Consider the following 56,398-nt stretch of genomic DNA (forward strand, 5'->3'; position numbering starts at 1 on the left):
GTTCGCCAAGGTCGAAGGCCACGTAGAGTTTCGCGCCAAATCGAACGGCCGCACCTTCGTATCGGTACTCCCGATTACCGAAGCCGCGGCCGAATAAACGGTGGACACATTGGAGTCCGCCGGGTCCTGTTGAACCGGCGGAGCGCCAGAATTGGGCTCCAGGGGAGGCGGGAAACCGGCCTCCCCTTTTCGTTTGGTGCGTCGCTTCGGGGCGCACACAGGAGCCCGAGATGTTGCAGGATATTCCGACCCCGACGTTGAGAGAAACCAGAGGCTGCGTCCTCGAGACCGAACGGCTGGCCTTGCGCAAGCCGACACTCGCGGACGTAAAAGCCATCGCGCTTCTCGCCAATGATCGCCGCATCGCCGAGATGACGCGTCGTCTGCCCTTCCCGTATCAGCAGGATCACGCGGTCGATTTCGTCAATTCATTGAGCGGAACGGCAAGCGACAGCGTGTTCCTGATCGAACTCGATCGTCGCCCTATCGGCATGGTCGGGATCGACTGGCGCGAAGTCGAATCGCCGGAGCTCGGCTACTGGCTCGGCGTCGATCACTGGGGCCAGGGTTTCGCGACTGAAGCTGCGCGCGCCGCGATCGATTACGCATTCGACGAATTCGACATCGAGCACCTGATCTCGGGTGCGCGCGTTGCCAATCCGTCGTCGCGCAACATCCTGGAGAAGTGCGGCTTCCAGTGGAGCGGCGTGCAACTGCACCGCTTCGAGGCCATCGGCTCATCGACGCCGGTGGATTGCTTCCGCCTCACCCGCGGCGTGTGGTCGTCGCTGAAGAACTGGGGAACGTCGACGAGACGATAGGTCTTTCCCTCTCCCGCCTTCGCTACGCTCAGGCACCCTCTCCCACGGCGCGCAGCTTCGCTGCGCTGGGGAGAGGGGAAGAAAGCATCACACCGCCGGCGGTACTTCGTCAGCGATCTTTCCGAGCTGCTGCTCGCGCAGGAAGATATAGAGCCCAGCCGCGATGATGACCGCAGCGCCGATCAGCGTCGCCCATGACGGCAACTCACCGAAGACGAGATAGCCGAAGATCACCGCCCAGATGATCATCGAATACTGATACGGCACCACGGTGCTGGCCGGCGCCAGCTTCAGCGAGCGATTGACGCAGAGCAGCGCACAGACCGAGACGATGCCTGCCAGAAAGAACAGGCCGAGATCGCGCAGATCTGGCGTTACCCAGCCGAACGCCGTGAATACCGCGCCGAAAGTGAAAGTGCCGATGAACTGCGTCGTCGCCAGCACAACATCCGGTGCGGAACGCAGCGAGCGGGTGATCAGCATCAGCGCGGCGAAGGACAGGCTGCCGCCGAGCGCGATCAGCGCTGGCCACGTCACCGTTTGCGCCGAGGGCTGCAGCGCGATCAGCACGCCGCAAAAGCCGACAAAGATCGCGCTCCAGCGCCGCCAGCCGACGGATTCGCGCAGAAAGATCGCGGAGCCCGCGGTGACGAAGATCGGACAGGCGAGATAATAGGTGATGACATCCGCCAGCGGCAGATAGGCCGCCGCCCAGAAGAACGCTGCGACTTCCAACGTCGACAGCACCACACGAATGAGCTGCAGACCCGGTCGGTCGAGTTGCAGGAAGTCCGCACGATGCCGCCAGATCGACGGCGCCAGCAGCGCCAGCGCCGCGCAGGCGCGCAGCAGCATCAACTGCCCGACCGAATAGGTGCCGACCAGGAATTTGCCGATCGCATCGCCGCAGGAGAACATGCTGATGCCCAGGAGCATCAGGCCGATACCGGCCAGCCGGGCGGCACGATTGTCGGCTGCGGTCGAAATGGTCGCAAACATGCCTATATGAGCCTGTAGGAAAGTCGCGGAATGCGCACGCTTGGTTAACGGCAAGATGAGTCGTTTAGGACGTCACCTGATGCGCAGCAAGGCCCCCAAATAAGGGCTTTTCACGATGCTCCGGCGACGAAGTGGTTGCCGCGACCACCCCCCTGCGATACGGATACGCTATGAAATTCCTCGATGAAGCCAAGGTTTACATTCGCTCCGGCGACGGCGGAAACGGCTGCGTGGCCTTTCGCCGCGAGAAGTATATCGAGTTCGGCGGTCCCTCCGGCGGCAATGGCGGCCGCGGCGGCGATGTGATCATCGAAGTGGTCGATGGCCTCAACACGCTGATCGACTATCGCTATCAGCAGCACTTCAAGGCGCCGCGCGGCGTCAATGGCATGGGCAAGGACCGCCATGGCGCCAATGGCAAGCCGATCACGCTGAAAGTTCCGGTCGGCACGCAGATCATCGACGAAGATCGCGAGACGCTGATCCACGACTTCACCAAGCTCGGCGAGACCTATGTGCTGGCCGAAGGCGGCAATGGCGGCTTCGGCAACGCGCATTTCAAGTCATCGACCAATCGCGCCCCGCGCAATGCCAATCCCGGCCAGCCCGGCGAAGAGCGCTGGATCTGGCTGCGGCTGAAACTGATCGCAGACGCCGGTCTCGTCGGACTGCCCAATGCCGGCAAATCCACATTCCTCTCCAAGGTCAGCGCTGCGCGGCCGAAGATCGCCGACTATCCGTTCACCACGCTGCATCCGCAGCTTGGCGTCGTCGATGTCGATGCGCGCGAATTCGTGCTGGCGGATATTCCCGGCCTGATCGAAGGCGCGCATGAAGGTGCCGGCCTCGGCGACAGGTTCCTGGGCCATGTCGAGCGCTGTCGTGTGCTGCTGCATCTGATCGATGCGACCTGCGAACACGCCGGCAAGGCCTACAAGACCGTTCGCGGAGAACTCGACGCCTATGAAGGCGATCTCGCCAACAAGATCGAGATCGTCGCGCTCAACAAGATCGATGCGGTCGATCCGGACGAGTTGAAGAAGCAGAAGGACCGCCTGAAGCGCGCTGCGAAACAGACGCCGCTGCTGATCTCGGGCGCAACGGGCGAAGGCGTGCCAGACGCATTGCGTGCGCTGGTCGCGGTGATCGGCGAGGCGCCGGTGTCGGACAAAGCCAAGAGCGCAGCACAGTCTGCGCCATGGGCGCCGGCGACGAGCTAGAGCTTTTTGATGCATGAGGTATCAAACCCCGCGCTGGGACTTAACCTCTCCCCGCTCTGCGCGGGGAGAGGTCTTCGCGGCGGGTGAGGGGCGGATCTCCACACTCACCTCATCTCCTGCATTCACGGATCGAAGAGCCCCTCACCCCACCCCTCTCCCCGCAAGAGCGGGGCGAGGGAGCCCACTGCCACCGTCGCGTTGCTAGCCCACTATCAACTTCCGATTCAGAAGCCCACATCATGTCGCGCCCCGAGCTGAAGAACTTTCGCCGTATCGTCGTCAAGGTCGGCTCGTCGCTGCTGATCGATTCCACGGCCGGCGAAGTCAGGGCCAAGTGGCTCGCGGCGCTTGCCGCCGATATCGCCAAGCTGCATGCCGATGGTCGCGACGTCCTCGTGGTCTCATCCGGCTCGATCGCGCTCGGCCGCAGTCGTCTCAAATTGCCGCGCGGTCCGCTGAAACTCGAAGAGAGCCAGGCCGCCGCTGCCGTCGGACAGATCGCGCTCGCACGCATCTGGTCGGAAGTGCTGGGGCATCACGGCATCGGCGCCGGGCAGATTCTCGTGACGCTGCAGGACACGGAAGAACGGCGTCGTTACCTCAATGCGCGCTCGACCATCGGCAAACTGCTGGAATGGCGCGCGGTGCCGGTCATCAACGAGAACGACACGGTGGCGACCAACGAGATCCGCTATGGCGACAATGATCGCCTCGCGGCGCGCGTCGCGACCATGGCATCCGCCGATCTGCTGGTGCTGCTGTCGGACATCGACGGGCTCTACACTGCACCACCCGGCGCCAATCCCGATGCGAAGCTGATTCCCATCGTCGACAGCGTCACTGCCGAGATCGAAGGCATGGCGGGCGCTGCCGAGAGCGAATTGTCGCGCGGCGGCATGTACACCAAGATCGAAGCTGCCAAGATCGCGACCACCGCGGGCACGCATATGATCATCGCGTCCGGCAAGGTCGAGCATCCACTGCAGAAGATCGCCGATGGCGGCCTGTGTACCTGGTTCCTGACTCCTGCAAATCCCGTCACTGCGCGCAAACGCTGGATTGCGGGATCGCTGGAACCGAAAGGCACGCTGACCATTGATGCAGGTGCGGTCGCCGCACTCCGTGCCGGCAAGAGTCTGCTGCCTGCCGGCGTCATCAAGGTGGAAGGTGACTTCGCACGCGGCGACGCCGTTATCGTGCGTGGACCGGACACGCACGAAATTGGCCGCGGCCTCGTGGCCTATGACGCAGACAATGCTGAGAAGATCAAAGGCCGCTCATCTCCGGACGTGATGATTATTCTTGGGATCAGCGGCCGCGCCGAAATGATCCATCGCGACGATCTCGTGATTTCGGGATCACGCAGTTAAGCAGCGACGCTTCGCCTGAATGACGTAACGCGCAATCCGTAAACTTGGCGCCGGACGCTCGCCATCATTGCGCCATTCCCGCGTACTTCGTTGCGCGCCATAGAATCAGATAGCCAATTTTTAGGGAGGCCCATTTCATGACCCGACTTTTGATCATCCCGTTCCTGCTGATCGCAACGTCCGCTTTCGCGCAGGGCGGCAACACATCAGCCAATCAGTCGGCCTGCTCACGCGACGTCTCGCGCTTCTGCCGTGCCAAGATGAATGATGGCGACATGGTCGTGCTCAGCTGCCTCAAGGAAAATCGTTCGAAGCTCAGCAAGGCCTGCGCGAAGGTTCTCGCCGAGAATAATCAGTAAGACACAGCCCGGTTTGCAGCATCAATCCGGGCGACGTGCTATCCCCATGTCGTCCCGGCGAACGCCGGGACGCATACGCGCCAGCAAGATAGCTGAAACGCCGTGATCACGGCCTTTCTGTTTCAACCACACTGACCGTGGTTATGGGTCCCGGCATTCGCCGGGACGACAGGGATTGCCGGGCAACCTTCAGCCGCTGCTGCCGGCCGGCGTTGCGACGGGCAGCACCTCGGTCGCCGCGCGATCGGGCGTATCGTCCTTCCAGCGCACCGAACCGAACGGCCGCTCCAGCATGCGCCGCACACGGACCGGATCCGGCCCCAGATGATAATCCGCCGCGCGCTGATACAAAGCGCGCTCGGATTGCGTGGCGCGATTGCGCTGGCGCAGGAAGTCGAGCCAGGTCGGGCAGTGATAGCGCTCGGTCCATAGTTCGGGATCGGCGATATCGCGCGCGATGGACCACCCATAGGCGCCGTTGCGCTGGCGCGAGAGCTGCACGTCCTGCATCACGCCGTGGAACGCCCGCGCGCTTTCCTGATCCACGCGATATTCGATCTCCACCACCAGCGGACCACTGCGCGCGGTCAATTGCAGCTGCACTTCGGGATCTTCAAGACGCTCCGCATCCTCGTCGCGCGCGCCGGTCGGCGGCATCCGTAGGAACAGGCCAAACAGCGGCGAGAGAAACATCGCTCCGCCCGACACCAGCAATGCCGCTTCGACGCCGACCACGTCCGTGAGATGCCCCCAACCCCAGCTGCCAATCGCGATGCCGCCGGCAATCGCAGCTTGAAAGGCGGCGAGCGAACGTCCTGCGACCCAGCGCGGCGCCGAGAGCTGTACGCCGATATTGAACAGCGCGACCGCCAGCATCCAGACCGAGCCGGCCACCACCAGCGCCGCCGCAGTGATGACCGGCTCGCTGCTGACCGCGACGACGGCAATCGCGACGCCCATGATCAGCGCACAGGCCCGGATCGAACTTTCGCCGCTCAGATGCTTGCGGACATGCCCAATATTCATTGCGCCGATCACCGCACCCATGCCGAAGGCGCCGAGCATGATTCCGTAGGTCTGCGCGCCGCCATGCAGCAGGTCGCGCGCAACCAGCGGCATCAGCGCCGAGACCGAACCACCGCAGATGCCAGTGATCAGCGTGCGCGTCAGCACGATCTTGATCGACGGCGAATTAGCGATGTAGCGCACGCCGGACACGATGGCCCGGCTCAGCCGCTCACGCGGCAGCCTGGAAACATCGACCTTGCGACGCCACAGGAACAGCACCACCAACAACGGGATGTACAGCACCGCATTGGCCGCGAAGGCTGCGACGGCACCGGCGGTGGCGACCACGATGCCGCCGATCGCCGGGCCGAAACTGCGCGCGATATTGTAACTGATGCCGTTCAGCGCCACGGCGGATGGCAGTACCTCCGGCGGCACCTGCTCGCCCACCGAGGATTGCCAGGCCGGTCCGAACAGCGCCATGCCGCTGCCGATGATGAAGCAGAAGGCGAGCAGGATGTTCGGGGTGATGTGACCGGTCCAGTCCAGCATCGTCAGTACGCAGGCGCCGACCAGCGACAGCACCAGCGAAGCCAGCGACACGACACGGCGGTCATACATGTCGGCCACGGCGCCCGCCGGCATCGAGATCAGCATGATCGGCAGCATCAAGGCGGTCTGTACCAACGCCACCTTGTCAGCCGACGCGGTCATCTGCGTCATCGCCCAGGCGGCGCCCACGCTCTGGATCATCAGGCCGAGATTCGACAACAGGCTGGCCAGCCAGATCCGCCGGAACACCGCAAACCGCAGCGGGGCGGCGATGCCGTCGGAGGGAAGAACCACTGGTTTCGCTGCTTCGGCCATCATCGTCCCGTCGTCTGCTGCAGATAGCGACTGCAGGGCCATGCGGGGCCTGATTCCCCGCGGGCAGATCAAGGTGATGCCTGCGAAACGCGTTGTCTGTCCAGTGCCTGCACAGCGGCAAGCGCCGGACGTGCGGAGATAGAGGGAGACCAGCCATGGTGCTGTCGCGACGAACCATTCTCACAGGCGCAGCGATGCTGCCGCTGGCCGCCCATGCGTTCCGTTTCGAGGCGGCTGCACAGACAGGCACTGGCACGACTGCGGGTTCCGACATTCCCCCGATCCTGTTCGTCCACGGCAATGGCGACCACGCGGCGCTCTGGATGACGCAGATCTGGCGGATGGAATCCAACGGCATCCCGCGCAACCGGCTGATGGCACTCAATTTCACCGATCCGCTGGCGCGCAGTGACGATGCTGTGGCGCAGCAGGGCCGCTCCTCCACCGAGGATCAGCGCCGCGGACTCGGCGAAGCCATTGCCGAGCTGAAGAAGCGCACCGGTGCTGCGAAAGTGGCGCTGGTGGCCAACTCGCGCGGCGGCTATGCGGTGCGCAATTACATCAAGAACGGCGGCAGCGCCGATGTCAGCCATGCCGTCCTGTGCGGCACCCCCAATCACGGCGTGTTCGACGGAACCGACAGCCCAGGCAGCGAATTCAATGGCCGCAGCCCGTTCCTCAAGAGCCTCAATCCCGGCGAGGGCCCTGAGGTGACCGAAGGCACCGCCTTCCTGACCCTCCGCAGCGATGGCATCGACAAATATGCGCAGCCCGATGGCCGTCTGCTCGGCAAGCCGGGCGTGGCCACCGGCATCACCTCCGATGGTCCGGCGCTGCGCGGCGCCACCAATCTGATCCTCGGCGCCATCGATCATCGCGAGACAGGCTTTCATCCTCGCGCCTTCCGCGAGATCTACAAATTCATCGCGGGCCACGAACCCGTCCGGATCGATATCGCGCCGGAAGCTGACGTGAAAATCAGCGGTCTCGTCACCGGCACGCCCGGCGGCGTGCCCACCAACCGGCCGGTCGCGGATGCCCTGGTCGAGGTGTACCGCGTGGCGCCGGACACGGGCGAGCGGATCGGGGCAGCGCTCCATTCGGCCCGCACATCCGCCGATGGCCGCTGGGGTCCCGTTCAGGTCGATCCGGCCTGGCCTGTCGAGATCGCCCTGACATCGGCCGGAGCGCCGATCACGCATTCCTATCGCTCGCCATTCCCCCGCTCCTCCGACGTCGTGCATCTTCGCGCCGGCCGCGCACTGGGTCCCGCCGATGCCACCGTCGGCGCTGTGATCTCGATGTCGCGCGTCCGCGGCTATTTCGGATTACCGCGCGATGTCGTGCTGCTCGACGGCAAGGAACCGGCCGACGTGAAAGCCGGCGTGCCCACGGATTCGCTCTCGACTATCCGCCTTCCGGCCACGGATATCGGACGGCCGGTGGCAGCGCTGTTCAATCAGGAGCGGATCGTGGCGCGCGCCTGGCCGGCGTCGGAAAACCGGATCACGGTGGCGGAATTCACCGAGTAGCCGGCGAGACTGCCTCTCGCCTTCATGGCGCCCGGATTTGCAACTGCTATAGTGAGGCTACACTCAGCGCCGCATTCCAGGTTGCGAGGTCCATCGTGAGCATTGCCGAAGTCTATGACTTTCGCGCTCCGCGGCAGCCCTTGGTGCCGCCGAGCCCGCCACGTGCGCCCGAGAACATGGGTGCACTGGGGCGTATGTCGGCAATGCGCCGCAGCGCCATCGAGACCTGGGGTCAGCGCGCCTATGAGGATGACATCATCAAGGGCCGCTTCTTCGGCCATGCGAGCTTTATCCTCAACGATCCCGATGCGATCCGCCATGTGCTGGTGGACAATTACGAGAACTATACCCGCACGCCCGCTGCATTCCGCGTACTGCGGCCGATGCTCGGCGAGGGCCTGCTGCTCGCCGAAGGCCGCACCTGGAAGCACCAGCGCCGCACCCTGGCGCCGGCTTTCACGCCGCGCGCGGTGAACACGTTGGTGCCGCACATGATCTCGGCGGTCGACGATACGCTCGCCGATTTACAGCGCGCCGAGGGCAAGCCGGTCAATCTGCGCGAGATCATGCAGCGGATGACGCTGGAGATCGCCGGCCGCACCATGTTCTCGTTCGGCATGGCCGAGCATGGCGCGAAGCTGCGCGACTTCGTGATGGAATACGGCATGAACCTGGCACGGCCGCATTTCCTCGATCTGCTGCTGCCGCTGGGTTGGCCGACGCCGCAGGATATCTCGCGCGCCTTCTTCCGCAGACGCTGGACGGCATTCGTCGGCGAGCTGATGACCGCACGTCGCGCCGCCGGCAAGAACGACGACGAGCCGCGCGATCTGTTCGACCTGATGGTGGCCGCGCGCGATCCGGAAACCGGCGCATCCTTCACCGATGGGCAGCTCGGCGATCAGGTGGCGACGATGATCCTCGCCGGCCATGAGACCACGGCAACGGCGCTGTTCTGGGCGCTCTATATGCTGACGCTCGATCCGGCGACTCAGGAGCAGGTCGCGGCCGAAGCCCGCGCCGCCAGTGCGAGTGGCACGTTCGATATCGAACATCTGAAATTCACCCGCGCAGTGATCGATGAGACCATGCGGCTCTATCCGCCCGCCTTCCTGATCGCACGCGCCGCCGCGGGCCCTGACCGTCTGGCTGGCCAGTCCGTCGCCAGCAAGGACGTGATCCTGATCGCGCCCTGGCTGCTGCATCGGCACGAGAAATTGTGGCACGAGCCCAACGCCTTCATGCCGTCCCGTTTCATGCCCGGCGCGACGTCGCCGGACCGTTTTGCCTATCTGCCTTTCGGCGTCGGTGCCCGGGTCTGCATCGGCGCGCATTTCGCGCTTGTCGAGGCCACATTGGCACTGGCGAAAATCATCGGTGCGTTCCGCGTCGAGCTGCCGGATAAAGCACCCGTCATGCCGATCGGCGTGGTGACAACGCAACCGGATCGCTCGCCACAGTTCTGGATTGAGCGGCGCTGACGTTATTTCAGCACGCCCTCTCCTCACGTCTTCCCCGCCCCCGCGCGCGCTCATGGCACGTTAGGCGGAACGACAAGTTGAAGCGCTGCGGCAAAGCCCTGTCTTGGACGTAGCGACTATTTGGCCTAAACTGATGCCATGAGTGATGTTCAGGCACTATTCGCGACATTGAACCAGGCGACCGATCCGGCCGTAGCGGATGCCATTGCACAACTGATCCGCGACGGCGCGGACCACGAACTCAATCGTATCAACGTGCTGGATTTTGCGGCACGCCACGGCCTGAACGAAGAGCGCGTCATTTCCGGCTTCCTGCATGCCTCCCGCCTCGGCCTGTTCGACTTGACCTGGAATGTGCTGTGCCCGGGCTGCAGCGGCGTCCTCGACGCCCACAGCACGCTGAAATCGCTGCGCCATGACGACTACCATTGCGGACTCTGCGCCTGCGGCTATGAAGCGTCAGTTGACGAGCAGGTCGAAGTGGCGTTCACGGTCGCGCCGCGGGTCCGGCGCATCGCTGCACACGACCCCAATACGCTGCCGCTCTGGGAATATTTCAAGCAGGTGTTCTGGAGCTCCGGCGTCGATCTCAACCAGGAATCGTTCGCGTCACTCACCGATGAAGTGACGCTCGACGCAATGGAATTGCCGGCGCATGAAAAAGCGGTGATGTCGCTGCACCTGCCGTCGGAGTTCGTCATCGTGTTCGAGCCGGTAACCCATGCCGCGCAGTTCATTGATGTGCAGGGTGAACCGACCAAGGAACGTCAGCATCTGTCGCTGATCTACAACCGGCAGCATACACCGACGGGCACCATCACACTGCAACCCGGACCGCTGCGGTTGTCTCTCGAAAACCAGACCGAGGTGCGCGTGCTGCCGTCGGTATTTGTCGCGGCCGAGGGCCTCCATCACCTGATCGGCAAGCGCAAGCCGTTCCTCACGGCCAAGCGGATACTCACCAACCAGACCTTTCGCGATGTCTACAAGGCCGACAACCTCAATATCGATCAGCGACTGAAGATCACCTCGCTGACTTTCCTGTTCACCGACCTCAAGGGCTCGACCGCCTTGTACGAGCGCGTCGGCGATCTCGCGGCCTTCGATCTGGTACGCGCGCATTTCCACGCACTGCTGGAAATCATTGCGTCGGAAGCCGGCGCCGTCGTGAAGACCATCGGGGATGCCGTCATGGCGACCTTTACGCGGCCCGAACAGGCGCTGGCCGCGGGTCTGCGCATGCGCGCCGCGATGGAGCGATTGAACGAGGAGCGCGGCACCAAAGACCTCGTGGTCAAAATCGGCATCCATGAGGGGCCCTGCCTTGCTGTGATGCTGAACGAGCGGCAGGATTACTTTGGCCAGACCGTCAATATCGCTGCCAGGGTGCAGGGCCTATCAACGTCGCAGGCGATCCACGTCACCAGCCCGGTGATATCGGCACTAGCCGTGGAAGCCATCCTGCGGAAGGCCGAAATCACGCCGATCCAGAAGCACGCCGCCTTGCGCGGCATCGCCGACAAGATCGTGGTCTATGAGATTCCGTGACACGAGATCCCGTAAACTACCGATCGTATCAATTGTTACTTAACTGTCATCAGCGCTTCGGGAACCCGGCTGGATTGCGCGCGTTCCATTTTCGCGCCACAAAGCACGAGCGCTTTCGCCGCATGGCAGCCCGCTCGATCATCTGGTTCAAGGAATAATGCTCGAAAAACTGCGCCAATTCATTGCCGACGTGGTGTCCTCCGATGCGCACGAAAATCAGGCATTCGACGATACCGGTTTCCGCCTCGCCGCCACGGCACTGATGCTTCACGTCATCTCGCTCGACGGTGAGCCCTCAGCTATCGAGAGAGCCAAGTTGCACAGCCTGATCGAGTCGCGTTTCGAGCTCGATCCCGGCACGGCTGACAGGCTCATCTCGGCTGCCACCCTCGTCGAAGGCGAGGCCGTCGATCTCTATCACTTTACAAGCGTCATCATGCGCGTGGTCGACGAGCCCGGTCGTGTCCGTCTCGTCGAGATGATGTGGCAGCTGGTCTATGCTGACGGCCGCGTCAGTGAATTCGAGGAAAATGTGGTCTGGCGCGCAGCCGACCTGCTCGCAGTTTCATCACGTGACCGCATGGAGCTCAAGCGACGCGTTGCGGGCGGTACAGCCACAACGGATACAACTGTCTGAGCAGGCGCAGCCTGACCGGAAAATGACAGTACTACGACGCATAACCAAAGTTTAATGCGCGGCCCCCGATAATTCATGCCACTCCTACGCATTCGGGAACTGAAGGCCTGCGGTATTCCGGTGGTCATTCCGACTTGCACATCACGGGTATCCCTATTACGCCTGTAGATGCATGCAAATCGTCCTCACGTATTTCAAGAGTACCTTATTGTGACTGAGCGCGTGACGTTGATAACCGGAGCCTCGGCCGGAATTGGCGCCGAGTTCGCGCGCATCTTCGCTGCGAACAAGCATCGCGTCGCTCTGGTTGCACGCCGTGCCGAGCGTCTGAATGCGCTGGCCGCTGAAATCACTGCTGCGGGCGGTGCTGCGCCCATCATCATTCCCTGCGATCTCGAACAGCGCGACGCCTGCGACCAGATCGCCGCCGCACTCGCTGCTGCCGATGTCGAAGTTGAGTATGTGGTCAACAATGCCGGCTTCGGCATGTTCGGCCGCGCCATCGAGATGGACCGCGACCGACAGCTCGGCATGCTCGAGGTTAATATTCGCGCGCTGACGGATCTGTCGTTGCGCTTTTCCGACAGCCTGATCCGCAACAAGGGCGGCATTCTCAATCTCAGCTCGATCGCGGGTTTTCTGCCGGGTCCCGGAATGGCCGTGTACTACGCCAGCAAGGCGTATGTGCTGTCCTTCACCGAAGCACTGCGTCAGGAGCTCGGCTCAAAGGGCGTGCGCGTCACCGCATTGTGCCCCGGTCCGGTGCCGTCGGAATTCCAGGCGCGCGCCGGGTTCACGCCGGGCCTCGACTCGGCGATCCTCAATGTCTCGGCCGCTGACGTCGCCCTGCTGGGTTATCAGGGCCTGATGGCCAACAAACGCACGGTTTTCCCCGGCCTCGGCATCAAGATCGTGCCGCTACTACTGCGGCTTTTTCCGCGCGGCTTCATCGCGGGGGCGGTGGCAAGGTTGCAGTTGAGGCGGGTGTGACGGAAACGAGCGCCGTCGTTCGGCGTGTGGCGGTGTAAGTTTAAATTTTGGAGTTTCAGTCCGTCTTCGCCCTTTGGGCTTCGCCGGACACCACGCGTAGCCGCAGGCGAAGCGTGGTGGAGCCAGGCGGGATCGAACCGCCGACCTCGTCATTGCGAACGACGCGCTCTCCCAGCTGAGCTATGGCCCCGATACGTACCGGCCGCGAACGGCCGGCCAGCAATCGGCGCCATTTACAATCCCTGTTAACGGCAAGTCAAGAACGTCACAAAAGCGCGGTTTTCCGGCACTTTTCGCCCGGAACTTCCCTTGTTAGAGGGGGGCTGAACCGATATTTAGCGGACAGTCGAATCCGCGACCTAACCCGCGAGCCATCCCCGCCATGCGCGCCGTTCTCGATATCGTGCTGATCATTCTCGATCTCTATGTCTGGCTGCTGATCGCCTCGGCGATCCTGTCCTGGCTGATCGCCTTCAACGTGGTCAATACCCGCAACCAGTTCGTCTCCGCGATCGCCGAATTCCTGTTCCGGATCACCGAGCCGGTGCTGGCCCCGATCCGCAGGATGTTGCCGAGCCTCGGCGGTCTTGATATCTCGCCGATCATCCTGATCCTGATCATCATGTTCCTGCAGCGGGTGATCACCTACTACATCTATCCCAGCGTCTTCTGATCGGCCGCCGGGTTCGTGGCAGATCCCTGGCGCTACGCGACTGACGGTGTCAGCATCGCCGTGCGCGTGATGCCACGCGGCGGACGCGACGACATTGACGGAATCGAGACCATGGCCAATGGCCGCTCGGTGGTGAAGGTGCGGGTTCGCGCCATCGCCGAGGGCGGCGAAGCCAACCGCGCCGTGACCGAACTGCTCGCCAAGCGGCTTGGCGTGCCCAAGCGCGATGTACGCGTGCTGTCCGGCACCACATCGCGCGTCAAACAGATCGCGGTCGACGGCGACCCGGCGAAACTGGGCACCATGCTGCGCAGTATCACTGCAACAATGCCCGACGACACAGACGACAGGAGCGACACATGACCGCCAGCATCATCGATGGAAAGATCATTGCCGCTGAATTGCGTGGCCGCGTCGCCGCCGAAGTCGCGCGCGTGAAGAGCGAACATGGCGTGACGCCCGGCCTTGCCGTGGTGCTGGTCGGCAGCGATCCCGCCAGCGAGGTCTATGTGCGCAGCAAGCACAAGCAGACCCAGGAAGCCGGCATGGCCTCCTTCGAGCACAAGCTGCCGGCTGATGTCGCGCAGGCCGATCTGATCGCGCTGGTGCAGAAGCTGAACACAGATCCCACCGTGCACGGCATTCTCGTGCAGCTGCCGCTGCCGAAGGGGCTGGATACCGACGCTGTCGTCAACGCCATCGATCCCGCCAAGGACGTCGATGGCCTCCACCCGACCAATGCTGGACGTCTCGCCAGTGGCATGCCCGCGCTCTCGCCCTGCACGCCGCTCGGCTGCATCATCCTGACCAAGAGCGTCCACAAGTCGCTCGAAGGCATGAATGCCATCGTGATCGGCCGCTCAAATCTGGTCGGTCGACCGCTGGTGCAATTGTTGCTCAATGAAAACGCCACCGTGACCATCGCACATTCGAAGTCGCGCGATCTCGCCAAGCTCTGCGCACAGGCCGATCTGGTCTATGCCGCCGTCGGCCGCCCTGAAATGGTGCGCGGCGACTGGATCAAGCCCGGCGCGACCGTGATCGATGTCGGCATCAATCGGCTGCCCGGTGCCGAAGGCAAGACGCGCCTCGTCGGCGACGTCGCCTATCAGGAAGCGTTGAAGACCGCCGGCGCGATCACCCCGGTCCCCGGCGGCGTCGGCCAGATGACCGTAGCGTGCCTGCTCGTCAACACGCTGCGTGCGGCATGTGCGATTCACAAGCTCGCAGCGCCGGCGGTTTAGTTCGCCGTATTCTCGATCAGCCGTCGATAGAACCTGATCATATCCGCGTAATTCGCGACGCTCAGTCGTTCGTTGGTGCCGTGGAAGCGCTTGAGGTCTTCCGACGTCGCGCGCACCGGCGAGAAGCGGAAGATGTTGTCGGTGACATCCGTGTAGTGCCGCGAATCCGTTGCCGCCACCATCAGGCCCGGCGCCACCAGTGCATCCGGGAAGATCTCGCGAATGGTCTGGTTGAGCGCGCGATAGGACGTGCTGGCTGTGCCGGTTACGGGCGGCGGATCGGTATTGCCGGGAAACGGCGCGATGGAAATCCTGTCGTTGCTGACCGCGCTGCGCACATGCTCGGTGACGCTGGCCTGGGTATCGCCAGGCAACAGCCGGAAATTCACCGTGGCCTCGGCATTGCCCGGCAGCACATTGTCCTGCTCGCCGGCCTTGAAGATCGTCAGCGCCGTGGTCGTGCGCACCGTCGCCTCGGTCGGACCGCTCTTCTCAAATTCGCGCAGCAATAGCGGCTTGAACAGCCAGAGATTTGACAGCACCACGCGGTTGAAGCCGCTCATCTCCGGCGCGATGGTGTCGAACATCTCGCCGACGGTGCCGCGGATCTGCATCGGCAACCGCTTGTTTTCAAGCTGAGTCAGCGCCGCACTCATCATGCCGATGGCGGTTTCGCGCGGCGGCATCGACGAGTGACCAGGCGTCCCGTGGGCGGTCAACACCAATGTGGCATAGCCCTTCTCGGCCACGCCGATCAGCGCCATCGGTCTGTCCAGCCCCTTGAGGATGCCCTCGGTGATCAGCAAGCCTTCATCGAGCACGAAGTCGAGCTTGACGCCGCGCGACGTCAGCAGCGCTGCAATCGCCTTGGCGCCGCGCGTGCCGGAGACTTCCTCGTCATGGCCGAAAGCGAAATAGATCGTGCGCTTCGGCTTGAAGCCTGCTTTCGCCATGGCTTCGGCCGCTTCAAGGATTGAATACAGGTTGCCCTTGTCGTCCCACGAACCGCGGCCCCAGATGAAACCGTCGGCGACGACGCCCTTGAATGGCGGCTGCTGCCAGTCCTTCTCGGTGCCCGGTGCGACAGGCACGACGTCCTGATGCGCCAGCAGCGCGATCGGCTTCAAAGCGGGATCGCTGCCTTCCCACGTGTAGAGCAGACTGTAATTGCCGACGAGTTCGCGCTTCGCCGCGGCATGGAACGCCGGGAAGCTCGCCACCAGATGCGCCTGCATCGCGCGCAGCGGCTCGGCCGCCTGATCGGGATTGAGAAAACTGGAGATGGTCGGAAAGCGGATCGCTTCCGCTAGTCTCAGTGCCGCTGCCTGCTCATCGACCGGCGCCTTTGCCGCTGCGGTCACCTGAAGCTGCCGCGATCCCCCGCTGAATGTCTTGACGAGAACAATGCCTGCAAGCAGCAGAACGGCCGCGATGACGATCAGCGCGGCCGTTCGGAACAGTTTGATCCATCGGCGCATCGGAAGTCCCCTTCTGCTACGCCGGTCTCTGTTACTTGGTCTTGGCAGCCGATTCTTTTGCAGATTTGGCGCGCTCGATCCCTTCGAGGATCAGGCGCTGCGCGTCGGCGGCATCGCCCCAGCGCACCACCTTGACCCACTTGCCGGGCTCGAGATCCTTGTAGTGCTCGAAGAAATGCTGGATCTGCTGCAGCGTGATCTCGGGCAGATCGCTGTAGTTCTTCACCTTGTCGTAGCGCTGGGTCAACTTCGAGGTCGGCACCGCGATGATCTTCTCGTCGAGGCCGGCTTCGTCTTCCATCAGCAGCACGCCGACCGGGCGGCAGCTCATCACGGCGCCCGGCACGATGGCGCGGGTGTTGGCGATCAACACGTCGCAGGGATCGCCATCGCCGGACAGCGTGTGCGGGATGAAGCCGTAGTTCCCGGGATAGCGCATCGGCGTGTAAAGGAACCGATCGACGAACAGTGCGCCGGATTCCTTGTCCATCTCGTATTTGATAGGCTCGCCGCCCACCTGGACCTCGATGACGACGTTCACTTCATGCGGCGCCTTGGCGCCGAGCGGGATTGCGTCAAGACGCATCAAACACTCCAGATTTCATAGGACAGGTTGCGACAGGCGTAGCCGAGCGGGAGCCCGGATTCAACGCCTGCGAGACCAGAAAATCATGAACCGGCTTAATGGCTTAATTCGTCCAGGCGAATGCCACTTTATCGAGCGATTTTGCGCCGAAACGCTCCGAGGAGCGGGCCACCATGCGGCCGCCCAGAGCGCGGTAGAACTCCGTCGCGCCCTCATTGTCCGACAGCGCCCAGATCACCATGCTCTTCAGCCCGCTCTGCACGAGGTCGCGCTTGGCGGAGGCGAACAGCCGGCGGCCGAAGCCGAGACCCTGGAATTCCGGACGCAGGTAAAGTTCGTAGATCTCGCCTTCGAACTGCAGGCTGCGGGCGCGGTTGCGACCGTAATTGGCATAGCCGGCGACCTTGTCACCGAAGCACAAAACGCTGACGCGGCTGCCCTTGCGGATCGCCGAATCCCACCAGCCGGGACCGCGGCGATTGATCAGCTTTTCCAATTCGGGGCCCGGGATGAGGCCTTGATAGGCCGCGCGCCAGGCTTCGTCATGGGTGGACGCCACCGCGGCTGCATCCGCAGCTTTGGCCGGCCGAACCTCGATCAGGGTTGTGCTCATGGAGGGGATCAAAGCAAGTCGGCGGGCGCTCTTCAAGGTCCATCGTTAATTATCGGTTAACGTGTGGATTTTCAGCATCAGTTTACCGAAAGAGTTGTATCGAAAAAGGACAGAGCTGCATCCCATGCGCGCCGAGCGCCATGTTTTCCACTGCTGGCACGCATCGCGCGAGTCATGTCGCAGTTGCACACGCGCCTCAACGTGCACAACTGCACCGATGTGATTCGCGGCGTGTAGAGTGCGACAGGCATCGCGTCCGCACGAAAGTCCCTGAGCGCTCATGAAACACGTCCAAGCGCTTTGCCTGCTGACTGCATTGCTCGGAAGCGCCGCTACCGCCGCGGCCCAGACATCAGGCGCGCAGGGCCCGGAAGAAGCGCCGCATCGCCGGCAGCTCTGGTCGGTGCCGTCGCCCGATCCAAATACCAGTTCCCGCGCCGTGCTGTTTCGCCCGCCGGGCAACGGTCCGTTTCCGCTCGCGATCATCGCACACGCCACCACGCAGAACGCGTTGCGCCGCGCGCAGATGCCGCAACTGGAGTATCGCGCACTCGCCTCCTGGTTCGTCAGGCGCGGCTACGCCGTGCTGGTCCCTGAACGCCCGGGCCATGGCGCGACCGGCGGGCGCTATCTGGAAGACCAGGGCGGCTGCGACGATGCCGACTATCTGCGCGCCGGCCGCGCCACGGCGGATAGTATCGCTGTGGCGATGAGCGACATCCGCAAGCAACCGTTCATACGCCACGACGGCACGATCGTCGTCGGCCATTCCGCGGGCGGCTGGGGCGCACTAGCGTTGGCGGGCGCCAATCCGCCGGGCGTGACAGCAGTCGTCGCCTTTGCGCCCGGGCGCGGCGGCCATGCCAATGACAGGCCGAACGACGTCTGCGCGCCGCAGCGCCTGATCGCCGCTGCCGCGACCTTCGGACAGACGGCGCATGTGCCCGTGATCTGGCTCGTCGCCCGCAATGACAGCTATTTTTCGCCGGCCTTCTCGCGCCAGCTCGCCGATGCATTTGGCAAGGGCGGTGCCAAGGTCGATGTCCGCGAACTGCCGGACTTCCGAAGCGAAGGCCACTGGCTTGCGGAAAGCGACAGCGGTGACGACATCTATGGTGCCGCGCTGGACAAGACGTTGAAGGCAATCACGGCGAGGAAGCGATGACGCGCAAGCCCGCGCAACTGGAGTGCACACCGCAGTGACCGAGCCTTGGCCCGATGACGACGTCATCCTCTATGACGGCGTCTGTATCTTCTGCTCGCGCTGGATCCAGTTCGTCGCCAAGCGCGACACAGATCATCGCTTTCGCTTCACCCCGATCCAGTCCGACTATGGCAGCCGCCTCGCCCGCCATTTCGGCATCGACCCTGCCGATCCCGACACCAACGCCGTGATCCATGGCGGCGTGGCTTACGTCAGATCAGATGCGGCGCTGACGGTGCTGTCGACCCTGCCCGGCTGGCAATGGGTGCGCGTGCTGTTCGCTATGCCGAAGGCGTTGCGCAATCCCGTCTATAGCCTGATTGCAACGAACCGCTATCGGATTTTCGGGAAGGCTGAGGCTTGTATCGTGCCGGACGCGGGGATGCGGGCACGGGTGATTGAGTAAGCGGCGAACTCCCGATACGTCGCCTGGCTGTACTTGTCCCATTCGGACGTAAAGACGCATTTGCCGCCGATGGCATCGAAGCCAACCCGAAGTCCGCCGATTCCAGCAAAGAGATCGATAAACCGGAATGCGGCCCTGGCAGGCTTCTGCTCGCGCGATTTGGCCAGGTGCTCCTGAAGCAATTTGATTGCTGGCGGGGACGCTCGCGATTCACCCGTCTCGTAACGGATAATAGTACGGACGTTCAGACCGGTCAGTTCCGCGGTTTCCTCTCGCGAGAGCCCTGTTTTCAGACGAAGATTCTCGAATTCGACAGAGTGGTACGGGCGGGACATAGGACACCTTCGGCGGGACGTAATTTGACAAAGTTGTCACTGATTTGTCCCAGAAACCCTAATTGTTCACTGTATGTTCTGTCAATACGCAGCTACTGAATCCCCATCACTTCCTTCGCCGCCCTCTCGCCGCTCTCCCGCGCTCCATGGGCTGTCGAGAAGAAGTTCGGCGACGTCGCTTCGCCGGCGAAGAACAACCTGCCATCCACGGGCACAGCTAGCACGGCGCGCGCTTCGGCATGGCCGGGTTTCGCCGCCGAATAGGCGCCCTGCGCGAAGCGGTCGTGGCACCAGCGGGTTTCCGCGAGCGGCGTGAGCTTGCTGCGGATATCCGAACCGAGTAGCGCCACGATCTCGTCGATGCTCTGCGCAGCGAGTGCGCCGTCGCCGGCGTCTTCCAGCTCGCGTGCGAAACTTCCGCCGAAGAAGCCGGCGATGCAGGGGCGACCGGACGGGCGCAGGTGAAAACTGCCGACACCCGTGCGCAGGGCGGCGCCGCGCAACCCGATATCCGACGGCCACTTCTCGGCATCGGCGAGCGCAAGCATTACCTTGTTGTCGGCGCCGAGCGGCAGGCCCACGGCGGCCTCGACCTTGCTGCGCAACGGCGGCGTGAAGCGGATATTTTCATTGGCGATGAGATTGGTCGGCACGCAGACGATGACTTTCGCCGCGCTAAGCGTGCCGCGCGACGTCTCGATGCGGATGCGCGCACCGGAATGATCGATAACAGTGACTTCGGTATTCAGCGCCACCGGACACGGCGCGCCATAAGCCGCAACCAGCGCGCCATAGCCATCGGGCAGGCGCCAGTTGGTGTCAGTGTCCTCATAGGCATCCATGTCGTGCAGCGACACATCCTTGAGCTCGAAGCCGTTGATATAGGTGGAGATCGCATCGATCATCGGATTCCATGGATTGCCGGGCTCAAGGCACGTCGCGGCCGGCGCGTCGATCTCGTTTTCCGCGGCCTCCTCAGCGCGCTCATAGAACGCGTCGATCGCGGCGAAGAACTCATCGCGCTTCGCCTTTGAGAAGGCGGCGTCATAGGCCTGATCGCGCCACGGCGGGCGCGACTTGTCGACGGCGAAGCCGAGATCCTTCGCGATGCCGACGAAATCGTTCCTGTCGGCGGAGTGCAGCCATTCACAGCCCAGGTCGAAGGGAATGCCGGGGGCCGCCATGATCGTGTGGGCGCGGCCACCGATCCGGTCGCGCGCTTCCAGCACGATCACAGAGAGCCCGGAACCTTCCAGCATACGCGCGGCGCCGAGGCCGGCAGCGCCGGCTCCGATGATGGCGACATCGACTTCGGAAGGCAGTCTGGTCATCGCGTCGGTATTCACAGCGGATGGGAAACGGGTGACAACGGGATAAAGGCTTGCTTGAATTATTCAAGCCACCGCGGCCCTCGGAGACAATGCATGACAGCCCCACACGATTTCGAACTCTACGGCTTCTGGCGGACGTCCGCGACCTATCGCGTCCGCGTGGCGCTCAATCTGAAGGGATTGGCGGCGCACGAGCGCGTGATCGACTTAGACAAGGGCGAGCAGCGCGGCGACGCGTTCCTCAAGATCAATCCGCTCGGCGCGATTCCGGCCCTGATCGAGCCCGGCCACCTGCCGCTGACCCAGTCGCTGGCGATCCTGGAATTCCTCGACGAGATCCATCCGACCCCGCCGCTGCTGCCGAGCGATCCACACGGCCGCGCCCGGGTGCGTTCGATCGCCGCGATGCTGGCCGCCGACACCCATCCGCTCATTACGCCGCGTGTGCGCAAATATCTCGCCATTACCGCCGGCTTTGACGATGCGGCAGTCCGGGCCTGGCTGGTGCACTGGTTCACCACAGGCCTCGCCGCCGTGGAAAAACGCCTCGCCAGCGAGCCCGCCACCGGCCGCTTCTGTCATGGCGACGAGGTGACCATCGCCGATATCTGCCTGCTCAGCATCACTGCAACCATGAAGGTGCTGAAGATCGAGATTGCAGGCATCCCGACCATCGATCGCATCGTCGCCACTTGCGAGGCGATGGAGGCGTTTACGAAGGCGGATCCGTTGAAACAACAGGGGGCGCCGAAAGCCTCCTAAATCCAGCCCTCCGTCCTCATCCTGAGGAGCGGCGTCTTCGCCGCGTCTCGAAGGATGACTGCAGGCGCAGAGACCAATCAGCTCATGGTTCGAGACGGCGCAAGTGCGCCTCCTCACCATGAGGGCCGGTGCTGGTAGTTCGCACCAAACAAAAATGCCCGGCTTTCGCCGGGCATTTCGTAACTCGCCAAAGAATGCTCTCGCTTACGCGATCGCTTCCTTGGTTTTTTCGGCGCGCTTGCGGTCGTTGGCATCGAGATGCTTCTTGCGCAGGCGGATCGACTTCGGGGTGATCTCGACCAGCTCGTCGCTCTCGATATAGGCCAGCGCCTTTTCCAGCGTCATGCGGATCGGCGGCGTCAGGCGGACGGCTTCGTCCTTCGACGTGGTGCGGATGTTGGAGAGCTGCTTGCCCTTGAGAACGTTGAGTTCGAGATCGTTCTCGCGGGTGTGCTCGCCGATGATCATGCCCTTGTAGACCTTCCAGCCCGGCTCGATCATCATCGGGCCGCGATCTTCCAGCTTGAACATGGCATAAGCCACCGCTTCGCCAGCATCGTTCGAGATCAGCACGCCATTACGGCGGCCGGCGATCTCGCCCTTATAGGGCAGGTAGTCGTGGAACAGGCGGTTCATGATCGCGGTACCCTTGGTATCGGTCATGAGTTCGCCCTGATAGCCGATCAGGCCGCGGGTCGGCGCGTAGAACACCAGACGCAGGCGGTTGCCGCCCGACGGACGCATCTCGATCATCTCGGCCTTGCGTTCGCTCATCTTCTGAACGACCACGCCGGAGAACTCCTCATCGACGTCGATGACGACTTCTTCGATCGGCTCGAGCGTGTTGCCGTTCTCGTCCTTGGTGAGAACCACGCGCGGACGCGACACCGACAGTTCGAAGCCTTCGCGGCGCATGTTCTCGATCAGGATCGCGAGCTGCAATTCGCCGCGGCCCGACACTTCCATCGCGTCACGGTCGGCGGATTCGACGACCTTGAGCGCGACATTGCCTTCGGCTTCGCGCAGCAGGCGGTCGCGGATCAGGCGGCTGGTGACCTTGTCGCCTTCGGTGCCGGCGAGCGGCGAGTTGTTGACGATGAAGGACATCGACACGGTCGGCGGATCGATCGGCTGCGCCTGGATTGGAATTTCAACCGACGGATCGCAGAAGGTATCGGCGACAGTGCCCTTCGGCAGGCCGGCGATGGCAACGATGTCACCGGCTTCGGCGAGTTCGACCGGCTGGCGCTCGAGGCCGCGGAAGGCCAGGATCTTGGTGATACGGCCGGTTTCGACAACCTTGCCGTCACGCGACAGCACCTTGACCGCCTGGTTCGGCTTCACCGAGCCCGCCGAGATGCGGCCGGTGATGATACGGCCGAGATAGGGGTTGGCTTCCAGGATCGTGCCGAGCATGCGGAACGCACCCTCTTCAACCACCGGCGGCGCGACATGCTTGATGACGAGATCGAACAGCGGCTTCATGCCGACGTCATGCGACGCGTCCGGGCTGTCGGCCATCCAGCCGTTGCGGCCTGAACCATAGAGAATCGGGAAGTCGAGCTGATCGTCGGTGGCGTCGAGCGCTGCGAACAGGTCGAACACTTCGTTGACGACTTCGGTGATGCGGGCGTCCTGACGGTCGACCTTGTTGATGGCGACGATCGGCTTGAGGCCGAGCTTCAGCGCCTTGCCGACCACGAACTTGGTCTGCGGCATCGGGCCTTCAGCAGCGTCGACGAGCACGATCACGCCATCGACCATCGACAGGATGCGTTCGACTTCGCCGCCGAAGTCGGCATGGCCCGGGGTGTCGACGATGTTGATCTGGACCTCGTCCCACAGCACCGAGGTGCACTTGGCGAGAATGGTGATGCCGCGCTCTTTTTCGATGTCGTTCGAATCCATCGCGCGTTCCTGGACGCGCTGATTGTCGCGATACGTGCCCGACTGCTGCAGCAGCTTGTCCACGAGAGTGGTTTTGCCGTGGTCAACGTGGGCGATGATAGCAATGTTGCGAAGGTTCATAGGTCTTCTTCTGGTTACGGTCTGGGTGCCCTTGAGCGGGTTCAACAAGACAGGCTCGACAAAAGGCCAGATCAATTAGAGTTGGGCCTTGCGCTCGAGCGCGTTCGATAACTGCCTCGTCTGAAAACGCGCTGGGGCAATCCCTCCAAAAGCAAACCCGGCCAGAAGGGGCCGGGTACTCGGACGCGTTGCGGCGCAATATAGGGGGAAATCGCCGAAAAACAATGCGAATCTGCCAAAAGGTTAGCCCAATTTCGGGTCCAGAACGGTGGCCCAAAGGGCCACATCGGCCCGATCCCGGAGCGTAACGGTCATTTGGCCGCTCGAACCGTCGATTTTGACGTGGCCGAAGAACTGCATCCCGGCCGATGGGGGCAAATTCTGCTTGCCGGGCCCCGGCGCCTTCACGAAACGCACCTCGGGACCGAAGGTATTGTCCATCGCCCCGGGACCAAAAGTACCGGCATGAAACGGCCCGGAAACGAACTCCCAGAACGGCTCGAAATCCTGGAACTGGGCCTTGTCGGGATTGTAATAATGCGCGGCCGTGTAATGCACATCGGCGGTCAGCCAGACCGTGTTGCGGATACCGGCCGATTTGATGAAGCGCAGGATGTCGGCGATTTCCAGCTCGCGACCGCGGGCCGGACCGTCGCCCTGCGCGATCGCTTCCGATCCCGTGTGATTGACCGCATCATTCTCGACGACGATGCCGATCGGCATATCGGAGGCGATGACCTTCCAGGTTGCCTTTGACGCCATCAATGCGCGCTTCAGCCAGGCCATCTGCTCCGGGCCGATGAAATACGCATCGGGACCATAGATGTCCTGCAGGTTAGAACCGTTGGGGCCGCGATAGCTGCGCTCGTCCAGCATGAAGACATCGAGATGCGGGCCGTAATTCAGCGTGCGATAGACGCGTCCGGGTTCGGTCGGGTTGACCGAGATCGGATACATCTCATGAAAGGCACGCGCACCGCGCGCGGCCAGCAGCGTGATGTCGCGCTCCTTGTAGGACGCCGGCAACTGCTTCGAGAGCGACCAGTTGTTGGTGACCTCGTGATCGTCCCACTGGCCGAAGATCGGCACCTGCGCATTGAAGGCGCGAACATTGTCGTCGAGCAGATTGTATTTGTGCGCAGCGCGGAATTCATCGAGCGTTTCGGCGACCTTCGCCTTCTCCGGCACCGTGATGGTGTTCTTCCAGATCGTGCCATCCGGCAGTTTTGCTTCAGACAGGATCGGACCATCGGCGTAGATGGTATCGCCGGAATGGATCAGGAAATCCGGATTATGCTTGCGCATGGTGGCGAAGGTGACCATGCCGCCATCCTCGGCATTGATGCCCCAGCCCTGTCCGGCGACATCGCCGCCCCAGACAAAGGACACATCGCGGCGATCCGCCGGCGCCGTGCGGAAGCGGCCGGTCACGGGCTCGCCGACGATCTCGGTATGCGAGAGATCGCGGAATTTGACGCGGTAGAAGATGTCCTGCCCGGCCGGCAGATTGTCGAGCAGCAGCTTCGCCGTGAAATCGGTTTCGGGCAGCGCGGTTACGACAGGTAACATGCGCGCATTGCTGAAGGATTCCGTGGTGGCGACTTCCACCATCATCTGCGCCGGCCGGTCTGCACGCGACCAGATCATGCCGCTGTTGATCCCGACATCACCGGACTGCACGCCATGTGACACTACCGGGCGATCGGCGGCGCGGCTGAGAGAGGGCATGGCGAGAAAGCTTGCGCCTGCTGCGGCTGTGTGCGCGAGGAAGCGACGACGGGATAAACGTAGTGCCATGGCGAACTCCTGATCCTGGCTCTGGCACCCGTGGCTCTAGGCAGAACGCTTGACGCTGCGATGACAGGTGATGCGCAATATCAACACCCATCGCTGCAAGTTGCGAATGACTAGCGACTTGATTGACACATTTGGAAATTTCACCTTAACGTGAAGGCGACGGTTCCCTTCGGGGATCAAAAGGGAATGCGGTGAGGGGGATCCCCCGATTCCGTGGCTGCCCCCGCAACTGTAAGCGGCGAGCCTAAGCCAAGAGCCACTGGGTGTTCACCTGGGAAGGCGGCGACAGGCATTGACCCGCGAGCCAGGAGACCTGCCGCCAGTCGTGGTCACACGCGAGCACATTGGGCGGGGTGTCCTGGTGGAAGTCACACTGCCTCTTTGAAAAGCGGCGGCGAGACTTGGTTTGCGGTGACGTGCCACGTAACCGCGAGTCCTTGTTCATGACCTCCGTCGTTTTCGCATCCAAGCGATGCAATACTCTCTTGTCCTCCGTCGCCCTTACTTGCCTGTTCTGGCCCGCCGAAAGCTGGTCGCAAGCCGCGCGGCCGAGCCAGACGCTCGATCCTGTGGTGGTGCAACCGACGGCAACGCCGACGCGCGCGCGCCGCGCCACATCAGGCAATGCGACACGCGCCGCGCGCTCACGTCAGCAGCGCAACACTGCCGCCAATACCGGCGCACCGGTCGCCACGCCGACAGGCCCTGTCTTCGCGGCGCCGACACTCAACCTCACCGGCACCACATCGACCGGCAGCCGTCTTGGCCTGACGCGCCTGCAGACGCCCGCCAGCGTCGAGGTGATCTCGGCCGAGACGATGGCTGAACGCGGCCAGCAGAACGTGGTCGATGCCGTCACGCAGAATGCCACCGGCTTCACGGCCATTGGCGAGCCCGGCAACGGCGGCATCGCTTTCAGCACGCGCGGCTTCGCCGGCAGTGGCTCCGTCACTTCGCTCTCTGACGGCACGCGCCTCTATGTCGGCTCCGGCACGGTGAACTTCCCCTTCGACACCTGGACCGCCGAGAAGATCGAAGTGCTGCGCGGCCCGGCCTCCGTCATGTATGGCGAGGGCGCCATCGGCGGCGCCATCAACGTGATTTCGAAATTGCCGCTCTGGGTGCCACGCAACCAGGCCGAAATCTCGCTCGACAGCAACATGACGCGCCGTATCGCCCTCGATAGCGGCGGCCCGGTCAGCAAGGACGTCGCCTATCGCATCGCCGTCACTGGCAACGCGTCCGATGGCTGGGTCGATCGCGACAACACCTCGAACATCGCGCTGCACGCCGCCGTGCAGATCAAGCAGACCGAGGACATCACCTGGACGCTCTCCACCGACTATGGCGACCGCCATCCGTCAAAATATTTCGGCACGCCGCTCATCAATGGCAAACTCGACGAAACCCTGCGTTTCAGGAACTTCAACGTCAACGACAGCAGCATTCGCTATCAGGACAGCTGGAATCAGGTGAAGACGGAATGGCAGGTCACGGACGCCATCACGATTCGCAACACGCTATATTATCTGAACAGCCAGCGCCGCTGGAAGGACGCTGAGGTCTATACGTTCAATCCCGCCACCGGCCTGGTTGATCGCAGCGACTACATTATCATCAAGCACGATCAGCAGCAGATCGGTGACCGGATGGACGCTTCGTTCCGCGGCCACATCTTCGGCATGGCCAACGAATTCGTCGCCGGCTTCGACGTCAACCACATCGACTTCAAGCACACAAACAATTCGCCCTATGGCGGGTCGTCATCGGTCAATCCGTATAATCTCGATCCCGGGCTGTTCAACAGCCCGGATCCGACCCGGCCGGGCTTCTCCAGCGTCACCAACCAATACGCAGTGTTCGCCGAGAACCGGCTGTCGGTGACCGACCAACTGTCGCTGATCTCAGGCATTCGTCAGGACGAGCCGACCGTCAATCGTACCGATCTGGTCAATCCCGCCAACAGCTACAGCAGGAACTATTCCGCGACATCCTGGCGCGCCGGCGCAGTTTTTACTCCGATACAGAACCTCGCTTTTTATGGACAGTATTCGACCGCAGCGGATTCAGTCGGTGGATTGATCACAGCGAGCAATGCGAACGCCAAGTTTGAACTATCCACGGGCAAGCAGGTCGAGGTCGGCGTCAAACAATCCTTCTGGGGCGGACGCGGCGAGTGGACGCTCGCAGGCTATGAGATCGTGAAGAACAATCTACTAGCGCGCGATCTGAACAATCCTGCACTGGTCGTGCAGGTCGGCCAGCAATCCTCACGTGGCATCGAGGCGTCGCTCGGCCTCGTGCTCGATTATGGCTGGCGCATCGACACCAACACTGCTTTCCTGCGCGCGAAGTATGACGACTTCGTGCAGTCGGCAGGCGGAGTTGCGGTGAATTATGCCGGCAATGTGCCGATCAACGTACCGCAGAACGTCTCCAATATCTGGGCGACCTGGGCCTTTGCGCCAAACTGGTCGGCCAATGCCGGCGTGCAGATCGTCGGCAAGACATTCGGTGACAGTGCCAACACGCAGGAAGTTCCGGGCTACACGGTCGTCAATGCCGGCATGCAATGGAAGCCGGATGTAAACACGACGGTGTCGCTGCGGGTCTGGAATATCTTCGACAAGGTCTACGCGACGTCGGTCTACAGCGACAACCAATGGCTGCTCGGCATGCCGCGCACGGCCCAGCTCGCCGTCAACGTGAAGTTCTGAGCTTGTCGCGCAAGCTGACACGCACACTCCGGCGGTGGCTGTATATCGGCCACCGCTGGGTCGGTATCGTCACCTGTCTCTTCTTCGCGATGTGGTTCATCTCGGGCGTGGTGATGATGTATGTCGCGTTTCCCGGCCTCTCCGATAAGGAGCGGCTGGCGGCATTGCCCGATATCGTCTGGGACAAAGTGGCACTCTCTCCCGATAAAGCCATGAAGGCCGCCGGCGCGACGCGCTATCCGCGCGAGTTGCGATTGAACATGGTTGCCGACGAGCCGGTGTATCGACTGAGCTCATGGGACGGCAAACGGCAAACTATCTCCGCCGTCGATGGTCGCGCCATTACCGAGATCAACGAACAGCAGGCACTTGCTGTTACGCGGCATCATCCCGCCAGCAGGTTGCCTCGCCTCGAAGAAGTCGTCGATCGCGACCAATGGAGCGTCACCGCACGCTACGATCCGCTGCGGCCGTTGTATCTGATCACCCTCGGCGACGATGCCGGCACCAAGCTTTACGTCTCCTCGCGTTCCGGCGAGATCGTACTTGATACCAACCGCACCGAACGCGTCTGGAACTGGCTCGGTTCGATCCCGCACTGGATCTATCCGACCGTGTTGCGCAAGGACGGCCCCCTGTGGCGGCTCGTGGTGCTGTGGATCTCCGGCATCTGTTTGATCGTCGGCGTTACCGGAATCTGGATCGGCATTCTGCGCGTGCGCCTGAAGCGACGTTATGCGAACGGCAACATCACGCCCTATCGCGGCTGGATGGCGTGGCATCACGTCACCGGACTGATCGCCGGTCTGTTCGTCCTGACCTGGATGTTCTCAGGCTGGCTATCGCTCGATCCCGGCCGCGTTTTTGCCGACCGCAATACGCCACGCGAGGTATTGCAACGCTATGCCGGCCACGACGCGCCTGACATCGCTGCGGCCATTCGCGCACCGGCTGACAGGCGCGCGGTCGAGGCCCGCTTCGTGTGGCTCGACGGCATGCCGCTGATGATTGTCGCGAAGCGCGACGGCACGAAGACGGTGATCGATCCAACAAGTGGCGAAATTGCAAGACTGCCGCAAGACCGCCTCTGGAATGCCGCAACAAAGCTGCTGCCGGATTCGCTGATCGAAAGCCGGCTAACCCTCTGGAAATACGACGCTTATTGGTACGCGCATCACAATGAGCGCGAATTGCCGGTGCTGCGCGCGACATTCGATGACGGCGCACAAACCTGGTTTCACATCAGTCCGGTCACCGGCGACATTCTCGGCCGCATCGATAGCAGCCGGCGCACCTATCGCTGGCTGTTCAACGCGCTGCACAGTTTCGATTTTCAGTTGCTGCTGATGTATCGCCCGGCCTGGGACATCGTGGTGTGGCTGCTGTCGATCCTCGGCACCACCGTCTCGGTGAGCGGCGTCGTGATCGGCTGGCGCTATCTCAAGCGCTAGTGCGTTTCTGTTTGAGCATGATCTCTCGACAAACGAACTCGTTTGTCGGCGAAAACCGGTATCCACTTTTCGGGATCATGCTTTAGACCGCGAGCGGCCGCGGCGGCTGGCGCAATTGCTCCGGCGGATTCATCGGCTCCGGCGGGATCATCCCGATCAGCGCCTTGCGATCGGCGACGGCATTGTGGAATTGCTCAAGCGCGATGTTGAAGGCTGTCAGCGTGCCTTCCTCGATGGCGCCGTGCTCGTAGCAATTCAGGGTATGACGCAGAATATCGTCGGCCTCCGCCTGCATCGTATCGAGCTCTTCGAGGGACTCGCTCTTGCGCGCGGCGGCAATCATGTCGAGCAGGCGATCGCGCTCCGACACATTCACGTTGCGCTCGTCCTTCTTCAGATAGCTCGCAAACCAGGCGCCGATCGAGCCCATCGCCGAGAGCCCCATCAGGCTCCACCAGATGTAATCGCTGTAGCGATCGAGGAAGGTCTTTTCTTCGCCATCCACATAGGCGGCCGCACCGGGATGCACGGGGATCACCGCATCCTTGTCGGTATCGGGCGTCTCGATCTTCGCCGCCAGCGGGAAGTCGTTGATGATCTGCTGACGGATCGCAAACAGCTGCCGCGTGAAGGCGGCGATGGTCACATCCGACAGGCTCTGCCGTGCCACGATGTGATGCGAAAAGCTGATGGTCTTGACGTCATCGTCCGGCCGCGCCGGCGCGCCGCCGAAGGCGCCTGCAGGAATTTCCGATGATTCATACATCGGGAAATTCTGCGCGATGGCTTCAGCCGAATCGATCGCGAGGAAAGTCGGCGTGCCATCGCGGCTCGAGGCCTGGATCGCATCATTGGTGATCTTGCTGTTCACCGGACCGGCCGCAATGAACGCATCGACCTTCTGGTCCTTCACCGCCTCGGCCACTTCGGTGGTCGAGAACTGCACGATGGTGACCTTGGCGGGATCGACGCCGTATTGCCGCAGGATAATGTTGAGCAGGTTGACGTTGGCCTGCGTCTTGCCGATCACACCGACGCGGCGGCCGGCGAGCTGCGAGAATTTGGTGATCTTCGGGCCGGACTTCTTGCCCTTGGCGGCCGGCGGCACCCAGATCACGGCGACGTTCTTGCGCAGCGTGGCGACCGCGCGCGCATTCTTCGGCACTTCCAGGTCGCCGCGGATGATCGCGAGATCGGCCTTGCCGTCAGCCAGAGCCTTGGCGCTGGCCGTTGCGCCCTCGGTCAGGATCGGCCGCAAACGGACTGTGTAATGATCGCGCGAGAACGACTGTACCAGCGCCTGCACGACCTTGACGTCGTCGCTGTTCGGCGGACCGACCGCGATCCGCAATGGCACCGGCTTCATGGCGAAGTAGTAAGCGCCGGCCACGGCCGCGACGATCGCCAGAGTCCCGGCCAGCGTGATCAGCGTCATCTTGCGCCGGATCGACCGCGGCGACGGCGGCCCCACCGGCCCGACAACATCGGGACCGTCTGCCATGGATCTGGAAAACAATCGCTTCAAATTCATCTGCGCCAAATGGGTTCGAGCGACAATGTAGCAAAGTTTCGGGTCGACGCGCCGTTCCACCGGCAGCATGGTTACCGGCACGCTTGGTTACCGTTCTGCATGCGCGGCATTTGCTGCCTTATTGTGGCATGGATCCCAACTGTGTCATCGGGCGTTACAGTAAAGTTCAAGTGAAGCAGGAGGTTGCCATGGTGGAACGACTCTCGGCCGAGGCCCGCAAGGCGGCGTTCAAGGAGCTGTCGGGCTGGAGCGAGGTCTCCGGGCGCGACGCCATTGCCCGGACCTTCACCTTCAAGGACTTCAACGAGGCCTTCGGCTTCATGGCGCGGGTCGCTGTGGTCGCCGAGAAGAGCGACCACCATCCGGAATGGCGCAATGTTTACAAGACGGTGGAGGTGGTGCTGTCCACCCACGATGCCGACGGCGTCACCCAGCGCGACGTCGATCTGGCCAAGGCCATGAATACCATCGCCGGGCAACTCGGCCAGTCCTGAGCGTTGCTGAATGTTGCGACGCCGGAGCCGGATCACCATTTACCGGAAAGGCTGCAAACTGCAGCCGTGAGGACATTGCCGATGGCAACCGACCACAGCGTGGGCTTCGAGCCAGCCGATGAACTGGCCAAAGACCGCGAAAGCGTACGCAAGCAGTTCTGGCACAAGCTCAAGCGACTGGCCCTGAAGCTGCCTTTCGCCGAAGACTTGCTGGCGGCTTACTACTGCGCCTTCGACCGGCAGACGCCGCGCCATGTCCAGGCGGCGCTGCTCGGCGCCATCGCCTATTTCGTGCTGCCGTTCGACTTCGTGCCGGACGTGCTTCCCGTTCTGGGATTCACGGACGATGCCGCGGTGCTGGCCACCGCCTTGCGCATGGTGGCGAGCCACATCAACGCGGACCACCGCGAGGCCGCCAGAGCGGCCATCGCGCGTGGATTGAAGAATAGCGAGTTGAAGGATGGCGAGACGGGCGCGTAATCCGCATCCGCTCAGGTTCGTTTATGGATGCAGGATCACCTTGCCCATAGCCTGACGGCCGGCGAGCACCTTGAGGGCATCGGCGGTCTTGGCCAGCGGGAATGTGCGATCCACGTGGGATGAGATCTTTCCTTCGGCGGCCCACTTCACCAGCTTTTCCAGATTGGCGCGGTTCTTCTCGGGGTTCTGTCGCACCCATGCGCCCCAGAACACACCGCGGATGTCGCAGCCTTTCAGCAACGCGAGATTCAGCGGCATTTTCGGAATGTCGCCGGCAGCGAAGCCGATCACCAGGAACCGGCCTTCCCAGGCGATGGCGCGCAGCGATGCTTCGGCATATTTACCGCCCACGGGATCGAAGATGATGTCGACACCCTTGCCGTCGGTCAGCTTCTTCAGGCCTTCCTTCAGATCTTCGGTTGCGTAGTTCAGGCCGATATCGGCGCCATGCTTCTTGGCGAATTCCAGCTTCTCATCCGACGATGCGCAGGCGATCACCTTGAGACCCAAGAGCTTGCCTAGTTCGCAGGCCGCGAGCCCAGTGCCACCAGCGGCGCCGAGCACGGCCAAAGTCTCGCCGGGCTTCGGGCTGGCGCGATCTTCCAGCGCATGCAGCGCGGTGCCGTAAGTGATGATCACACCGGCGGCGCGATCGAAATCGAGATTTTCGGGAATCTTCACGGCGGATGCCGCAGGCACCGCGATCTTTTCACGTGCGCCATTGTGACCCACGGATGCAACCACGCGATCACCGACCTTGAGGCCGGTGACACCGCTGCCGATGCTCTCGATCACGCCGGCGACTTCCGCGGCGGGCGAGAACGGGAACGGCGGCTTGATCTGGTACTTGCCCTGGATCATCAGGATGTCGAAGAAATTCAGCGCGGCGGCCTTGATCGCAATGACGACCTGACCGTCGCCGGCGACGGGATTATCGATATCTGCGAGAACGAGATCGTCGGGTTCGCAAAATTGCGAGCAAAGAATGGCTTTCATCTGATCACCTGACCTTCGGCTTGAGACAGTTGATGGGAGTCATGCCGGATTTGACGGCGCGCTACAATCTGATTCGAGAAAAGGTAATTCCGCCCCGCGGCCAAACGAGGAACCGCCCATGTTCGACAAAACGCTGCTCGCCAACAAGCGCATTCTGGTCACCGGCGGCGGCTCCGGCCTCGGTGCGTCCATGAGTCGCCGCTTTGCGGAGCTGGGTGCCGAGCTCATCATCTGCGGTCGCCGACTTGAACAGCTCGAACAAACTGCCGCGCAATTGCGTGCAGATTTCGGCGGCAAGGTGAGCGTTGCCCGATGCGACATTCGTGACGCAGCGGCAGTCGAGGCGATGATGGAGACGATCTGGTGCGACGGACCGCTCGATGTCCTCGTCAACAATGCCGCAGCCACCTTCATCGCGCAGAGCGAACATCTCTCTGCCCGTGCGGCCGACGCGATCCTCGCACCGACGCTGCACGGCGCGATGTATTGCACCCTTGAAGCCGGACGGCGCTGGATCGCAGGACACCACAAGGGCGTGGTGCTGAGCATCCTCTCGACGTCCACCATCACCGGCCGCGCCTTCACCGTGCCATCGGCAATGGCCAAATCTGGACTCCTTGCCATGACCAAGTCGCTCGCGGTGGAGTGGGGACCCAGGGGCATCCGCACCGTCGCCATCGCACCCGGCCCGTTCCCCACCACCGGCGCGACAGGGCAGCTGCGGCCCGAGACACGCGACAGCGGCCCTGCGGCACAAAATCCGCTCGGCCGCGTCGGCAAACACAGCGAACTTGCCAATCTCGCAAGCTTCCTGATTTCCGATCAGGCCGGCTATATCAATGGCGAGATGGTGGTGCAGGACGGCGGCGCGCACCTGCGCGCATCTGGCGCAGAGGATCTGCTGCAGTGGAGCGATGCGCAGTGGGCCGCACAGCGCGCCGCGCGCACCAAGACCTGAGCCGAGGGCTGGACAAAAAAACTGAGGATGAGCCCTGCGCCGTCAGCGCACAGCAAGGCAAGGACTGCTATCCTTGCGGGAGTCGCGTCTGCCTTTTCAAGAAAGCGATTTGCGGATATGGCAGACACCGTGACGTCAGCGATTCCAGATCGTCTTGGTAAAGCCGTCTTGTTGCGAGCCATCTTCCAGTCACAATGATAGAGGATCGAGACTTGATGTCCGTGCGGCGATTCCTGACAGTTGTGTCGATGAGTGTAGCGATGGTCGGTATCTCCGATCTTGCGCAGGCGCAGAGCGCTGCATCGAAGGGCAAGGCCGCCGCACCGAAGGCAGCCCCCACACCGGCAAAGCCCGCAGCCGCGGCGCCTGCTGTAGCGGGTGGCGCAGAGCCCACGCTGGTCGGACAGTTCGGCTCGTGGGGCGCCTACACCGCGACACCGAACGGCAAGAAAGTTTGCTTCGCGCTGGCCAAGCCCGCGTCGTCGAAAACCAATCCGGCGAACCGCCCGCGCGATCCCGCTTACGCCTTCGTCTCGACCCGCCCGGCCGAGAAGGTGGCCAACGAAGTCTCGATCATGATCGGCTATCAGTTGAAGCCGGGCTCCGAGTCCACGCTGGAAGTCGGCGGCGCGCGCTATGCGATGTACACGCAGGGCGACGGGCTCTGGATCAAGAACGCCGCCGAAGAAGAGCGTATGGTGGAAGCCCTGCGCAAGGCGGCCGACGTGACCGTGAAGGGCGTTTCCGCCAAGGGCACCGAGACCACCGACACGTTTTCGCTGAAGGGCCTGGCCCAGGCGCTGGACCGTCTGGCGCAGGATTGCCGGCGGTAATTGCCGCCAAAATCCCGGCTAAATCCTTGTCGTCGTTAATATTGCCGCATTTCGCGCCTTTTCATTCGGGCGCGAAAAGCTTATTTGAGGTCGGCCTGTTTAAGGCCAGATTTCCCGCGACATCATAGATCGAACGCCATGACCCCCGTTTCAGCCGAGGCCGGTTCCGCCATCGACGCTTCCCGCGCATTGCCCGCGGGCGAGACGCCGCTGGAGAAGATCGCCACCGAGACCTATGTGCCGCTGGCTAAGCCGTCGCTGATCGGCCTGTCGCGCGCGGAAATCGTGGAAAAGCTCGGTTCCATCGGCGTGGCGCCGGCCCAGCGCAAGATGCGGACGCAGCAGATCTGGCACTGGATGTATGTCCGGGGCGTCCAGACCTTTGCCGAAATGTCAAGCATTTCCAAGGATATGCGGGCTGAACTCGAAAAGCATTTCACGGTGGCGCGGCCCGAGGTCGTGGTCGAGCAGATTTCCAATGACGGCACCCGGAAATGGCTGCTGCGGCTGCCTTCAGGTACCGCCGGCGAGAAGGCCCATGAGGTTGAGTGCGTCTATATCCCCGAAACCGACCGCGGCACTCTCTGCGTCTCGTCGCAGGTCGGCTGCACGCTGAACTGCTCGTTCTGCCATACCGGCACCCAGCGGCTGGTGCGAAACCTGACGGCCGGCGAGATCGTCGGCCAGATCATGGTCGCCCGTGACCGCCTCAACGACTGGGCCGACCGCGAGAGCCCCAACGGCAATCGCCGCGTCACCAATATCGTGATGATGGGCATGGGCGAGCCGCTCTACAATTTCGACGCGGTGCGCGACGCGCTGCTGATCGTCTCCGACAATGAAGGCATCGGCATCTCGCGCCGGCGCATCACACTGTCGACCTCGGGCGTGGTGCCGAACATCTCGCGCACCGGCGACGAGATCGGCGTCATGCTGGCGATTTCGCTGCATGCGGTGCGCGATGAACTGCGCAACGAGCTGGTGCCGCTGAACAAGAAATATCCGCTCGAACAATTGATGCAGGCCTGCCGCGACTATCCCGGCGCGTCCAACGCACGGCGCATCACCTTCGAATATGTGATGCTGAAGGACGTCAACGACTCGCTCGAAGACGCCAAGCTCTTGGTGAAGATGCTCAAGGGCATCCACGCCAAGATCAACCTGATCCCGTTCAATCCGTGGCCCGGCACGCGCTACGAATGTTCGGATTGGGACCAGATCGAGAAATTCTCCGAATACATCTTCAATGCCGGCTATTCCTCGCCGGTGCGCACCCCGCGCGGCCGCGACATTCTCGCCGCTTGCGGCCAGTTGAAGTCGGAGACCGAGAAACTGTCGGCGCGTGAGCGTCAGGCTTTGCGCGCGATGGCGATGACGGACTGACGATGGCGCTGATCGGCCGCCTGTTCGTCATCTTTCTCGGCTTCTGCGCGGCCTGTCTTGTCGGCGGTGCGATCGTGGTGTTCTCGATCCTGTTTCCGGAACTCAGCGCACTCGATACCGGCGTCATCGATCCAAACACGATCAACATCCTGCTGGGCTTCGGCTTCATCTTCATCAGCGGCTTTGCGCTGATCCCGGCGATGCTCGTCGTCCTCATTACCGAGGCTTTCTACATTCGCAGCGTCATCGTCTATGCGCTCGGCGGCGCGGCGGTCGGGCTCGCCTGCTATCTCGGCCTGATCCCCTATGACCCTGCCACGATGAGTTTCGACGGCATTGTGCGGCGGCATCTCGAAATCATGACCGGCGCGGGTATCATCGCGGGACTGATCTACTGGGTGATCGCTGGCCGCAACGCCGGCGCCTGGCGGCAGCCACGGCGCGCGCCTCCGCAGCCCGATGTCGCGGCCGGCCCATAATGCGCTGCCTTTCCTTCAACTCCTGCCTCGGTTAAACCGCCCGCCATGAACCGGACCGGACTCCTCATCGCGCTTGGGCTGTTTGCCGCCATTGCCATTGTCTTCGGAGTCTGGCCCGAACTTGACCTCAAACTCGCGGCGCTGTTTTACGATCCCGAGACCCGACGTTTCCCCACGACGTCGCTGCCCTATGCGCAGTTCGCCCGCGATGCGGCGATGTGGATCGCATGGGCCTTTGTCGCGCCCTCGATCCTCGCGCTGATCGTGAAGCTGATCTGGCCCAACCGGCCGCTGCTGGTGAGAGGCCGCACCGTGGCCTTCCTGATCCTCACCATGCTGATGTCGGCCGGGGTCCTGACCAATCTGACCTTCAAGACATTCTGGGGCCGGCCGCGGCCGGTGATGGTCTCCGAATTCAATGGCCCCTGGCAGTTCAAGGCCTGGTGGAATCCGACTGGCCAGTGCGGCCGCAACTGCTCGTTCTTTTCCGGCGAAGGCGCTACGGCGTTCTGGACCTATGCTCCGGCCGCGCTCGCGCCGCCGTCGGTGCGGCCCTACGCCTATGCGGCAGCGACGGTGTTCGGCCTCGCCACATCCGGCTGGCGGATGGCCTTCGGCGGCCATTTCTTTACCGACGTGACCATCGCCGGCCTCGTCTCATTCCTGGTCATCTGGTTGATTCACGGATGGATTTACCGCTGGCCCTCCACCCGGAAGACCGACGAGGAGATCGATGCTGCGTTGACGCGCTTCGCCTGGCCGGGCTATCGCTGGCGGCAGAAATTGCGCGGTCGCGACATCGGTCCCGTGCCGGACGCGATTCCCGTCAACCGCCGTTAAACGGGTGATCTTTCACGGGACGTTTGATAGCGCGCCCGTATGCACCCGAAACTGCCCCGATTGGACGTTCGATGACCACGATCTTGAAGAGCCTGCCCCAAGGAAAAAACGTCGGCATCGCTTTCTCCGGCGGGCTGGACACGTCAGCGGCGCTGCTGTGGATGAAGCAGAAAGGCGCCCGCGTCTTTGCCTATACCGCCAATCTCGGCCAGCCTGACGAGGCCGACTACGACGAGATTCCGCGCAAGGCCATGGAGTTTGGCGCCGAGAAAGCCCGCTTGGTCGATTGCCGCTCGCAACTCGTTCACGAAGGCATTGCCGCTATTCAAGCTGGCGCGTTCCACGTCTCGACCGGCGGCATCGCCTATTTCAACACCACGCCGCTCGGGCGCGCCGTGACCGGCACGATGCTGGTCTCGGCCATGAAGGAAGACGGCGTCAATATCTGGGGCGATGGCTCGACCTACAAGGGCAACGATATAGAGCGGTTCTACCGCTACGGCTTGCTGACCAATCCGGAGCTGAAGATCTACAAGCCCTGGCTCGACGATCAGTTTATCGACGAACTGGGCGGCCGCGCAGAAATGTCGGCCTTCATGACCGCCCACGGCTTCGCCTACAAGATGTCAGCCGAGAAGGCCTATTCGACCGACAGTAATCTGCTCGGCGCCACCCATGAGGCCAAGGATCTCGAACAGCTCGACAGCGGCATCAAGATCGTCAACCCGATCATGGGCGTGCCATTCTGGCGCGATGACTGCGCCGTCAAGGCCGAGAAGGTCGTGGTGCGGTTCGTCGATGGCCAGCCCGTTGCTTTGAACGGCCAGACCTTCACTGACGCTGTCGCGCTGTTCCTCGAGGCCAATGTCATCGGCGGCCGCCATGGCCTCGGCATGAGTGACCAGATCGAGAACCGGATCATCGAGGCCAAGAGCCGCGGCATCTATGAAGCGCCCGGCATGGCGCTGCTCCACATCGCCTATGAGCGTCTCGTCACTGGCATCCACAACGAAGACACCATCGAGCAGTACCGCATCAGCGGCATGCGGCTCGGGCGGCTGCTCTATCAGGGCCGCTGGTTCGATTCCCAGGCCCTGATGCTGCGCGAAACCGCGCAGCGCTGGGTCGCGCGCGCGATCACCGGCGAGGTGACGCTCGAACTGCGTCGTGGTAACGACTACTCGATCCTGAACACCGAGAGCCCCAACCTGACCTATGCACCGGAGCGGCTCAGCATGGAGAAGGTCGAGGACGCGCCGTTCACGCCGGCAGATCGCATCGGCCAGCTCACCATGCGCAACCTCGACATCACCGATACCCGCGCCAAACTCGATCTCTACGCAAAGACGGGCCTGCTGTCGGCCGGCGAGGGTTCGAATATTCCGAAGCTCGACAACGACAAGAGCTGATCGCGGCGGATTACGCTTCGCTAATCCACTCTACGACCGGATGTCATCAACGCGACATCCGGTTGTCGTAACTGCAAGGACAACGCCTGCCACCCATTTTGCGGGAGCACTTCCTTGAACAACGTATCGAAGACCGTTTCACTGGCCGCGTTTGCGGCTTTTTTCATGAGCGCGCCAATCTGCGCGCAGACGATCTATCCGCTCGACCGCGCCGATATCCTTGCGGGCGCGAAATTCGACTTCAAGGTCGAGTTTCCCGAACTCGTTCAGGCCGCCGATATCAAGGTGACGATCAACGGCGCCGACCAGACTGCAGCGTTCGGCAAGACCGCGGACTACATCGCGAGGGAAGACGGCAAGGATCAGTCGGCATTGCTGCTGCGCGACGTGATGCTCAACAAACCGGGTGCGTACAAGATCGAGGTCAGCGACGGCGTGCGCAGCCGCGCGGTGACATGGAACGTCTACGATACCGGCCCGCGCAAGGCGAAGAACGTGATCCTGTTCATCGGCGACGGCATGTCACTGGCACATCGCGTCAGCGCACGCTTGCTGTCGAAGGGCATTTCCGAGGGCAAGAGCCGCGGTACGCTCGCCATGGACGACATGCCGCATATGGCGATGGTGGCCACCGCAGGCTCCGACTCCATCATCACCGATTCCGCGAATTCGGCCAGCGCCTATGCCACCGGCCACAAGACCGCAACCAATGCGATGGGCGTCTATGCGGATCGCACGGCGAATGTGTTCGACGATCCGCAGGTCGAGACCATCACCAGCCTTGCGAAGCGCAAGCTCGATCTGGCGATCGGCATCGTCACCAATACCGAAGTCGAGGATGCGACACCTGCCGCGATGGTCGCACATACGCGCCGTCGCGCGGCCTATGACGAGATCGTCGCGCAATTCTTTGCCGCCAGGCCGGATGTGCTGATGGGCGGCGGCGCGGCAAATTTCCTGCCGCAGGCGGCGGCAGCCTCGAAGCGCAAGGATGACATCGACTATGTCGCGCGCTTTCGCGACGCCGGCTATTCGGTTGCGACCACCGCGCCCGAACTGAGCGGACTCGCCAGGAAGCCCGAGACACGCAAGCTGCTCGGCCTGTTCACGCCCGGCAATATGGACGGCGTGCTGGACCGCAAGTTTCTCGGCGGCGGCGGCGTGAAGAAATTTCCGCAGCAGCCGGATTTGACCGAGCAGGTGCACGCCGCGCTCAAGGTGCTGTCGCGCAACGACAACGGCTTTTTCCTGATGGTCGAGTCCGGCCTGATCGACAAATACGCGCATCTGCTCGACATGGATCGCGCCGTCTATGACGTCATCATGCTCGACAATGCCGTGAAGCTCGCCCGCGACTGGGCAGCCAAGCGCGGCGACGACACGCTGATCCTGGTCGTGTCCGACCATAGCCATCCCAACAGCCTGGTCGGCACCGTCAACGACGATATGAACACCGTGCCGAACCTGCCGCTGCGCGAACGTCTCGGCGTCTATGAGAAAGCCGGCTTCCCGAATTATCCCGCGCCGGATGCCGAAGGCTATCCGTCGCGCGTCGATGTCAGCCGGCGGCTTGCGATCATGTCGGCGAGTCTGCCCGATCACTACGAGACGCTGCGGCCGAAACTCGACAACCCGAACGATCCGACCGAGAAGGGCGACGAGCCCGGCACGTTCAAGGCCAATGAGAAGTACAAGAACGCGCCCGGCAGTATGCTGCGGCTCGGCAATCTGCCGGCGATGATGGGCGCCAGCGTGCATTCCGGCGAGGACGTTATCCTCACCGCCACCGGCCCCGGCAGCGACCGCGTGCGCGGCGCGATGGACAATACGGAAGTGTTTCGCGTGATGGTGGATGCGCTGGGGTTGGCGGCGAAGTAGCACGCGGATCTTCTCCCTCCACCAAGCGGCGCAGTGGGGAGGGAAGCCATTGGCAGCAGCGTACTATCAAAACAAAAAATGGCCGGGATTGCTCCCGGCCATTTTCATTTATATCGCAACCCTCAGCGACGCGGCGGCGCGGTACCGGGAGGTGGCGGGGGCAGCGAGGCCTGACCGCCGTTGAGAAGCGGCGTGATGTTGCGGATCGTGACACGGCGGTTCTGACGTTCCGGACCGTCGGTCTGGATCTTCAGATACTGTTCGCCATAACCCTGCGACGTCAGGTTTTCCGCCGGCACCTGGAATTGCTGGGTGAGCAATTCAGCCGCCGACTGCGCGCGGCGATCCGACAGCGACAGATTGTCGACGTCGGAGCCGACCGCATCGGTGTGACCCTCGATGAGGAACACTGCACGCGGGTTACGCGAGATCGCCTTGTTCAGACCATCCGCGATCACTTGCAGCTTCGAGGCCTGATCCGGCGGGATCTCCCATGATCCAAGCTCGAAGTTGATCGAGTCCAGATCGATCGACGGCATGCGCTGGCGCACCATCGGGCTGTAGCGGATTTCATCGAGCGTATAGCGACGCTCGATTCGATCCACCGGCGGCGCAATCAGTGTGTCGTAGACGAGATCGGGCGAGGCCTGATCGTAGTCGACGATGTAACGGTTCTGCGGAATCCGGATCATCGGCGGCGGCAGATCGACATAGAAGCCGAGACCACCCGGACCGCCGGGGCCACGCGGACCGCGGAACGAGTTATCGATGATGATGATCTCGCGCCCTTGGCGATCCCTGCGGATACGCCGCAGCAGCTGGCCGTCGCGGCCGACCACCGTGATGATCTGCGAACCGTCGGGGCGGATCACGATGGTCCGATCCTCGCCGCCGACCCGATCCGTCCGGATGTCACGCGCACCGTAGCGGAAGCGATCGACCTCGTTGTGGCGGATGAACGACTGACCACTCGGATCCTGCACGATGATACGTCCAGGCTCGGTGATGATCGTACGACCGCCCTCCTGGCGCTCGCTGCGCTGGCCGCGGAAATCGCCCATGTTGCGCGGGCCCTGGGGGGCAGCGCCCGGTGCGATCGGCGTCAGCGCTGCTGCCGGCGGCGGCGCCTGAGGGATCGGTGCCGTTACCGTCGGTGCGGGTGGCTGCACCACCTTGATGTTGCCGCCACCGGGGGCGACCACGAGAGGTGCTGCGGTGCTGGCGGCCGGTGCTGCGCCGGGTGCCGCAGCGTTCGGCGCGACGCCGGGCGCGGCGGCATTGGGCGGCGTGCCGGGTGCACCGGGCGCGCCTGCGCCGGGACCACCGGGAGGACCACGACGACCATCGGAACCACGGCCGTCAGGACCACGCCCATCAGGGCCACCGGGGCGACCAGACGGAGGCGCACCTGCGGCGGGCGGTGTGCCAGGCGCAGCCGGAGCTGCCGAAGGCGCCGGTGCTGCAGCAGGAGGCGTTGCCGCAGGAGGCGTTGCGGCTGCTGGCGGCGTAGCCGGAGCCGGTGTCGGGGCAGCGGCAGGCGGCCGCGCGGCTGGCGGTGTCGCCGGCGCCGCGGCTGGTGGCGTTGCAGGCGCGGGACGTGCGCCGGCCGGCGGCGTTGCACCCGGCTCACGGCGCTCAGGACGTCCTTCGCCGGGCTCGCGACGTTCGGGACGCACAGCGGGCGGCGTTGGCGCTGATGGAGCAGCCGGCGCAGCGGTCGGCGCTGGAGGTGCGGCGCGCGGGGCCGGAGGCGCGACGGGAGCCGGCGGCGGGGTTGGGCGCGGCGGCGGAGCGGCCGCAGGTGGTGGCGGTGGTGCCGGGCGCGGAGGTGCGGCCGCAGGCGGCGGCGCAGCAGGAGGTGCCGGAGGCGCGGGACGCGCAGCAGGGGGAGCAGCTGGCGGCGGCGGTGGCGCAGCAGGGCGTGCGACCGGCGGCGCAGCGGCGGGAGGCGCAGCAGCGGGCGGAGCCTTGGGCGGGGCCTTCGGGGGAGCCTTGGGCTCACCTTCAGGCGCAGCAGGTGCGGCCTGCGCGAGCACGATCGGCGCATCGACACTCGACGCATAAGCAGCGGTCGCTGCGATATGCGCAACGCCGAGCGTCGTCGTGGCCAGTAATACGAGACGAAGTTTTGTCATGATAGACCTTGGGCCCCCGGATAAGGATCTTCAACAAACTGATTTTTGTCGGCCGAACAAATCGGCACATTGATCAACTGATATGCATTGGGCCGGAATGTGGCGACAGGCAAATGCAAATTCGTTTTTATTTTCGACACGACAATGGCCCGAACGCGCTTTGTTCATTGCGCGTTCAGGCCATCGATCTGTAGTTCGCTACATCACTGCAGGCGGCCGTTGACCCGGATTGATGTCAGGATTTGGCACCGGCATCTCATCAGGCACATCTCCAGGTAACTCTTCGGGTCGCGACGGCTCACCGGGATCGCGCACCGGCGGCGGTACCTCGGGCCGCGGATTGCCCGGCGGGCTCTCCTGCGGCGGTTCGGAGGGTTGACCGGGCTTGATCGGCGGATCCTCGACGGGATCGATGCCGGGTGAATCGTCTTTAGGCATCTAGATTGCGACCTTACGGTTGGTGCCGATGTCCGGACGCGTACCAGTCACAGCCGCAGCGGCCATCTTCACATAGCTGATCACAGTGCCCGGCGAGTCCCAGAATTCGGCATCGTCAGGCGTGAACTTCAGCACGCGAATATTCGGATCTTCCGCGCTGTCCCACCACGCCTTTGCGGAGGCAGTGAACAGCTCCTTGATCTTGGCGCGATCGTTCGAGACGGCAGCAGTGCCGCTCACCGAGACATACTTCTGATCGCTCGCATCTGCGAAAGAGAGATTCACGTTCGGATTGCGCTTGATCTCATCATCCTTGTGTCTGCGCGCATCGCTGAGGAAGTAGACCGCATCCGCATCGCGATCCACATAGGCAGCCATCGGGCGCGCTCGCAGCTTGTCGCCATCATGCGTCACCAGCATGGCAAAGCCGATCTTCTTCATCAATTCCCAGGCGCGCTCGATATCGCGGGTATTGTCATTGGCCATCATCTGTCTCCCTTAGGGTTGAACTGACAACGGCGCGATCGATGCGATGTTCCGCGACAACGGGCCGGATGGAGGCGGGTTTGACAGCGGAACAGGAACCGCTCATCAAGAGGCCGTTTGGCCATACTATTTGATCTGGGGGATTTCGATGCCGTTCGCCTATTGGAGCATTTTGATTGCTGCAGTGCTGCCGCTGATCATTATTGGTTATGCCAAAGCGGGATCGCGCGATAACAGCGCGCCACGCGACAGCGCCGAGAACCTTTCAGGCGCCAAGCGCCGCGCCTATGCCGCGCATCAGAATGCCTTCGAAAGCTTCCCGTTCTACGCTGTCTCGGTCATCGCAGCGCTGAACTTTGGCGCATCGGCGACGACCGTGAGCGTGCTGGCCGCTCTCTATCTCGCGTTTCGGATCGCGCACGCGCTGCTGTACATCGCGGATAAATCGTCGCTGCGCTCAACCGCCTATGCCGGCGGGCTCTTCGCCAATATCGCGATCTTCCTATCGCCGGCGCTGAAGATCAACTTCTTCTAAGTCGAAACACGCAGCAAGCGCCTCATAGCGCATGGTGTCATGCCGCGCTCCTGGCCGGCTTGCGCTGGCGCAGGAAGCGGCCGAGCAGACGGCGCTTACCCTTGCGCGGGATGAGATCGATGTCGCTGACCAGCTTGGCGCCGCCTTTGCGACGTTCCAGCACGATCTTGCGGCTGTGGAAGGCTTCAAGCTCGACTCGATGCGCGACAGATACCACGGTGGCGTTGGGCAGCTCCTTGGTGAGCAGCTCCATCATCTTGTCCTGGCTCTTCGCGTCCAGCGCCGAGGTCGCTTCGTCCAGCACAATGATATCAGGGCGGTGCAAAAACAGCCGCGCGAAAGCGAGACGCTGCTTCTCGCCGCCGGACAGCGTCTGGTCCCACGGCGCATCCTCCTCGATCTTTTCCTTGAGATGGCCGAGCCCGACCTTGTCGAGGGCCTCGCCGATCTGCTCGACGGTCCAGTCCTCCGACGCCGCGGGATAGGCGGCTGCGCGGCGCAAGGTGCCTGACGGCACATAGGGCTTCTGCGGCAGCATGAAGAGCCGCCGGTCCGGATGGAAATTGACGCTGCCACCACCCCATGGCCACAGGCCCGCAATGGCGCGCACCAGCGTGCTTTTGCCGGTGCCGGACTCGCCCGCGACGAGCAGACGTTCACCAGACTCGATCTTCACTTCGGCATCGCCGACTACGGCAGTGCCGTCGTCGAGCGTCACGGAGAGATCATGCAGGCTCAGCATGGTCTCACCCGTCGTTTCGCCACGCTTGATACGGCCGATACCATCACCAAGCTCGGCGCGTTCGAGGCCGTCCAGCGACATCATCAGCGAGGCGATGCGGCGCGCGCAGGCGTTCCAGTCGGCAAGGCGCGGATAGTTGTCGACCAGCCAGCCGAATGCGCTTTGCACGATGGTGAAGGCAGACGCCGCCTGCATCACCTGACCGAGCGACATGCTGCCGTCGAGAAATTTCGGCGCGCACAGCAACAGCGGCACGACGGGCGCGATCAGGCTCGAGCCCTGCGATACCAGCGTGGTGCGCATGTGCTGGCCGGCAAGGCGCGCCCATTGCTTCAGGACATGGCCGAAGGTCTTGTCGATGCCGTCGCGCTCTTCCTCTTCGCCACCGAGCAGCGCGATGCTCTCACCGTTCTCGCGCACGCGGGTAAGCGCATAACGGTACTCGGCCTCGGCCTGGTTTTTGTCCTCGGAAATCTGCACGAAACGACGGCCGATCACCGTGATCGAGCCCGATGCGATGGCGGCATAGACGATCGCGGCGATGACGAGGAAACCGGGAATGGTGACAGCGCTGCCACCTACCGTGAGCGTCAGCGCGCCACCGATGGTCCACAGCACGACGATGAAGGTGGTGGCGGAGAGAAATGCTGCGATGACGCCGGAGACGAAGTCGACGGGCGAGTCGGTCGCGATACGCAGATCCTCGGCGATACGATATTCGGGGTTCTTGTGATCGCCGCCGACGAGATTGAGTTGATAGTAGCGGCCATTGGTGAGCCAGCGCGACACGACCGAATTGGTCAGCCATGCGCGCCAGCGACGCTGGATGCCCATGCGGCCATAGACCTGCGCGACGCCCAGCAACACGCTGCCGATGGCGAGCGGAAAGAACACGCCGGTGAGATGAAACACGCTGGCCGCATCGCGTTTCTCGATGGCGTCGAAGATCGCGCGGTTCCAGACATTGATGCCGTATTGAAACGCCACATTGGCGACGATCATCAACAAGAGTGCGACCGAGAACACCCAGGCGAGTCTGTCACCCGACTTGCCCCAGAAGCCACGCGCGCTGATCCAGAACCGCGTCAGCAGATAGTCCTTGCGCGCCTGCTCGGCTTCTTCCGGCGTCAGGTCCGGATCGGGCTCTACGACTTCAGGCGGCGGCGGCTCGATATGCTTACCGGCCTCATCAACGACCCCGACAATCGGCCCCTCCACGTCCTCTGCGTCAGAGGTGGACTTGAGATTGGGTTCGGGCTTGGAATCGTTAACGGACTGCTTGTTCATGGCGCGATAACGCCAAGGAAATCAGAAGGTTCCTTCGAGTTCCCAGGCGACTCAAACAGCCTCGCGCTGGGCCTTGCGCCACGTGCCGGCCTTGCTGAGCACCCGCGACAATTGCTCGATCGAATAGGGCTTATGCAGCAACTCGAACCCGAAGGTGCCGTTCTGCGCCAGCACATGACTGTAGCCGGAGGTCAGCACCACCGGCAGATCCGGATAGAGTTTTCGAATCTCCTGCGCCAGTTCGATGCCGGTCATTCCCGGCATCACCACGTCGGAGAATACCACATCATAGCGGGTGGCGTGGCGGGCGAGTTCGACGAGCGCTTCCCGAGCGTTCGGCCGCAGCACCGTGGTGTAGCCAAGCTCGCTCAGCGCATCGGTCGCAAAAGTCCCGACGTCGCGATTGTCCTCCACCACCAGCACCGACATGCCGTGGCCATCGACGACGGGCGCTTCGCTCGCCGACAGCGCCGGCGCGATGCTGTCGCCGGAGACGCGCGGCAGATAGAGCGTGAAAGTGCTGCCCTTGCCGACTTCGCTGGCAACGACTACCTCGCCGCCGGATTGTTTGGCAAAGCCAAACACCTGCGAAAGTCCGAGGCCGGTGCCCTGCCCGACTTCCTTGGTCGTATAGAATGGCTCGAAGATGTGCTCGAACTGATCGGCGGGAATACCGGTGCCGGTGTCGGATACTGAGATCGCCACATAGCCGTCCGGCCTCAGGGCGAGCGCAACAGGGATTTGCTCTGCCGCGCTGACAGCGATCGTCAGCCGCCCCTCGCCCGCCATGGCATCGCGCGCATTAACCGCGATGTTGATCAACGCGGTTTCGAACTGACCGACATCCGCATCCACGAATAGCGCCTCATCGGGCACATGGGTCATAATTTCGATGGGCGCCCCCGTCAGCGTGCCGATAATCTCGCTCACCGAATGCACGCATTGGCCGACGTCGAACACTTCAGGCTTCAGCGTCTGGCGCCGCGCAAAAGCCAGCAATTGCGCCGTCAGCTTGGCGGCGCGATTCACGGTTTCGGAGATCGCTGCAATGTAGCGTGCACGACGATCCGGCGAGAGATCGGGCCGTTGCAGCAAGTCGACTGACGAGCGGATCACGGTGAGGAGATTGTTGAAGTCATGCGCGACGCCGCCGGTCAACTGGCCGAGCGCTTCCAGCCGCTGGCCATGTTTCAGCGCTTCTTCGGCCTCACGCCGCTTCATCGCTTCGAAATTGAGCCGGCGGGTGCGACGGATCGCGAATACCAGCAACAGGAACAGCAGTGCCGTCGCAGGAACACCGAAGATCAGATGATAGCTGATGGTGCGCAGCCAACGCGCACGGATCGCTGAAGTTTCAAGACCTGCTGCGACATAGACCGGATAGCCAGCGAGCTGCTGATAGCCGATACGGCGCTCGACATTGTCGCCGGGCGAGACAAGCGTGACCAGTCCTCCAACAGGATGGGCCGACAATGTGCGGCCCACGGGCCCCTTGGGGTCGAGCCGCACCTCACGGTAGAGCTGCGGATAACGTGCCAGGATCGAACCATCGGTGAGACCAAGCGCAAAGAAGCTCCCGGCATCGTGGCCGATGCGCGCATAGAAACGATCGAAATATTCCGGAAAGACAGAGGCCTGCACCACGCCGGTGAAGCTGCCATCGGCCGAGACCCGCCTGCGGCTCACACCAAAGAACGACGCGCCCTGATAGGGCGGGCGCGGCAACAGCGATTGACCGATGAACGTGCCGGCATCACCTGCGATATGGACCCTGTAATAATCGCGATCAGAGAAATCGAGATCCGGCAGCGTCAGATCCAGACTGTTGACCAGCGCGCGGCCTTTATTGTCGAACACCCAGACCGACTTCAACTGCGGCAGCGCATCGGTGAGCTGCTTCAGCCGGCCCGCCATCTGGTCCGATTGCGCACGCAGTTCGTCGTCAGATTTGCCGCGTACGATTTCGTTCATTTCGGACAGGCTGCGGTCGATCGTCTCGAACACCTTTAAAGCGTGTTCGTGCGCCACATCGAGCGCGCGCTCGATCTCGCGGTCGGCGATCTCGCGCGTCGACACCCACGACGTCGCCGCCGCAAACAGAAACAGTGCAAGCGGAAGGGCCAGCGATGCAGCCATCATCCATTGCAGCGTTCTCAACGAATTTTGGTGTTCGGTCTTCACAGCACCTGCCCGACTCCCTGCAGTCTAGCGCAAGGGCGGTGTCTCACCAACCGCTCCGCAGGCGGGAACCCGCCGTGGACGGGAGGAGGTCCTGTGGCGTTAGCCGGCCGCGCTCATTTGCGACCGGAAGGCCCATTTGGTGAAATGCTGCTCGATCCCCGCGAAGACCGCGTACATGAGCACCCCTTCGAAGGCGAGCAGCAGCAAGGCGGCATAGACATTCGCCATGCGGAAGCTGGCGCCCTCCAGCGCGATCAGATAGCCGAGCCCGGCATTGGCGCCGAGCGTCTCCGACACGACGGTGCCGACAAAAGCCAGCGTGATGGCGATCTTCAGCGAGCCGAAGAAATATGGCAGCGCACGCGGAATGCCGACCTTGAGCATAATGTCGAGCTTGCCAGCGCCGAGGGCCCGCAATACGTCCTCGAGTTCCGGCTCGGTTGTCGCCAGACCCGTGGCGATGTTGACCACGATCGGGAAGAACGAAATCAGGAAGGCGGTGACGATCGCCGGTACTTCGCCGATGCCGAACCACAGGATCAGCAGCGGGACGATGGCGACCTTCGGGATCGTGTTGAAACCGATCATGACCGGATAGAGCCCGCGATAGATCGCTCGCGACCAGCCCACCACGAGGCCGAGTATGATGCCGAAGCCGACGGCCAGAGCAAATCCGACCATGGTCACCCAGAGCGTGACCCAGGAATGATAGAGAAACACGCGCCAAAGTTTGAACATCGCCGCAAAGGCGGCCGATGGCGGCTGCAGCACCGACGTGTTGACCTTGAAGACGATGCAGGCCAGTTCCCAGGCCAGGAAGATGGCAATGGTGAAGAGCCAGGGCGAAAGCTTTTCGAGAGTCCGCGGGTTCATGACTGGCGCACCTGTGCGATCTTCATGCGCAGCTCCATTACGATGTCGCCGAACTCCTTCTCATACGTGACCTGCAGATCGCGCGGACGGGCGAACGGGACCGGTTTGATCTGAACGATGTGACCGGGGCGCGCGCTCATGACGTAGATGTTGTCGGCGAGGAACGCCGCCTCGCGCAGATCGTGCGTCACCAGAATCACCGTGAAGCCCAAGCGCTGCCAGAGATCGCGCAGCACGCACCACAGTTCCTCACGCGTGAACGCGTCGAGGGCGGCGAAAGGTTCATCCAGCATCAGCAGCGCCGGCTCGTGGATCAGCGAACGACACAGGGAGACGCGCTGTTGCATGCCGCCGGACAATTCCCAGGGATAGCGGTCACCGAAGCCGGCGAGACCGACGGTGGCCAGAAGCTGCTCGGCCTTGGCGCGGAATTCGGCCTTCTTCGATCGGAACTGCGAGCGATGCGGTTCTACAATTTCCAGCGGCAACAGGACGTTGTCGATCACCTTGCGCCACGGCAGCATGTTGGCGTTCTGGAACGCCATGCCGGCCATCTTCACCGGTCCTGTCACTTGTTTGCCGTCGATGGCGATCGTGCCGGCCGTTGGCTTGTGCAGGCCCGTGACGAGCCGCATCAAGGTGGACTTGCCGCAGCCGGAGGGGCCGACCACCGCGGCGAATTCGCCGCGCTGGACTTTGAGCGTCGCATCCTGAAGCGCGACAATGTCACCCGAGGCGCCACGGTATTTCAGCGTGACGCCGTCGATATCTACGAACGCTTCCATGCGCAGCGACCTGACCTTCTGTCGTGGCGCTTAGAACTTGCGTGTGTCGGCCGGGGGCAGATAGTCCGACGTGAACAAATCCGCTGCCTTCGGCTTCGGATTCTTGAACTCGTAGGTCACTGCGATCTGATCGATGGCATCGGTCATACGCTTCTCATCGATGCCACCGACACCGTTAGCCTTCACCCAAGGGGTCACGAAGTTGTCCTTCAGCGACATCTTGAGACGGGCGAGTTCGATCTTCTCGTCAGCGGTCTCGTTGCGCTTCATCACCGACTTGATGGCAGTTTCGGGGTCCTTGATGGTGTCGATGATGCCCTTGACGGTCGCGCGCACGAAGCCGGCCACGACTTTCGGATTGGCCTTGGCGAATTCGGGGTTCACCATGATGGCGTTGCCATAAAGCACGATGCCGTAATCAGACATCAGCATCACCTTGATATCCTTCTCGGCGATGCCCTTGGACATCAGGTTGAAATAGGACGAGAAGGAGAAACCGGTGATCGCATCGACCTTGCCGTCGGCGAGCATCGGCTCGCGCACCGGGAAGCCGACGTTTTCGATCTTCACCTTGCTGTCGTCGATCTTGTTCTCTTTGACGAAGGCCTTCCATTGCGCGAAGGCACCGTCCGGCGCCGGTGCGCCGAGGATCTTGCCTTCGAGGTCCTTCGGTCCATTGATGCCGGACTTCGCGATGCTGACAATCGAGAACGGCGGCTTGTCGTAGACCATGAGGACGCCCTTGACGTCCTTATCAGGATTCTGGTCGCGGAAGCGCGCCAGCGAATTGATGTCGAAGAAACCGATCGGATAGGTGCCCGCCGCGACCCGCGCGATGCCGGCCACCGAGCCCGGACCGGAATCGATAGTTACGTTGAGGCCTTCGGCCTTGTAGTAACCCTTGTCGAGCGCAACAAAATAGGGCGCGGACGGACCTTCGAATTTCCAGTCGAGCGCGAATTTGACATCGGTATCGGCGCTCGCGGACAGCGCAGACGCCAGCAATGCTGCACCCGCCACGACGCTCAAACCCAGCTGACGAAACATAAAAAACTCCCCCTGATCAATTATCAGGCACAGGCTAGCACAGCCCGTGCCAACCTTGGCGAGTCCCCTTTTCAACGAGAAATAGCGCCGCGGTCCCGAGGGATCGGGATTCGAGGAGGCAACATGCTTAAATCATGAGCAAAAAAGACACCGGCCTGCTTGCGCAGACCGGTGTCCTAATCGGCAAATCCGGATCCGTAAAACGTCAGACCTGACGTTCGACCATCTTCATCTTCAGCTCGGCGATGGCTTCGGAGGGATTGAGACCCTTCGGGCACGCCTTGGCGCAGTTCATGATGGTGTGGCAGCGATAGAGCCGGAACGGATCCTCGAGATTGTCGAGACGCTCGCCGGTGGCTTCGTCGCGCGAGTCCTTGACCCAGCGGGTGGCCTGAAGAAGTGCAGCCGGACCGAGGAAGCGGTCCGAGTTCCACCAATAGCTCGGGCAAGAGGTCGAACAGCAAGCGCACAGGATGCATTCGTAGAGACCGTCGAGCTTCTCGCGATCGGAGTGGCTCTGCTTCCATTCCTTCTGCGGGGTCGGCGTGGTGGTCTTCAGCCACGGCTCGATCGACGCATACTGGGCGTAGAAGTTGGTCAGATCCGGCACGAGGTCCTTCACGACAGGCTGATGCGGCAGCGGATTGACCTTGATGGCGCCGTCGTCGACTTCGTCCATCGCACGGGTGCAGGCCAGGGTGTTCTGGCCATCGATGTTCATGGCGCAGGAGCCGCAGACGCCTTCGCGGCAGGAGCGGCGGAAGGTCAGCGTCGGATCGATGTTGTTCTTGATCCAGATCAGACCATCGAGAACCATCGGACCGCAGTCGTTGGTATCAATGTGATAGGTGTCGACCGACGGGTTCTTGCCGTCATCCGGATTCCAGCGATAGACGCGGAATTCGCGCGTCTGCGTGGCACCGGCCGGCTTCGGCCATTCCTTGCCGCCGGTGATCTTGGAATTCTTCGGAAGTGCGAACTCAGCCATTCTCTCAAGCCTTCGCTGTCATCATTAGTACACGCGCGCTTTGGGCACGATGTACTGAACGTCGTTGGTCATCGTGTAATCGTGCACCGGGCGATAATCGATGGTGGTCTTGCCACCCTGATCGATCCACGCCAGCGTGTGCTTCATCCAGTTCTTGTCGTCGCGATCTGCGAAATCCTCACGCGCATGCGCGCCGCGGCTCTCGGTGCGGTTCGCCGCCGAATCCATGGTGACGATGGCCTGAACAATGAGGTTGTCGTATTCGAGGGTCTCGATCAGATCCGAATTCCACACCAGCGAGCGGTCAGACACGGCGATATCGCCGATACCGCTATAGACCTTGTGGATCAGATCCTTGCCTTCGTTCAGCACTTCGCCGGTACGGAACACGGCGCAGTTGGTCTGCATGACGTGCTGCATGTTCTCGCGCATCTTCGCGGTCGAAGTGCCGCCCTTCGAATAGCGATAGTGATCGAGACGGCCGAGCGCACGATCAGCCGAGTCCTTCGGCAGGTCGGGCTGCTTGGCATTCGGTGTCAGCTTCTCGGCGCAGCGCAGCGCAGCCGCGCGGCCAAACACCACGAGATCGATCAACGAGTTGGAGCCGAGACGGTTGGCGCCGTGCACCGACACGCAGGCAGCTTCGCCCACGGCCATCAGGCCCTGCACCACCGCATTGTCGTCGCCGTCCTTCTTGGTGACGACTTCGCCGTGATAGTTGGTCGGGATACCGCCCATATTGTAGTGCACCGTCGGAACGATCGGGATCGGCTCCTTGGTGACATCGACGCCGGCGAAAATGCGTGCCGAGTCGGAGATGCCCGGCAGACGTTCAGCCAGCACCTTTGGATCGAGATGGTCGAGATGAAGGAAGATGTGATCCTTCTTCTTGCCGACGCCGCGGCCTTCGCGGATTTCGATGGTCATCGCGCGCGAAACGACGTCGCGCGAGGCGAGATCCTTGGCCGACGGCGCATAGCGCTCCATGAAGCGCTCGCCTTCGGAATTGACGAGGTAACCGCCTTCGCCGCGCGCACCTTCAGTGACGAGACAGCCCGAACCGTAAATGCCGGTCGGATGGAACTGAACGAATTCCATGTCCTGCAGCGGCAGGCCGGCGCGCAGCGCCATGGCGCCGCCGTCACCGGTGCAGGTATGCGCCGAGGTGCAGGAGGCATAAGCGCGGCCATAGCCGCCGGTGGCCAGAATGACGGTCTGCGCCTTGAAGCGATGCAGCGTGCCGTCGTCGAGCTTCAGCGCAATGACGCCGCGGCAGACGTTCTGATCGTCCATGATCAGATCGATGGCGAAGTATTCGATGAAGAACTCGGCCGAGTGGCGCAGGGCCTGGCCGTACATCGTGTGCAGCATGGCGTGACCGGTACGGTCGGCGGCCGCGCAGGTGCGCTGGGCCTGGCCCTTGCCGTAATCCATGGTCATGCCGCCGAACGGGCGCTGATAGATCTTGCCGTCTTCGGTGCGCGAGAACGGCACGCCCCAGTGTTCGAGCTCGTAAACAGCGTCGGGCGCGTTGCGCACCATATATTCGATCGAGTCCTGATCGCCGAGCCAGTCCGACCCCTTCACGGTGTCGTACATGTGCCAGCGCCAGTTGTCCTCGTGCATGTTTCCGAGCGAGGCGGAGATGCCGCCCTGTGCTGCAACCGTATGCGAGCGGGTCGGGAACACCTTGGTGATGCAGGCGGTGCGCAGGCCAGCTTCGCCGCAGCCGACGGTCGCGCGCAGGCCGGCGCCGCCGGCGCCAACGACAACGACGTCATAGGTGTGATCTTCGATGGGATAGGCGTGGCCGTTGGTGGCGGGGCCGCCAACGCCGTTCGCGCCAGTGCCGTTGACGGCCATGCGCTACACTCCGGATGAAAGTTTAAGGATGGCGTAGATCGATGCCAGCGCCACGGCGGCAGAGAAGAAATTATTGCCGATGATCGAGATCAGCTTGATCTTCTCGTCATGGACATAGTCTTCGATCACGACCTGCATGCCGATCTTCATGTGCCAGATGCTAGCAACGATGAAGAGCAGCATGACGATAGCCACGATCGGCGAACCAAGGACCTGCGCGACGCCGGCCTGATTGCTTCTGAAAACCGACATCACGATGAAGATCACAGGGATCATCAGCAGCAGCATGGCCACGGCGGTCAGGCGCTGACGCCAGAAGTCCGAGGTGCCGGAATGCGAGGAGCCGAGACCACGGACGCGGCCGAGCGGCGTGCGCACCGACTTCGGAGAGTTGGAACCGCTCATCGTCCGCCTCCGATCGCGTATGCAATGATCCAGAGCAGGATGGTGATGCCGATGCCGCCGATCAATGCGGCCCAGGTGAGCCATTCACGCTCAGATGGCTTGAATCCGTAGCCGAGATCCCAGACCAGATGGCGGATGCCGCTCATGGCATGATGGATCAGCGCCCACGTGTAGCCGAATGCGATCAGGCGACCGATGATGCTGCCGGTGAAGGCCTGCACATGGGCATAAGCGGCTGGGCCGGACGCAGCGGCGATCAGCCACCAGACAAGAAGCAAAGTGCCGAAATACAAGGCGACACCAGTAGCGCGATGCACGATGGACAGCGCCATCGTCAGGGTCCAGCGATAGACTTGCAGATGCGGCGAAAGGGGACGTTCGATCCGAGCGGTCATTTAGCAACTTTGACAGGTTAATGGGCAGACAGTGCCCGATTGGGGATCGCGTAGAGCAATTCTATTTACGAACTCAAAACAACCAGTGCAATCGCGAAATGACATACTCCGAACAACGGTTCAGAGCTTCAAATGAGCCTTGCATTTGTGGGTATTGACAGTTGCCGGGCTTGTTGCTGACAGCCTTGGTGAAGCGCGATTCATGAGAACTTCATGACGCGATAGCAAATGACAATCGGGGCGGGAATGGCTGGGCTCAATGTGACCGAGATTGTCGAACTGGCGGCGCTTCTTATTGCCGTCGGCGCGCTGGCCGGTTTCCTGGCAGGTGTCTTCGGGATAGGCGGAGGCGCCATCCTGGTCCCCGTATTTTACGAGTGTTTCCGCATCGCCGGAGTGCCTCTGGAAGTACGGATGCCGCTCTGTATCGGCACCTCGCTGGCCATTATCATCCCGACCTCGATCCGGTCCTTCCGTGCCCATATGGCCCGCGGCGCCGTAGATATGGAGATCCTGCGGAAGTGGTGGTGGCCGATCCTAATCGGCGTCGTCATCGGCAGCGTCACCGCCCGTTATGCCCCGGAGCGGCTGTTCAAGATCGTTTTCGTTGCCGTCGCCTGGTCCGCAGCGGCACGACTGCTGCTCGCGCGCGACGGCTGGAAGCTCGGTAACGACCTGCCCGACGGCCCGCTGATGAAGATCTACGGCTTCTTCGTCGGTCTGCTCTCCACGCTGATGGGCATCGGCGGCGGATTGTTCTCCAACCTGCTGATGACCTTTTACGGCCGGCCTATCCATCAGGCGGTGGCGACGTCGTCGGCCCTCGCAGTGCTGATCTCGATCCCCGGCGCCATCGGCTACATCTATGCCGGCTGGCCGGCCGCCGCGCACTTTCCCGATGTCGCAGCGCTGCAACTGCCGTTCGCTGTCGGTTATGTCTCCCTGATCGGCGCGCTGCTGGTGATGCCGACCAGCCTGCTGGTTGCACCGCTCGGCGTGAAGGCGGCGCATGCGATGTCGATGCGCGCGCTGGAAATGGCGTTTGGAATTTATCTATTCATCGTCGGCAGCCGGTTTGTCATCGCTCTAATATAAGTGCGTTGTTACGCGTAGCCCGGATGAGCGAGGCGATATCCGGGGCCTTGCAGGCATGATGGCCTGCCCCGGATTTCGCTTCGCTCATCCGGGCTACAATGACCAGCAGCAACCGTAATAGTATCCAGATCACAACTTGCTATGGATGCCGTCAGACCACGCGACGGAACACCGATGGCGCACTCACATCACGACCATGACGAACATGGTCACACGCACGATCATGCCGACCACAGCCATGCGCACGGCCCCGGCGGGCATGTGCATGCGCCCGCGAGTTTCGGCATGGCCTTCGCCATCGGCATCAGCCTCAATACCGTCTTCGTCGTCATCGAGGCGATTTACGGCTATGCCAGCGGCTCGATGGCGCTGGTGGCCGATGCCGGGCACAATCTCTCGGATGTG

53 protein-coding genes, 1 tRNA gene and 1 riboswitch (2 of these 55 cut by a window edge) are annotated in these 56,398 nt (G+C 62.5%); of the genes, 30 read left to right on the top strand and 24 right to left on the bottom strand.

From position 1 onward, the window contains the following. Together rpmA and A4A58_RS26475 are read left to right on the top strand one after the other, a co-directional pair. Positions 1 to 97 carry the 3' portion of a 50S ribosomal protein L27 gene (gene rpmA / locus A4A58_RS26470; protein WP_068737821.1) on the top strand. The gene continues 176 nt to the left of window position 1, outside the view, so only the last 97 of its 273 coding nucleotides appear in the window; its start codon lies beyond the left edge, outside the window; it ends in the stop codon at positions 95 to 97. Between the two features lie 133 nt (positions 98 to 230). Beyond that, a complete protein-coding gene (locus tag A4A58_RS26475; RefSeq protein ID WP_068737823.1) occupies positions 231 to 821 on the top strand; it encodes a GNAT family N-acetyltransferase in 591 nt (196 codons plus the stop codon). 87 nt (positions 822 to 908) lie between these two features. Here A4A58_RS26475 and A4A58_RS26480 read toward each other — a convergent pair whose 3' ends face one another. Beyond that, positions 909 to 1,826, bottom strand: a complete 918-nt coding sequence (locus tag A4A58_RS26480) for a DMT family transporter (RefSeq protein WP_068738012.1) — start codon at positions 1,824 to 1,826, stop codon at positions 909 to 911. A gap of 164 nt (positions 1,827 to 1,990) precedes the next feature. Between A4A58_RS26480 and obgE the strand changes: the two genes are divergently transcribed. The 3 genes from obgE (at position 1,991) to A4A58_RS26495 (ending at position 4,769) form a co-directional block, all read left to right on the top strand. After that, on the top strand, positions 1,991 to 3,040 hold the full coding sequence (gene obgE / locus A4A58_RS26485; protein ID WP_068737825.1) for a GTPase ObgE: 1,050 nt from the start codon (positions 1,991 to 1,993) through the stop codon (positions 3,038 to 3,040). 239 nt (positions 3,041 to 3,279) lie between these two features. Then, positions 3,280 to 4,410, top strand: coding sequence for a glutamate 5-kinase (gene proB / locus A4A58_RS26490; protein ID WP_068737827.1), 1,131 nt, complete (start codon positions 3,280 to 3,282; stop codon positions 4,408 to 4,410). A 137-nt stretch (positions 4,411 to 4,547) separates the two neighbouring features. Further along, complete coding sequence (locus tag A4A58_RS26495) at positions 4,548 to 4,769, top strand: cysteine rich repeat-containing protein (protein ID WP_068737829.1); 222 nt, start codon at positions 4,548 to 4,550, stop codon at positions 4,767 to 4,769. 189 nt (positions 4,770 to 4,958) lie between these two features. Here the strand turns inward: A4A58_RS26495 and A4A58_RS26500 are convergent, their stop codons facing one another. Next, a complete protein-coding gene (locus A4A58_RS26500; protein WP_068738014.1) occupies positions 4,959 to 6,644 on the bottom strand; it encodes an MFS transporter in 1,686 nt (561 codons plus the stop codon). A gap of 155 nt (positions 6,645 to 6,799) precedes the next feature. Between A4A58_RS26500 and A4A58_RS26505 the strand changes: the two genes are divergently transcribed. The 5 genes from A4A58_RS26505 to A4A58_RS26525 all read left to right on the top strand — a co-directional run bounded on the left by A4A58_RS26505 (position 6,800) and on the right by A4A58_RS26525 (position 12,832). Next, positions 6,800 to 8,176, top strand: coding sequence for a hydrolase (locus A4A58_RS26505; RefSeq protein ID WP_068737831.1), 1,377 nt, complete (start codon positions 6,800 to 6,802; stop codon positions 8,174 to 8,176). A gap of 95 nt (positions 8,177 to 8,271) precedes the next feature. After that, entirely contained in the window at positions 8,272 to 9,657 is a 1,386-nt protein-coding gene (locus A4A58_RS26510; protein WP_068737833.1) for a cytochrome P450, read from the top strand. Between the two features lie 138 nt (positions 9,658 to 9,795). Continuing rightward, positions 9,796 to 11,205, top strand: a complete 1,410-nt coding sequence (locus tag A4A58_RS26515; RefSeq protein ID WP_068737835.1) for an adenylate/guanylate cyclase domain-containing protein — start codon at positions 9,796 to 9,798, stop codon at positions 11,203 to 11,205. A 157-nt stretch (positions 11,206 to 11,362) separates the two neighbouring features. Continuing rightward, positions 11,363 to 11,842, top strand: a complete 480-nt coding sequence (locus tag A4A58_RS26520; RefSeq protein WP_068737837.1) for a TerB family tellurite resistance protein — start codon at positions 11,363 to 11,365, stop codon at positions 11,840 to 11,842. Between the two features lie 210 nt (positions 11,843 to 12,052). Then, positions 12,053 to 12,832 carry an SDR family NAD(P)-dependent oxidoreductase gene (locus A4A58_RS26525; RefSeq protein WP_068737839.1) on the top strand — a complete coding sequence of 260 codons (780 nt, stop codon included), beginning with the start codon at positions 12,053 to 12,055 and terminating at the stop codon, positions 12,830 to 12,832. A 114-nt stretch (positions 12,833 to 12,946) separates the two neighbouring features. Here A4A58_RS26525 and A4A58_RS26530 read toward each other — a convergent pair. After that, positions 12,947 to 13,022, bottom strand: a tRNA-Ala gene (locus A4A58_RS26530). Positions 13,023 to 13,214: 192 nt separating this feature from the next. Between A4A58_RS26530 and A4A58_RS26535 the strand changes: the two genes are divergently transcribed. From A4A58_RS26535 to folD, 3 genes are read left to right on the top strand one after another with little or no spacing between them, the layout of a single operon-like run. Further along, positions 13,215 to 13,505 carry a YggT family protein gene (locus A4A58_RS26535; protein ID WP_068737841.1) on the top strand — a complete coding sequence of 97 codons (291 nt, stop codon included), beginning with the start codon at positions 13,215 to 13,217 and terminating at the stop codon, positions 13,503 to 13,505. A gap of 15 nt (positions 13,506 to 13,520) precedes the next feature. Then, complete coding sequence (locus tag A4A58_RS26540; protein ID WP_068737843.1) at positions 13,521 to 13,868, top strand: DUF167 domain-containing protein; 348 nt, start codon at positions 13,521 to 13,523, stop codon at positions 13,866 to 13,868. Next, positions 13,865 to 14,749: a bifunctional methylenetetrahydrofolate dehydrogenase/methenyltetrahydrofolate cyclohydrolase FolD gene (folD, locus tag A4A58_RS26545; protein WP_068737845.1), complete on the top strand. Its 885-nt coding sequence runs from the start codon at positions 13,865 to 13,867 to the stop codon at positions 14,747 to 14,749. The genes A4A58_RS26540 and folD overlap by 4 nt, the downstream gene beginning before the upstream one ends. Here the strand turns inward: folD and A4A58_RS26550 are convergent. The 3 genes from A4A58_RS26550 to A4A58_RS26560 all read right to left on the bottom strand — a co-directional run bounded on the left by A4A58_RS26550 (position 14,746) and on the right by A4A58_RS26560 (position 17,426). After that, complete coding sequence (locus A4A58_RS26550; protein WP_068737847.1) at positions 14,746 to 16,227, bottom strand: M20 family peptidase; 1,482 nt, start codon at positions 16,225 to 16,227, stop codon at positions 14,746 to 14,748. The two genes, folD and A4A58_RS26550, sit on opposite strands and share 4 nt — an antisense overlap. A 31-nt stretch (positions 16,228 to 16,258) precedes the next feature. Then, positions 16,259 to 16,813 (bottom strand): inorganic diphosphatase, encoded by a 555-nt coding sequence (gene ppa / locus A4A58_RS26555; protein ID WP_068737849.1) that lies wholly within the window; start codon positions 16,811 to 16,813, stop codon positions 16,259 to 16,261. 103 nt (positions 16,814 to 16,916) lie between these two features. After that, positions 16,917 to 17,426: a GNAT family N-acetyltransferase gene (locus tag A4A58_RS26560; RefSeq protein WP_068737851.1), complete on the bottom strand. Its 510-nt coding sequence runs from the start codon at positions 17,424 to 17,426 to the stop codon at positions 16,917 to 16,919. 280 nt (positions 17,427 to 17,706) lie between these two features. On the opposite strand from A4A58_RS26560, the gene A4A58_RS26565 reads away from it, so the two are divergent. Together A4A58_RS26565 and A4A58_RS26570 are read left to right on the top strand one after the other, a co-directional pair. Next, positions 17,707 to 18,591, top strand: coding sequence for an alpha/beta hydrolase family protein (locus A4A58_RS26565; protein ID WP_068737853.1), 885 nt, complete (start codon positions 17,707 to 17,709; stop codon positions 18,589 to 18,591). A gap of 34 nt (positions 18,592 to 18,625) precedes the next feature. Continuing rightward, complete coding sequence (locus A4A58_RS26570) at positions 18,626 to 19,036, top strand: thiol-disulfide oxidoreductase DCC family protein (protein ID WP_068738016.1); 411 nt, start codon at positions 18,626 to 18,628, stop codon at positions 19,034 to 19,036. On the opposite strand, the gene A4A58_RS31765 is transcribed toward A4A58_RS26570, so the two are convergent. Further along, entirely contained in the window at positions 18,964 to 19,371 is a 408-nt protein-coding gene (locus A4A58_RS31765) for a helix-turn-helix domain-containing protein (RefSeq protein ID WP_081422078.1), read from the bottom strand. The genes A4A58_RS26570 and A4A58_RS31765 overlap by 73 nt on opposite strands. Before the next feature lie 92 nt (positions 19,372 to 19,463). Next, a complete protein-coding gene (locus tag A4A58_RS26575; protein ID WP_068738018.1) occupies positions 19,464 to 20,702 on the bottom strand; it encodes a flavin monoamine oxidase family protein in 1,239 nt (412 codons plus the stop codon). Between the two features lie 93 nt (positions 20,703 to 20,795). Between A4A58_RS26575 and maiA the strand changes: the two genes are divergently transcribed. Then, positions 20,796 to 21,464, top strand: a complete 669-nt coding sequence (maiA, locus tag A4A58_RS26580) for a maleylacetoacetate isomerase (protein WP_068737855.1) — start codon at positions 20,796 to 20,798, stop codon at positions 21,462 to 21,464. 204 nt (positions 21,465 to 21,668) lie between these two features. Here the strand turns inward: maiA and typA are convergent, their stop codons facing one another. Continuing rightward, the gene (gene typA, locus A4A58_RS26585) at positions 21,669 to 23,492 is read right to left on the bottom strand and encodes a translational GTPase TypA (RefSeq protein ID WP_068737857.1); all 1,824 of its coding nucleotides are present in this window, start codon (positions 23,490 to 23,492) and stop codon (positions 21,669 to 21,671) included. Between the two features lie 243 nt (positions 23,493 to 23,735). Next, on the bottom strand, positions 23,736 to 25,289 hold the full coding sequence (locus A4A58_RS26590) for an alkaline phosphatase D family protein (protein ID WP_068737859.1): 1,554 nt from the start codon (positions 25,287 to 25,289) through the stop codon (positions 23,736 to 23,738). Positions 25,290 to 25,432: 143 nt separating this feature from the next. Next, a riboswitch (cobalamin riboswitch) is annotated at positions 25,433 to 25,624 on the top strand. 108 nt (positions 25,625 to 25,732) lie between these two features. Here A4A58_RS26590 and A4A58_RS26595 point away from each other — a divergent pair. Continuing rightward, positions 25,733 to 28,006 (top strand): TonB-dependent siderophore receptor, encoded by a 2,274-nt coding sequence (locus A4A58_RS26595; protein ID WP_068738020.1) that lies wholly within the window; start codon positions 25,733 to 25,735, stop codon positions 28,004 to 28,006. Between the two features lie 2 nt (positions 28,007 to 28,008). Continuing rightward, on the top strand, positions 28,009 to 29,457 hold the full coding sequence (locus A4A58_RS26600) for a PepSY domain-containing protein (RefSeq protein WP_068737861.1): 1,449 nt from the start codon (positions 28,009 to 28,011) through the stop codon (positions 29,455 to 29,457). 82 nt (positions 29,458 to 29,539) lie between these two features. Here the strand turns inward: A4A58_RS26600 and A4A58_RS26605 are convergent, their stop codons facing one another. Further along, positions 29,540 to 30,958 (bottom strand): TAXI family TRAP transporter solute-binding subunit, encoded by a 1,419-nt coding sequence (locus tag A4A58_RS26605; protein ID WP_068737863.1) that lies wholly within the window; start codon positions 30,956 to 30,958, stop codon positions 29,540 to 29,542. Positions 30,959 to 31,116: 158 nt separating this feature from the next. Here A4A58_RS26605 and A4A58_RS26610 point away from each other — a divergent pair, with 158 nt between their 5' ends. Further along, positions 31,117 to 31,482 carry a 4a-hydroxytetrahydrobiopterin dehydratase gene (locus A4A58_RS26610; protein WP_081422080.1) on the top strand — a complete coding sequence of 122 codons (366 nt, stop codon included), beginning with the start codon at positions 31,117 to 31,119 and terminating at the stop codon, positions 31,480 to 31,482. 81 nt (positions 31,483 to 31,563) lie between these two features. After that, positions 31,564 to 31,962 (top strand): YkvA family protein, encoded by a 399-nt coding sequence (locus tag A4A58_RS26615; protein WP_068737865.1) that lies wholly within the window; start codon positions 31,564 to 31,566, stop codon positions 31,960 to 31,962. 21 nt (positions 31,963 to 31,983) lie between these two features. Here the strand turns inward: A4A58_RS26615 and A4A58_RS26620 are convergent, their stop codons facing one another. Next, positions 31,984 to 32,958 carry an NADPH:quinone oxidoreductase family protein gene (locus A4A58_RS26620; protein WP_068737867.1) on the bottom strand — a complete coding sequence of 325 codons (975 nt, stop codon included), beginning with the start codon at positions 32,956 to 32,958 and terminating at the stop codon, positions 31,984 to 31,986. 118 nt (positions 32,959 to 33,076) lie between these two features. Between A4A58_RS26620 and A4A58_RS26625 the strand changes: the two genes are divergently transcribed. The 7 genes from A4A58_RS26625 to A4A58_RS26655 all read left to right on the top strand — a co-directional run bounded on the left by A4A58_RS26625 (position 33,077) and on the right by A4A58_RS26655 (position 40,738). After that, a complete protein-coding gene (locus A4A58_RS26625) occupies positions 33,077 to 33,916 on the top strand; it encodes an SDR family oxidoreductase (RefSeq protein WP_068737869.1) in 840 nt (279 codons plus the stop codon). Positions 33,917 to 34,131: 215 nt separating this feature from the next. Further along, positions 34,132 to 34,749: an invasion associated locus B family protein gene (locus A4A58_RS26630; RefSeq protein WP_068737871.1), complete on the top strand. Its 618-nt coding sequence runs from the start codon at positions 34,132 to 34,134 to the stop codon at positions 34,747 to 34,749. Between the two features lie 138 nt (positions 34,750 to 34,887). Then, positions 34,888 to 36,132, top strand: coding sequence for a 23S rRNA (adenine(2503)-C(2))-methyltransferase RlmN (rlmN, locus tag A4A58_RS26635; RefSeq protein ID WP_081422081.1), 1,245 nt, complete (start codon positions 34,888 to 34,890; stop codon positions 36,130 to 36,132). Positions 36,133 to 36,134: 2 nt separating this feature from the next. Next, positions 36,135 to 36,611, top strand: coding sequence for a hypothetical protein (locus A4A58_RS26640; RefSeq protein ID WP_068737873.1), 477 nt, complete (start codon positions 36,135 to 36,137; stop codon positions 36,609 to 36,611). Positions 36,612 to 36,656: 45 nt separating this feature from the next. Further along, the gene (locus tag A4A58_RS26645; RefSeq protein WP_068737875.1) at positions 36,657 to 37,451 is read left to right on the top strand and encodes a phosphatase PAP2 family protein; all 795 of its coding nucleotides are present in this window, start codon (positions 36,657 to 36,659) and stop codon (positions 37,449 to 37,451) included. Between the two features lie 71 nt (positions 37,452 to 37,522). After that, complete coding sequence (gene argG, locus A4A58_RS26650; protein WP_068737877.1) at positions 37,523 to 38,860, top strand: argininosuccinate synthase; 1,338 nt, start codon at positions 37,523 to 37,525, stop codon at positions 38,858 to 38,860. 165 nt (positions 38,861 to 39,025) lie between these two features. Continuing rightward, on the top strand, positions 39,026 to 40,738 hold the full coding sequence (locus A4A58_RS26655) for an alkaline phosphatase (protein ID WP_068738026.1): 1,713 nt from the start codon (positions 39,026 to 39,028) through the stop codon (positions 40,736 to 40,738). Between the two features lie 122 nt (positions 40,739 to 40,860). On the opposite strand, the gene A4A58_RS26660 is transcribed toward A4A58_RS26655, so the two are convergent. The 3 genes from A4A58_RS26660 to A4A58_RS26670 all read right to left on the bottom strand — a co-directional run bounded on the left by A4A58_RS26660 (position 40,861) and on the right by A4A58_RS26670 (position 43,797). Continuing rightward, positions 40,861 to 42,873, bottom strand: coding sequence for an OmpA family protein (locus A4A58_RS26660; RefSeq protein WP_068737879.1), 2,013 nt, complete (start codon positions 42,871 to 42,873; stop codon positions 40,861 to 40,863). 198 nt (positions 42,874 to 43,071) lie between these two features. After that, entirely contained in the window at positions 43,072 to 43,311 is a 240-nt protein-coding gene (locus A4A58_RS26665) for a hypothetical protein (protein WP_068737881.1), read from the bottom strand. Then, on the bottom strand, positions 43,312 to 43,797 hold the full coding sequence (locus A4A58_RS26670) for a pyridoxamine 5'-phosphate oxidase family protein (RefSeq protein ID WP_068738027.1): 486 nt from the start codon (positions 43,795 to 43,797) through the stop codon (positions 43,312 to 43,314). It lies immediately after the preceding gene. A 46-nt stretch (positions 43,798 to 43,843) separates the two neighbouring features. Here A4A58_RS26670 and A4A58_RS26675 point away from each other — a divergent pair, with 46 nt between their 5' ends. Then, positions 43,844 to 44,332 carry an MAPEG family protein gene (locus A4A58_RS26675; RefSeq protein WP_244499878.1) on the top strand — a complete coding sequence of 163 codons (489 nt, stop codon included), beginning with the start codon at positions 43,844 to 43,846 and terminating at the stop codon, positions 44,330 to 44,332. 37 nt (positions 44,333 to 44,369) lie between these two features. Here A4A58_RS26675 and A4A58_RS26680 read toward each other — a convergent pair whose 3' ends face one another. The 9 genes from A4A58_RS26680 to sdhC form a co-directional block, all read right to left on the bottom strand. Next, positions 44,370 to 46,361 carry an ABC transporter ATP-binding protein/permease gene (locus A4A58_RS26680; protein WP_081422082.1) on the bottom strand — a complete coding sequence of 664 codons (1,992 nt, stop codon included), beginning with the start codon at positions 46,359 to 46,361 and terminating at the stop codon, positions 44,370 to 44,372. A 51-nt stretch (positions 46,362 to 46,412) separates the two neighbouring features. Continuing rightward, positions 46,413 to 48,542, bottom strand: a complete 2,130-nt coding sequence (locus A4A58_RS26685; protein ID WP_068737885.1) for a hybrid sensor histidine kinase/response regulator — start codon at positions 48,540 to 48,542, stop codon at positions 46,413 to 46,415. Between the two features lie 99 nt (positions 48,543 to 48,641). Beyond that, complete coding sequence (locus tag A4A58_RS26690; RefSeq protein ID WP_068737887.1) at positions 48,642 to 49,415, bottom strand: ABC transporter permease; 774 nt, start codon at positions 49,413 to 49,415, stop codon at positions 48,642 to 48,644. Further along, positions 49,412 to 50,200, bottom strand: a complete 789-nt coding sequence (locus A4A58_RS26695; RefSeq protein WP_068737889.1) for an ABC transporter ATP-binding protein — start codon at positions 50,198 to 50,200, stop codon at positions 49,412 to 49,414. The genes A4A58_RS26690 and A4A58_RS26695 overlap by 4 nt, the downstream gene beginning before the upstream one ends. Before the next feature lie 30 nt (positions 50,201 to 50,230). Then, a complete protein-coding gene (locus A4A58_RS26700; RefSeq protein WP_068737891.1) occupies positions 50,231 to 51,247 on the bottom strand; it encodes an ABC transporter substrate-binding protein in 1,017 nt (338 codons plus the stop codon). Between the two features lie 205 nt (positions 51,248 to 51,452). Then, the gene (locus A4A58_RS26705; protein WP_068737894.1) at positions 51,453 to 52,235 is read right to left on the bottom strand and encodes a succinate dehydrogenase iron-sulfur subunit; all 783 of its coding nucleotides are present in this window, start codon (positions 52,233 to 52,235) and stop codon (positions 51,453 to 51,455) included. A gap of 24 nt (positions 52,236 to 52,259) precedes the next feature. Continuing rightward, complete coding sequence (gene sdhA / locus A4A58_RS26710) at positions 52,260 to 54,098, bottom strand: succinate dehydrogenase flavoprotein subunit (RefSeq protein ID WP_068737896.1); 1,839 nt, start codon at positions 54,096 to 54,098, stop codon at positions 52,260 to 52,262. A gap of 3 nt (positions 54,099 to 54,101) precedes the next feature. Next, positions 54,102 to 54,503, bottom strand: coding sequence for a succinate dehydrogenase, hydrophobic membrane anchor protein (sdhD, locus tag A4A58_RS26715; protein ID WP_068737898.1), 402 nt, complete (start codon positions 54,501 to 54,503; stop codon positions 54,102 to 54,104). Continuing rightward, complete coding sequence (gene sdhC / locus A4A58_RS26720; RefSeq protein ID WP_068737900.1) at positions 54,500 to 54,898, bottom strand: succinate dehydrogenase, cytochrome b556 subunit; 399 nt, start codon at positions 54,896 to 54,898, stop codon at positions 54,500 to 54,502. Before sdhC ends, sdhD begins: the two co-directional genes overlap by 4 nt. 246 nt (positions 54,899 to 55,144) lie before the next feature. On the opposite strand from sdhC, the gene A4A58_RS26725 reads away from it, so the two are divergent. Both A4A58_RS26725 and A4A58_RS26730 read left to right on the top strand, forming a co-directional pair. After that, on the top strand, positions 55,145 to 55,993 hold the full coding sequence (locus A4A58_RS26725; RefSeq protein ID WP_081422083.1) for a sulfite exporter TauE/SafE family protein: 849 nt from the start codon (positions 55,145 to 55,147) through the stop codon (positions 55,991 to 55,993). Between the two features lie 174 nt (positions 55,994 to 56,167). Then, a protein-coding gene (locus A4A58_RS26730; RefSeq protein ID WP_068738031.1) for a cation diffusion facilitator family transporter crosses the window boundary here: on the top strand, positions 56,168 to 56,398 show its beginning. The gene runs 741 nt beyond the window's last position; the window shows 231 of its 972 coding nt (coding positions 1-231); the start codon lies at positions 56,168 to 56,170; the stop codon falls past the right edge of the window.

The organism is Tardiphaga robiniae (genome assembly GCF_001618955.1).
In the GTDB taxonomy this organism is placed as follows: Bacteria; Pseudomonadota; Alphaproteobacteria; order Rhizobiales; family Xanthobacteraceae; genus Tardiphaga; species Tardiphaga robiniae_A.

Excerpts from the sequence above, each read along its gene's own strand:
- A4A58_RS26475 (WP_068737823.1), top strand. The coding sequence starts at position 231 with ATGTTGCAGGATATTCCGACCCCGACGTTGAGAGAAACCAGAGGCTGC.
- obgE (WP_068737825.1), top strand. The coding sequence starts at position 1,991 with ATGAAATTCCTCGATGAAGCCAAGGTTTACATTCGCTCCGGCGACGGC.
- proB (WP_068737827.1), top strand. The coding sequence starts at position 3,280 with ATGTCGCGCCCCGAGCTGAAGAACTTTCGCCGTATCGTCGTCAAGGTC.
- A4A58_RS26495 (WP_068737829.1), top strand. The coding sequence starts at position 4,548 with ATGACCCGACTTTTGATCATCCCGTTCCTGCTGATCGCAACGTCCGCT.
- A4A58_RS26500 (WP_068738014.1), bottom strand. The coding sequence starts at position 6,644 with ATGGCCGAAGCAGCGAAACCAGTGGTTCTTCCCTCCGACGGCATCGCC.
- A4A58_RS26505 (WP_068737831.1), top strand. The coding sequence starts at position 6,800 with ATGGTGCTGTCGCGACGAACCATTCTCACAGGCGCAGCGATGCTGCCG.
- A4A58_RS26515 (WP_068737835.1), top strand. The coding sequence starts at position 9,796 with ATGAGTGATGTTCAGGCACTATTCGCGACATTGAACCAGGCGACCGAT.
- A4A58_RS26520 (WP_068737837.1), top strand. The coding sequence starts at position 11,363 with ATGCTCGAAAAACTGCGCCAATTCATTGCCGACGTGGTGTCCTCCGAT.
- A4A58_RS26535 (WP_068737841.1), top strand. The coding sequence starts at position 13,215 with ATGCGCGCCGTTCTCGATATCGTGCTGATCATTCTCGATCTCTATGTC.
- folD (WP_068737845.1), top strand. The coding sequence starts at position 13,865 with ATGACCGCCAGCATCATCGATGGAAAGATCATTGCCGCTGAATTGCGT.
- A4A58_RS26550 (WP_068737847.1), bottom strand. The coding sequence starts at position 16,227 with ATGCGCCGATGGATCAAACTGTTCCGAACGGCCGCGCTGATCGTCATC.
- ppa (WP_068737849.1), bottom strand. The coding sequence starts at position 16,813 with ATGCGTCTTGACGCAATCCCGCTCGGCGCCAAGGCGCCGCATGAAGTG.
- A4A58_RS26560 (WP_068737851.1), bottom strand. The coding sequence starts at position 17,426 with ATGAGCACAACCCTGATCGAGGTTCGGCCGGCCAAAGCTGCGGATGCA.
- A4A58_RS26565 (WP_068737853.1), top strand. The coding sequence starts at position 17,707 with ATGAAACACGTCCAAGCGCTTTGCCTGCTGACTGCATTGCTCGGAAGC.
- A4A58_RS31765 (WP_081422078.1), bottom strand. The coding sequence starts at position 19,371 with ATGTCCCGCCCGTACCACTCTGTCGAATTCGAGAATCTTCGTCTGAAA.
- A4A58_RS26575 (WP_068738018.1), bottom strand. The coding sequence starts at position 20,702 with ATGACCAGACTGCCTTCCGAAGTCGATGTCGCCATCATCGGAGCCGGC.
- maiA (WP_068737855.1), top strand. The coding sequence starts at position 20,796 with ATGACAGCCCCACACGATTTCGAACTCTACGGCTTCTGGCGGACGTCC.
- typA (WP_068737857.1), bottom strand. The coding sequence starts at position 23,492 with ATGAACCTTCGCAACATTGCTATCATCGCCCACGTTGACCACGGCAAA.
- A4A58_RS26590 (WP_068737859.1), bottom strand. The coding sequence starts at position 25,289 with ATGGCACTACGTTTATCCCGTCGTCGCTTCCTCGCGCACACAGCCGCA.
- A4A58_RS26595 (WP_068738020.1), top strand. The coding sequence starts at position 25,733 with ATGACCTCCGTCGTTTTCGCATCCAAGCGATGCAATACTCTCTTGTCC.
- A4A58_RS26605 (WP_068737863.1), bottom strand. The coding sequence starts at position 30,958 with ATGGCAGACGGTCCCGATGTTGTCGGGCCGGTGGGGCCGCCGTCGCCG.
- A4A58_RS26610 (WP_081422080.1), top strand. The coding sequence starts at position 31,117 with ATGGATCCCAACTGTGTCATCGGGCGTTACAGTAAAGTTCAAGTGAAG.
- A4A58_RS26615 (WP_068737865.1), top strand. The coding sequence starts at position 31,564 with ATGGCAACCGACCACAGCGTGGGCTTCGAGCCAGCCGATGAACTGGCC.
- A4A58_RS26620 (WP_068737867.1), bottom strand. The coding sequence starts at position 32,958 with ATGAAAGCCATTCTTTGCTCGCAATTTTGCGAACCCGACGATCTCGTT.
- A4A58_RS26625 (WP_068737869.1), top strand. The coding sequence starts at position 33,077 with ATGTTCGACAAAACGCTGCTCGCCAACAAGCGCATTCTGGTCACCGGC.
- A4A58_RS26630 (WP_068737871.1), top strand. The coding sequence starts at position 34,132 with ATGTCCGTGCGGCGATTCCTGACAGTTGTGTCGATGAGTGTAGCGATG.
- rlmN (WP_081422081.1), top strand. The coding sequence starts at position 34,888 with ATGACCCCCGTTTCAGCCGAGGCCGGTTCCGCCATCGACGCTTCCCGC.
- A4A58_RS26640 (WP_068737873.1), top strand. The coding sequence starts at position 36,135 with ATGGCGCTGATCGGCCGCCTGTTCGTCATCTTTCTCGGCTTCTGCGCG.
- A4A58_RS26645 (WP_068737875.1), top strand. The coding sequence starts at position 36,657 with ATGAACCGGACCGGACTCCTCATCGCGCTTGGGCTGTTTGCCGCCATT.
- argG (WP_068737877.1), top strand. The coding sequence starts at position 37,523 with ATGACCACGATCTTGAAGAGCCTGCCCCAAGGAAAAAACGTCGGCATC.
- A4A58_RS26655 (WP_068738026.1), top strand. The coding sequence starts at position 39,026 with ATGAGCGCGCCAATCTGCGCGCAGACGATCTATCCGCTCGACCGCGCC.
- A4A58_RS26660 (WP_068737879.1), bottom strand. The coding sequence starts at position 42,873 with ATGACAAAACTTCGTCTCGTATTACTGGCCACGACGACGCTCGGCGTT.
- A4A58_RS26665 (WP_068737881.1), bottom strand. The coding sequence starts at position 43,311 with ATGCCTAAAGACGATTCACCCGGCATCGATCCCGTCGAGGATCCGCCG.
- A4A58_RS26670 (WP_068738027.1), bottom strand. The coding sequence starts at position 43,797 with ATGGCCAATGACAATACCCGCGATATCGAGCGCGCCTGGGAATTGATG.
- A4A58_RS26675 (WP_244499878.1), top strand. The coding sequence starts at position 43,844 with ATGTTCCGCGACAACGGGCCGGATGGAGGCGGGTTTGACAGCGGAACA.
- A4A58_RS26680 (WP_081422082.1), bottom strand. The coding sequence starts at position 46,361 with ATGAACAAGCAGTCCGTTAACGATTCCAAGCCCGAACCCAATCTCAAG.
- A4A58_RS26690 (WP_068737887.1), bottom strand. The coding sequence starts at position 49,415 with ATGAACCCGCGGACTCTCGAAAAGCTTTCGCCCTGGCTCTTCACCATT.
- A4A58_RS26695 (WP_068737889.1), bottom strand. The coding sequence starts at position 50,200 with ATGGAAGCGTTCGTAGATATCGACGGCGTCACGCTGAAATACCGTGGC.
- A4A58_RS26700 (WP_068737891.1), bottom strand. The coding sequence starts at position 51,247 with ATGTTTCGTCAGCTGGGTTTGAGCGTCGTGGCGGGTGCAGCATTGCTG.
- A4A58_RS26705 (WP_068737894.1), bottom strand. The coding sequence starts at position 52,235 with ATGGCTGAGTTCGCACTTCCGAAGAATTCCAAGATCACCGGCGGCAAG.
- sdhA (WP_068737896.1), bottom strand. The coding sequence starts at position 54,098 with ATGGCCGTCAACGGCACTGGCGCGAACGGCGTTGGCGGCCCCGCCACC.
- sdhD (WP_068737898.1), bottom strand. The coding sequence starts at position 54,503 with ATGAGCGGTTCCAACTCTCCGAAGTCGGTGCGCACGCCGCTCGGCCGC.
- sdhC (WP_068737900.1), bottom strand. The coding sequence starts at position 54,898 with ATGACCGCTCGGATCGAACGTCCCCTTTCGCCGCATCTGCAAGTCTAT.
- A4A58_RS26725 (WP_081422083.1), top strand. The coding sequence starts at position 55,145 with ATGGCTGGGCTCAATGTGACCGAGATTGTCGAACTGGCGGCGCTTCTT.